We start from the raw sequence: 54,944 nt of genomic DNA, 5'->3' as shown, positions 1-54,944 counted from the left end.
TGCGCAGCGCAACGCCCTGGCCGCTGCCAGGCATGGCGGCAGGCGACCGGTTCGGTGTGCGCCTGTCGATCGGGCTGGAAGATCCGGCTGACTTGCGGGCCGACCTCGAACGCGGCCTCGCCGCCTGGCGCGCGGCCTGAGTGCTCCGTGATCGGAGCGAATAGCTGACCTAATCCCCCGCAAAGGCATTCTGGCTGGCGACAGGCGGCCCGACCGCGCACTTAGCCAGCATGAGCAATGCTATCACCTCAGGAAAAGTCTGGCTGGTCGGCGCCGGCCCCGGCGATCCCGACCTGCTGACCTTGCGTGCCGCGCGCCTGATCATGCGCGCGCGGCTGATCGTTCACGATGGCCTGGTCGATCCGGCGATCCTGGCGCTGGCCAGGCCGGATGCCGTGCTGGTCTCGGTCGCCAAGCGCCGCTCGCGCCACACCATGCCGCAGGACGAGATCAACGCTCTCCTGGTGCGCGAAGCCCTCGCCGGCAAGGAAGTGGTTCGCCTGAAAGGCGGCGATCCGTTCATCTTCGGGCGCGGCGGGGAAGAGGCGGAAGCCTGCCATGCAGCCGGCGTTCCGGTTGAGGTGGTCCCCGGGATCAGCGCGGCGATCGGCGCCGCTGCCGCAGCGCAAATGCCGCTGACCCAACGTCGCTCGGCCTCGATCGTCAGCTTCGTCGCTGGCCAGTGCAAGGGCCTCAGCGAGCAGAACTGGTCGGGCCTGACAGGTCAGGGCCGCACCCTGGTGATCTACATGGGCCTCGCCACGGCCGAGGCGATTGCCGACAAGCTGATCGCCGATGGCCTCGCCCCCGACATGCCTGTCGCCGTGGTCGAAAATGCCACCCGCCCGCAGATGCGCGTGCTGCGCGCGCCGCTGGCGGGCCTGCCGGACCTCGTTTCCCGCCACAAGGTGAAGAGCCCGGCGGTGATCGTGATCGGCGAAGTGGCTGCTGAACCCGAAATTCAAACCCTGCGCGCCCTGGCGCTGGAGGCTGCACAGTGAAGATCCTGACCGGCAATGACCTCAAGACCGGCGCCGTCACCTGGTGGGACGGCGTGCAATGGTCGCTCCATGTGGAAGATGCGGTGGACGTGGGCGATCACGCCGACACGATCCTGGCCCGCGAAATGGCGGCGCGCCGCGTCAACGCCGCCTATGCGATCGAGGCGGTGAAGGATGAGCAGGGCGTCCGCCCGGCCCACATCAAGGACCGCATTCGCGCGCTCGGCCCGACCGTGCGCCCCGACCTGACTTTGAAGCCGGCCGATCCGACCGCCGGCGATTGGGTGATCTGATGTACAAATACGATACCTATGACCAGGCGATGGTCGATGCCCGCGTGGAAGAGTTCCGCGACCAGGTGCGCCGCCGCCTTGAAGGCCACATCACCGAGGACCAGTTCAAGCCGCTGCGGCTGATGAACGGGCTCTACCTGCAGCTTCACGCCTATATGCTGCGCGTCGCCATTCCTTATGGCACGCTGTCCTCCGCGCAGATGCGGATGCTGGGCGATATCGCCGACAAGTATGACCGCGGCTATGGCCACTTCACCACCCGCCAGAACATCCAGTACAACTGGATCAAGCTGGAAGACGCCGGCGATATCCTGGCCGACCTCGCCTCTGTTGAGATGCACGCGATCCAGACCAGCGGCAACTGCATCCGCAACACCACCAGCGACCAGTATGCCGGGGCCGCGGCGGATGAGGTGGTCGATCCCCGCCCCTATGCCGAACTGATCCGCCAGTGGTCCACCTTCCACCCGGAGTTCAGCTTCCTGCCGCGCAAGTTCAAGATGGCGGTGATCGCCTCTGACATCGACCGCGCAGCGATGAAGCTGCACGATATCGGCATCCAGATCGTGAAGAACGAAGCGGGCGAGATTGGCGCGGCCTTCTATGTCGGCGGCGGCATGGGCCGCACCCCGATGATCGCGCCCTGCATCAATCCCTTCGTGCCGATTGACCAATTTATAACCTATTCGGAGGCCTGCCTGCGGGTTTATAACCGATATGGACGGCGCGACAACAAGTACAAGGCGCGGATCAAGATCCTGGTCCACGAGCTGGGCAAGGACGAATATACCCGCCAAGTCGAGGAAGAATTTGCCCACTTGCTGAGCCAGAACATCGAGCCGCCGCTGGCCGAGCTGGAGCGGATCAAGGCGATGTTCGCCGATCCGCCGTTCGAAGCCGGTGCGCCCGACGAGCTTGACCGCAGCGATCCCGATTTCGCGCTGTGGGTGGATAACAACTGCGTCACCCACAAGCAGCCCGGCTATATCGCCGCAACGATCAGCCTGAAGCCGGTTGGCGGCATCCCCGGCGATGCCAGCGGCGAGCAGATCCGGCTGATGGCGGACCTCGCCAAGCAGTATTCGTTCGACGAACTGCGCGTTACCCACGCCCAGAACATCGTCCTGCCGCATGTGAAGAAGGCTGACCTGTACACGCTGTGGCAGGTGCTGGAGGCCAATGGTCTGGGCACGCCGAACCTTGATCTGGTCGGCGACATCATAGCCTGTCCCGGCCTCGATTATTGCAGCCTCGCCAATGCCCGCTCGATCCCGGTCGCGCAGAAGATCAGCCAGCGGCTGTCGGATAAGCAGCAGGAAATCGGCGAACTGAAGCTGAAGATTTCGGGCTGCATCAACGCCTGCGGCCACCACCACGCCGGCCACATCGGCATCCTGGGGGTCGATCGCAAGGGCGTCGAGAATTACCAGCTGCTGCTGGGCGGCAGCGAGGCGGCCGATACCTCGCTCGGTCAGATCACCGGCCCCGGCTTCGATGAGGACGGCATCGTCGACGCGGTCGAGAAGGCCACCCAAGTCTATCTTGCCAACAAGGAAGGCACCGAGCGCTTCCTCGATACCTATCGCCGCATCGGCATGGCCCCGTTCAAGGAGGCGCTCTATGGCTGAAGTCCAGTTCCGCTTCCGCAATGACGAGCCGGTGGCCGATCCGGCCGTGACGGTGGATTCGTTCGGTGAGCAATCGAACGCCGCCGCCGTCCGGCTCGAACCGGGCGACGATGCGCGTGACCTGATCCCGCACCTCGACCGGCTCCAGCTGATCGAGGTGAACTTCCCCGTGTTCGGCGATGGTCGCGGCTATTCCGCCGCCCGCATCCTGCGCGAGGCTGGCTATGCCGGCGAACTGCGCGCCGTGGGTGACGTGCTGGTCGACCAGATCGCCTTCCTGCGCCGCTGCGGGTTCGATGCCTTCGCCCCCGAAGTGCCACTCGATCCCGCCGATGCCGAAGCCGCTTTCAACCGCTTTGCCGAAGTCTATCAGCCCACCACCGATGGTCGCGCCGCGATCTGGGCCAAGCGGCATGGCTGAGGCCCAGCGCCAGCCCGATGTGATCGATACTGCCCCGGCCTTTGTCCAGGCCGATGCAGACGCGCTGAACGCGCGCTTTGCCGGGGTCGATACCGGGGCGATGCTGACCGAACTGCTGGCGGGCGAGCTCAAGGGCCGGATCGCCATCGTCTCCTCGTTCGGCGCGGAATCGGCGGCGCTGCTGCACCTGGTCGCTGCGGTCGACAAGACCGTGCCACTGATCTTCATCAACACCCAGAAGATGTTCGGCGAGACGCTGGCCTATCGCGACGAACTGGCCGAGCGGCTGGGCTTTACCGACCTGCGCGTGTTCCGCCCCGATCCCTATGACCTGGCCGCGCGCGACCAGACCGGGCTGCGCTGGTCCTATGATCCCGATGGCTGCTGCGATATCCGCAAGGTTCGCCCGCTGCGCCGCGCGCTGGCCCCGTTCGACGCCTGGATTTCCGGCCGCAAGGCTTTCCAGGCCAAGAGCCGCGCCGCCCTGCCCCGGTTCGAGATCGACGAAGGCCGGTTGAAACTCAACCCGCTGGCCGATTGGTCCAAGGAGCAGCTCGAAGCCTATATCGACGAACACAAGCTGCCGCGCCACCCGCTGGTCGCGCAAGGCTATCCCTCGATCGGCTGCTCGCCCTGCACCAGCAAGGTCGGCCCCGGCGAAGACCCGCGTTCCGGCCGCTGGAAGGGCTGGGAAAAGACCGAATGCGGCATCCACGGCGAAGCCAGCGCCAGCGAACTGCCGCCGGGCTACGATCCGGCGTTCTGATCACCTTCCCATCCAAGGGATGGAAAGGTGATCCAGCGCCAGGGCTCAGCCGGGAACGCGCTCCACGGTCGAGACTTCGCCTTTCGCATTCTTGCTCGTCCAGACGCCGTTTTCGACCTTCTCTTCGTTGCACTTTTCGGCTTCGCCGGTCTTGGTCGTGCAATAGAGGTTCGGGTTCTTCTGCACCCAGGTGCCGGTCTCGTTCACCTTGCCATCAAGGGTGGACTGGTACGTGCCGTCAGCCTTCACTTCCTCGACATAGACCTTCCCGTCGGCGGCAGTGACCTTGTAGGTTCCCACCGAGGCCTGGCCATCAGCGGCAATGTTGGTCGCTTCGGGGGCTGCCGCCGTGGTGGCAGCGGCTTGCGTTTCAGCCGCCGGTTCGGGCTTCGAACAAGCGGCAACCGCCACCAAGGCGGCCAGTGCGATCGCAATTCTCATGTGGTTTTCCCCTCTTCACGGAGAGACCGGGAATAGCCTCACCGACTCGCGCGCCTGACACGAGCCTAGGCGGAATATGGGGAAACACCTAATCCGTCTAAAGCCACTCGTTCTCGCGGTACCATTCAGCCGTCGGCTTCAGCCCTTCGCGCGTGGGGACCAGCGGTCGCCACAGCCCGGCTGGCAAGTGGGCTGAGACCGAGGCAAGGTGCAGCATCCACGGCGAAGCCAGCGCCAGCGAACTGCCGCCGGGCTACGATCCGGCGTCCTGAGGCCCAGCCCGGCCAAACAGGCGAGGTTGCCTTTCGATCACGCTGCCCGCAGACTGCGGCCATGATGCTGGACCGCCGCACCGCCATCGCCTCGTTCGCCGCCCTGCCGCTCGCCGCCGCACCGCTCGGCAGCCGGGCCTTCGCTGCCCAGACCCCGGTGACAGTGTTCGAGGCACGCCGGATCGTGACCATGGAACCGGCGCTACCCACCGCCCGCTTTGTCGCCGTGGCTGATGGCATAGTCCTGGGGCTCGGTCAGACCCTGGACGAACTGGCCCCCTGGACCACAGGCCGGCCGACCAGGATCGACCGCAGCCTGTCCGGGCAGGTGCTGTTTCCGGGGCTGATCGATCCGCACGTTCACCCGATGCTGGCAGCGGTCATGCTCAACCTGCCCTTCATCGCTCCGGACGACTGGGACTTGCCCAAGGGCCGCTATCCCGGTGCGCGCACGCCGCGCGAATGGTGGGACCGGCTGCGCGCAGCCTTGTCCGCCAGTTCGACCGATCCGTTCATCTGCTGGGGCTATCACGAACTGTTTCACGGTCCGCTGGATCGCGCCGCACTTGATGCCCTGGCGCCCGATCGCGCCGTGGTGATCTGGCAGCGCAGCTTTCACGACGTGATCGTCAACAGTGCCGCGCTCAAGGCCTGGGGTCTGGGGACGGCGGAAGCCTTCGCCGCCGCCATGGCCAAGGCCGGAGCCGATCCCAAGGACAGCAGTTTCGAACGAGGGCTGTTTTCCGAAACCGGCCTGCCAGTGGCGCTGGGCAAGATGCAGCCGACCCTGCTCGGCGGCGGCAAGGTTCGCGCCGGGATGGCCGATCTCCAGCGGCTGATGCTGACCAGGGGCGTCACCACCGTATCGGACATGGGCACCGGCATCTTTGCCGATTTCGCCACCGAAGCCGGCCTGATCCGCACTGCCTTCGAACGCGCGGACAATCCTTCGCGGATCATGCTGATGCCGCTGGCGCACCAGATTGCTGCCAGTCGCGATCTCGATCAGATGCTGCGCGAAACGGAAGCGGCCTTTGCAGGACCGCATGTCCGCGTCGACCGGCGGGTCAAGTTGCTGGCCGATGGCGCGTTCTTCGCCCTCAACATGCGGATGAACCCGCCCGGCTATACCGACGGGCACCAGGGCAAATGGATCACCCCGCCCACCGCATTGGCCGAAATGGCCAGCCGGTTCTGGCAGGCGGGCTATTCGCTGCACATCCACGTCAACGGCGACGAAGGGCTGGATGCCGTGCTCGCAGCGGTCGAGCGCCTGCCCGAGCGCCGGGCTCAGACCGTCACCCTGGAACACCTGGGCTATTCAACCGAAGCGCAGAACCGCCGGATTGCCCGGCTTGGCCTGATGGTGTCGGCCCAGCCCAATTACATCCGCGTGCTGGGCGATGCCTATGGCCGCACCGGGCTGGGACATGACCGGGCCGGGGCAATCAACCGGCTGGGCTCGCTGGAGCGCAAGGGTGTGCCGCTGGGGCTGCACAGCGATTTCAACATGGCCCCGATCGATCCCTTCTACCTCGCTGGGATCGCGGCCAACCGGATCACTATCGAAGGGAACCGCAAGGTGCCAAGCGAGGCGCTGACGCTCGACAAGGCCTTGCGCGCGATTACCAGCGAGGCGGCACAGGTGATCGGCATGGACAGCCTGGTCGGCTCGATCGCGCCCGGCAAGAAGGCCGACTTCGCCGTGCTGGACCGCGATCCCTATGCCGCCGGAGTGGCGGGCTTAAACCGGATCGGGATCGCCGGGGTGGTCTTCGAAGGGCGGTTCTTCCCGGCCTAAAGCCACTTGTTCTCGCGGTACCATTCGGCCGTCGCCTTCAGCCCCTCGCGCGTCGGGATCAGCGGGCGCCACAGGCCTGCAGGCGGCCGGGCTTCGTGGGTAACAACCCAATCCGGGTGCGTCATGTAGCCAACCCGGTCGAGCGTCAGCTTGGCCTTGTGCTTGCGCACGAAGCGATCGGCCCGCGCGACCCGTTCCAGCGAGGCGCGTGATAGATGCACCACCCAGGGGCGCCGCCCCATGGCCCAGCCGACCGCGCGAGCCAGCTCGTAATGGCTCCAGCCCTGCTTGCGGCCATCGTCGGGCTCATAGACCTGGTGGGAGACATCCTCGCTCGCCGGAACCAGCGCCAGCAGCAGCCGGGCCAGATCGTCGACATGGATCACCGAGGTGCGCCCCTCGCTGGGCGGCATCGGCATCAGGCCCCAGCGGGCCAGCCGGAACAGCTCGAACATCTCGGTATCGCGCGGGCCATAGATCGCGGGCGGGCGCACGATGGTCCAGTCGATCCCGCCGGCCATGACCAGCTTTTCGGCCCGCGCCTTGCTGGCGCCATAGGCCGACAGGTCCGGCTCGCGCGCAGAGAGCGAGGAAACGTGGACCAGCCGGGGTACGCCCTGGTGCCGGGCCGCCTCGATCAGGTTGAGCGTGCCGGTGACATTGCCGGCCTCGAACCCGGCGGCATCGGGGGCATTGACCACCCCGGCCACGTGGATTGCGGCTTCCGCGCCCTTGCACAGGCGTTTCAGCGCGGCGCGATTATCCAGATCGCCGCGTACCCATTCCACCCCGGCGCGGGGCGGCTGCTCGCGCCGGGTCAGGGCGCGCACCTCGTGGCCGGCTTTCACCGCGCGGTCGAGCAGGGCCTGGCCAACGAACCCGGTCGCGCCGGTAATGGCAATTGTCACAGCAGCACCAGCTGATCGCGGTGGACCACGGCCGAACGCGGGGCATAGCCCAGCAGTTCGCCATGCTCCGCGGAGTTCCGGCCCATCAGCCGCGCGCATTCCAGCGCATCGTACTCGGCAAGGCCGTGGGCCAGCGTCTCGCCGCCTTCGCTGCGGATCGCCACGGCATCGCCGCGCTGAAATTCGCCCTCGACCCGCACTACTCCGGCGGCAAGCAGGCTGGAACCCTTGCCCAGCGCGCGGGCTGCCCCGGCGTCAATCACCAGCGCGCCTTTCAGGCGCAGACGCCCGCCGAGCCAGGCCTTGCGCCCGGCATCCTTGCGCTTGGGCAGGAACAGGGTGCCGATCGCCTGGGTGGTGGCGCGGGCAATCGGTGCATCGTGCAGCCCGCTGGCAATGGCGAGGGCAATCCCTGCGCGTTCGGCAATCTCGGCGGCCTGGAGCTTGGACGTCATGCCGCCCGAACCCATGCCGGAGGAGGAGCCGCCGGTGGCCATGGCATGAACCTCGGCCGTGACCCCGCGCACTTCGGGCAGCAGCCGCGCGCCCGGTTCGGCCGGGTTGCGATCGAACAGGCCATCGACATCGGACAGCAGCAGCACGGCATTGGCCTGGGCCGCCTGGGCGACGCGGGCCGCGAGCCGGTCATTGTCGCCAAAGCGGATTTCCTGGGTAGCGACACTGTCGTTCTCGTTGATCACCGGCACGGCGCCGGCATCGAGCAGGCGGGTCAGCGTCGCCGTGGCGTTGAGGTAGCGGCGGCGGTCCTCGAGATCTTCCAGCGTCAGCAGCAATTGCGCGGCGGTGAGGCCATGCGCGCCCAGCAGCTCGGCCCAGAGGCCCGACAGCGCGATCTGGCCGACGGCGGCAGCGGCCTGGGCATCGGCCAGGCTACCGCGCCCGCCCTTGTCCAGCCCCAGCTTGGCCGCGCCCAGCGCAATCGCGCCGGAGGAGACCACGATCACTTCCTGGCCGCGCGCGCGGGCCGCGGCGATCTCGGCCACCAGCCCTTCCAGCCAGCCGCGCCGCACCCCGTCCTTGCCGACGAGCAGCGACGAGCCGACCTTCACCACCAGGCGGCGGCAGCGGGCGGCATCGGCCAGATCGGCGAGGCAGGTGATCTTCATGGCTTGCCGATTAGGCGAATCGGCGCGCGATGCAATGCCTAGAGCGGCGGTCAGAGCGGCGACCAGGGCTGGTCGTCGGCCTCTTCGCGTTCGCCATCGGGCCGTTCGGTTACCGTGGCGGCGGGCAGGTATTCGAGTACGGCATCGAGCAGGGCGTCCATGCCTTTGCCGGTAGCACCCGAAATCGGATAGACCTTCTTCGCCCCGGCGGCCTTCAGTTCCTTGATGAACATCTTCACCAGTTCGGCATCGACCGTATCGACCTTGTTCAGCGCGATCAGGCGCGGCTTTTCCTCAAGGCCATTGCCATAGGCCGCCAGTTCGTCCTCGATGATTTCCAGCGCCTCGGCCGGGTCGGTGCCGTTGATGTCGATCAGGTGGATCAGCACCCGGCAGCGCTCGATATGGCCCAGGAACCGGTCACCGATCCCGGCACCCTCGGCCGCCCCGGCGATCAGGCCCGGAATGTCGGCCAGCACGAATTCGCGATCGCGATGGCGCACCACGCCCAGCTGGGGACGCAGGGTGGTAAAGGCGTAATCGCCAACCTTGGCCTTGGTGTTGGTGATCTGGTTGATGAAGGTGCTCTTGCCGGCATTGGGCAGGCCGACCAGGCCAACGTCGGCCAGCAGCTTGAGGCGCAGCCAGACGTACATTTCCTCGCCCGGTATGCCCTGTTGGTGCTGTCTTGGTGCACGGTTGGTGCTGGTCTTGTAACTGGCGTTGCCCCGTCCACCGAGCCCGCCATGCAGCAAGGTGACCCGCTGGCCGGCCTCGGTCAGGTCAAGCAGCACGGTCTCGCCGTCTTCGTCCGAGATCACCTGGGTGCCGACCGGAACCTTGATCACCAGGTCCTTGCCAGCCGCGCCGTTGCGGTTCTTGCCCGAACCGTGGACCCCGCGCGGCGCCTTGAAATGCTGGGTGTAGCGGAAGTCGATCAGGGTATTCAGCCCCGCCACGGCCTCGAAAATGATGTCCCCGCCCTTGCCGCCATTGCCGCCATCGGGGCCGCCATATTCAACATACTTCTCACGCCGGAACGAGACAGCCCCCGGCCCGCCCTGCCCGGAGCGAATGTAGATCTTGGCCTGGTCGAGAAAATGCATTGGGGTCTATCTATCGTGAAGTCGCGCAATTGTCGCGCTTGGAAAAAAGCATGGCCAGTGTGCCGGGAATTGCTTCGGATCGAGCCGAGAATGCTGCCGGGCGAGAACCGGCGCGCAGCGACCATTAAGGTCGTGAGCACCGGAAGCGCAGGCCGGTGGCGTTCGCAGGTCGATCTGGAGCAATTAGCGGTACACTGGTGGAGCCGAGGGGGATCGAACCCCTGACCTCGTCATTGCGAACGACGCGCTCTCCCATCTGAGCTACGGCCCCGTTCCAGTGCGAGTGACCGGCGGCGAGCCGCCAGTCGCGAGGCGCCCCCTTAGCGAAAGGGCCGCGCCCTTGAAAGAGCAAAGTTGTGTCCGGTCAGTGCCGGACCACTCAGGGCTGGGCTACCGGACTCGCGGCCATTGCCAGCGGGCTGGAGACCGGCACGAGGATATGCGTACCGGGGGTCTGCCCGGTCCACTTTGCTTCCCAGGCCGCCAGATCGACGCGGTACTGATCGTAGCGCCGGTAGAAATCGTCGAACACGATTTCCAGGCTGGGCAGCGCCAGCTTGGCGAAGGCATCCAGTCCGCCGACCTTCACCTTGCGGGCATCGATGCTCATCGCCAGGGCGGCATCGCAGAAGGCCGGTAAGGTCGGCGGCTGGGCGAAGTGGTTGTAGACCTCGGTCATGTATTTCTCGCGCGGGCGGATAAACCCGGCGCCGTACTTGCCCCGCCATTCGGCATCGACCTTGAGGTTCGCGGCGCGCAGCGCCTTGGCATGGGTGCGCAGGAAGGCCCGGTAATTCACCACGATCTGGGCGTGCTTGGGATCAAGGCAGTTGAGCGCGGCAACATTATAGCCCGACCGCAGGTTCCAGAGGGTCTGGGCCGGGGAGATGTTGCGATTGACCGTGCGGCGCAGCCCGTCCGCGCCCAGCGGCGGCGGATTGAGCAACGGCGAGGCGTGGTTGGGCGGGCTCGGCTTCCAGGGCACGAAGACCCAGGTCTGGGCCGGGGCCGGCGGCGGCGGAGGCGGCAGGACAGGCGCCTTCTTCTTGCGCGCATCGGCCGCATTGGCCACCAGCAGCAACGACAGCGCCGCAGCGCCCAACGCAGTCTTCAACGTATAGCCAACCATTGCGCTGCCGATCCCTTGTCCAGTCCGCCTCCTGGCCCGATCAACCTGACCGGAAGCTGAAGCGGTTCTATTAATCGCAAGCGCCGCCATAGAAAATGCCCGGCGCGCCGGAGAGCGCGCCGGGCACGATCAATTGTCTGCCAGGCTTATTCGCGGTTGCCGAGGAAGCTGAGCAGGAACTGGAACATGTTGATGAAGTCGAGATACAGCGTCAGCGCGCCGAGGATGATCGCCTTGCCGGCAAACTCGGTGCCCTGCAGCATGTAGTATTCCTGACGCAGGCGCTGGGTGTCATAGGCGGTCAGGCCAGCGAAGATCACCACGCCAAGCACCGAGATCGCAAGTTGCAGCGCGCTCGACTGCAGGAAGATGTTGATCACCATGGCCACGATGATGCCAATGAGGCCCATCACCATGAACGAGCCCATGCCCGACAGGTTCTTCTTGGTGGTGTAACCGTACAGGCTGAGGCCCGCGAAGGCACCGGCGGTGGCAAAGAAGGTGCTGGCGATCGAGCTGGCGGTGAAGACCAGGAAGATCGACGACAGCGACAGGCCCATGACCGCACAGAAGGTCCAGAACAGGATCTGCAGCGTGGCGGCCGAACGGTTGAAATTCATCGCGAAGATGAAACCGAGCGGGGCCAGCATGATCACCCACTTGAGCGGCGTCGATAGAACCTGGGCGGCAAGACCCGAGTTGGCGAACAGCAGAGCGACAATGCCCGAGAGCAGCACGCCCGAGGCCATGTAGTTGTAAATGCCCAGCATGTGCTTGCGCAGGCCCATGTCATAGGTCGCGCCCTGTGCCAGGGCTTCGCCATTGAGGCTGGGGGACGCGCCAAAGCCTGTCCCACCGTGCTTGGTGCCGGGCTGGGGGTCGTTCCAGTTAGCCATGATGACTTTCTCTCCGTGTTGCGGGCGGCACGATAGCCGTCCAATGAAAGGGAATATCGGTAAGATCGCTTCCGCTTTCAAGCGAAATCGGAACGAAACGGTCCTGATTAACCGCGATTTGCTCCGGCGAGCCCACCCAGTTCAGCGCCGCGGTCGCGCGCCGCGCGCAGCGTGGCCTCGACCAGCACGGCAAGAGCCTGCCCTTCATCCAGGACCCTGAGCCCTGCCTCGGTCGTGCCGCCGGGGCTGGCCACCATCCGCGCCAGTTCACCGGGAGAATGGGGAGAATGACGCGCCAGTTCGGCCGCTCCTTCGACCATGGCGAGGGCCAGCCGCTCGGCCTGGTCCGGCGCAAAGCCCAGCGCCGCCCCTCCGGCCGCCAGGGCATCGATGAAGCGATAGACAAAGGCCGGCCCCGATCCGACCAGCGCGGTGGCAAGGTCGAACAGCTCTTCACCCGCCAGCCATTCAGGTGTGCCCAGCGGGGCAAGCAGTTCGGCCACGGCGGCGCGATCGCCCGCCGATCCACCCCGTGCAACCAGCGCCAGCGGCGACTTGCCAAGCGCCGCGGCCAGGTTCGGCATGATCCGCACCCAGCCGCGTCCGTCGGGCAAGGCCTCGGCCAGGCTGTCCAGCCCGATCCCGGCCAGGATCGAAAGCACCAGTGGAGGCCTGGAGAGGCGCGGAGCGAGGTTGGTGGCAAGGTCGGCGAAACCTTGCGGTTTCACCCCCAGCAGCACGGCATCCTGCGTCACCGCCTCAGGCAGGTTGCGCAACAAGGCAACGCCATCCGGCACAGCCGCCAGGAACGGATCGACCACGGTGAAGCGTGCCGGATCGGCTCCGGCGGCCAGCCAGCCGCGCAACATGGCCCCGCCCATGTTGCCGCAGCCGACGATCAGGATCGAATCAAGCCCACTCATGGGCACGATGCTAGGCCTCTCCGGCCGCATCGACCAGCGAAGCTGCCAGTGCCTCGTCCGGCGTCTTGCCGCCCCACAGCATGAACTGGAAGGCCGGATAGAACCGATCGCACTCCTCGATCGCGGCCTCGACCGCGACCTGGGCCTGGGCCAGGCTCAGCAGCCCCTCGTCACCCAGCAAGAGCCCGTGACGGTAAAGCAGCACGCCGCCGTTCGACCAGATATCGAAATGGCCGACCCACAGCTGCTCGTTGACCAGCGCCAGCAACTCGACCAGTCCGGCGCGCTTGTCATCCGGCACGCGGATATCGGGCAGGCAAAGCAATTGCAGCACGTGATCCTCGCGCCGCCAGATGCCCCGGATGGTATAGCTGGCCCAGGACCCCTTGATCTCGCCCGAGATCTCGTCCTCGCCGACATATTCGCACGGCCAGCCCCGCGCTTCGAACAGCGAAGCCAGCATGTCGACTGGCGCAGCGTCGTCCTCGCGCTCGAAATCACGGTTGCCCTGCATCATGGGCGCTGGATGCTGTGCGATGGGGCCCGGCGGCAATCCACCGGGGCCACGCACCTGCGCAAAACGTGACAAGCCTGTTTACAAGGTGTGGAAAAGCTTAAGTCGGGGGTCACCGCGGAGCCGGCAGGGGATCGACAACCTGGCCAGCCGGGCTCGTCCAGACGAAGCCATCGGCCACTTTGGCCTTCTTCACTTGGGCGAGGAAGGCATTGGCGGCCCGCTCGCTGGCGAACGGACCGGTCAGCAGCCGGGTGGCCTGCCCCCAGGCGCTGGTAAAGCCCTTGCGGCCTTTGAACAGGTCAGGCTCCTGCCGGGCGAACCGGCGGAAATCGTCGCGCAACCCCGCCTTGTCGCGGCTTGCCGCCAGCTGCACCCAGATCCGGCTAGGCTGCGTCGCGGCCGGACTCTTGGTGTCGCGACCCTTGGCCGTGGTGCCAGGCTTCTGCGCGCTGGCCTCGGTTGCGGCCAGGCGGCGGACGTCGACCGCACCCGGCGGTGGCAGCGCTTCGCGGCTGGGCGGGCTCAGATCGGCAAAAACATCGGCCAGGCTGCGCGCCCGCGGTGCGGGAGCGGGAGGCGGAGCCGGCGGCGGGGCCGGTGGTGGCACGATAACCGGCACAACCGGCGCGGTGTTAACCGCTACCTGGACGGGTGCAGGCGCCGGTGCTGGGGCGGGTGTGGGGGCGGGCGCAGGTGGTGGTGCGGGCGTGACCGCCGGTGCCGGTGGCGGCACGACAGCTGCGGAGCGAGCTGGCACCGACGTCACGCCAGGTTGCGGGCTTACGCTGGGTTGCGGCGTAACGGTCATCCGCACCGGCTGCGGCTCGGGCGGGGTCGAGCGAGATGATCCGACGATTGTGCCGGAGACGGCGCTGCGGGTGCGCGGCTGGCGCGTCGGGCGTTCGGACCGGGCCGGGGGAACCGATGCTGCGGCTGGCTTGTCGGCAGCGGCCAGGGTTGCGCGCGGCCGGGCAAAGGCGGCAACGCGCGGATCGTCGCGGCCGATTTCGGCGGCGCGCGGGAAATGACCGAGGTTTGCCGCTGCCGCCTGTTGCGCCGGCGTCAGCCGGGGCATGAACCGCAGGTAGGAAATCATCGTGTCGACCGCGCCTTCGGGCAGGTTGGCCCGGGCGATCGCTTCGGCCTCAGCCTGCTGACCGAGGATTGCGAAGGCAAAGGCGCGGGTGCGCCAGGCGGCCTTGTCCTGCTTTTGCAGCAGCGGGCTGAGCGTGATTTCCATGCCGCGCCGGTCACCGGCAATGGCCTGGCTCAGTGCCAGTCGGCGCAGGGTTTCGTCATCCGGGCGACCGGCCAGCGACTGCCGGTAATGGCGCTGGGCGGTTTCGTTATCCCCAACCAGATCATAGGCCAGGCCACGTTCCGCCAGATAGGCGGGATCGATTGCCCCGGCGCTTTCGGCCTCGCGATAGAGCGGGATCGCGCTGAACGGATCCTCGCTGAGCACCAGTGCGCTGGCCAGACCCGCCTTGATATTGGCATTGCCGGGCCGCAACTGGTCGGCTCGGCGGTAAAAGCCGATCGCCGCTTCGGCATCGCCAATCGCGGCGGCAGCCTTCCCCGCATCGACCAGGGCATCGACATCGCGCGGATTGCGCGCCAACCGCCCGAGCGCCTCATTGAGCCGCATGCCCGGTGCCCCAGGGATCGGCTGCACCACGGGCTGGCTCACCGCATCCAGCTCGCCATCGTCCTGCTGTTGCCGCGCAGCAAGGGCGGCCGGGGCCGAAAGCGACAGCACCGCCCCGCCAAGCAAGGCCGAGCGAAGCAAGCGGGCAAAAGGCATGAGCGGCATCAATTCCATCAGTTACAGGCGGAATGCCCCGCCAAGGACAGGGCCGCAGCGGGCGCTATGACAGCCTAGCTGAACCGTGGCCGAACAGCCACCCCGACCATTCGGCCCAGCCATGCCATGGCAGTCTATTGGTTGTTCTGGCGCCCCAGGAAACGCGGAATGCTGATCGACGGACCACTGTCGTCATCATCGTCGTCAGAGTCGTCGGTATCAGTCCGCCCACCGCCGCGCGAGAGATTGGCCATGCGTTCGAACAGTGTGGCCCCGGCTGCAACCCGCGGGGTCTTCTGGGCCGGGATCACCGGCGAATGATCCGTCGAATCGCCTTCTCCGGCAGTGCCACCTGCGGTCTCGCCGCTGGCACTGGACACCAGCCCGCGCCGACGACCGGGGATCCCCCCGCCCGCTTCACCGACCGGTTCATCCTCTTCGATCAGCCGCGAGGCATCGAGCAGCAATTCATCGTCATCGTTGCCGCCGCCCTGGCTGTCGCCAGCTTCGGGCTGTCCCGCCTCGAATTCCAGCTCAAGCGGCTCGGCAGCCGGTGCCGTGCTGGCGCCGGGCACATCCCAGTCATCCTCATCATCGGCATAGCTGGCCACAGGCGCCGGTTCATCGACTGCCGGCTCATCGATCGGGGTCGGCTCGAATGGCATCGGTTCGGGCGCAGGGGCCGCAACCGGCTCAGGAGCAGGAGCAGGTTCGGCCGGAGCGCCACGCTCGAACAGCGGCTGGGCGGCCGGCGGTGCAGCCACGGCCGGGCGGGCCGGGCCACGCGATGCCCCAAGGCTGAACGGACGCGCGGCCTCTTCGGCCTGGGCCGCGTTCTGCTCGATCCCAGTGGCGACCACCGAAACGCGGATCTTGCCCTGCAGGTCCGGATTGAAGGCCGAACCCCAGATGATGTTGGCGTTGGGATCGACCAGTTCGCGAATGTGGTTCGCTGCCTCGTCGACTTCGAGCAGCTTCATGTCCTCGCCGCCGATGATCGAGATGATCACGCCCTTGGCACCCTGCATCGAAACGCCATCGAGCAGTGGGTTGGCAATCGCCTTTTCGGCGGCTTCGAGCGCGCGGTTTTCGCCGCTGCCTTCACCCGTGCCCATCATCGCCTTGCCCATCTCGGCCATGACCGAGCGGACGTCGGCGAAGTCGAGGTTGATGAGGCCCGGCATGACCATCAGGTCGGTGATCGAACGAACGCCCTGCTGCAACACTTCGTCGGCCAGCAGGAAGGCTTCCTTGAAGGTCGTTTCGGCCTTTGCCACCAGAAACAGGTTCTGGTTGGGAATGACGATCAACGTATCGACGTGCTTCTGCAGTTCCTCGATCCCGGCCTCGGCCGAGCGCATCCGGCGGGTACCTTCGAACAGGAACGGCTTGGTCACCACGCCGACAGTCAACACGCCCTTCTCGCGGGCGGCCTTGGCCACCACGGGGGCCGCGCCGGTGCCGGTACCACCGCCCATCCCGGCGGCGATGAAGCACATGTGCACGCCATCCAGCGCGCGGTCGATCTCGGCCAGGGTCTCTTCGGCCGCGGCCTTGCCCACTTCGGGGCGCGAACCTGCGCCCAGGCCCTGGGTGATGTCGGGGCCCAGCTGGATGCGGTGTTCCGCAATTGAGTTGTTCAGCGCCTGGGCATCGGTGTTCGCCACCACGAAATCGACACCCTCGATCCCGGCGGCGATCATGTTGGCGATGGCGTTGCCGCCTGCACCGCCCACACCGATCACGGTGATCCGGGGACGCAGCTCTTCAACGGCTGGCGGTCCGATATTGATGCTCATGGCGCTCTCCTATCCGGCAAGCGGATGCAAATCTGTCACGTATCTTGGTTACTGCACCGCACGATTCCAAGTTTCCAACCCGTAAGGTTACGTTGTCCACAGTCGACGGTGCAAAACTGCCACATCATCGGCTCAGAAATACTCCCGCATTGCCCGGTAAACCCGGTGGACCAGCCCCAGGCCAGAATAGCGCATGGTTGGCTGATACCGCTTGCCGACCGCGCGGATATCGATCGGATCGGCGGCAGCATAAAGCACCAGGCCCGCGAGGGTGGAAAAGCCAGGCGTCGCGTGAGCTTCGGCCAGACCCTTCAGGTGCTGCGGCCGCCCGATCCGTACCGGCTTGCCCAGCGCCGACTGGGCATAGTCCGCCAGCCCCGCCAGCTCTGCTCCGCCGCCGGTCAGCACAACCTGCTGTCCGCGTTGGCCGGTGAAGCCAAGCGCCTTGAGCGCGCGCGAAACCTCTTCCATCAGCCGCCCGACTTCCCCCGTGATGACCGAGATCAGCTCGGCCCGGGGGATGCGGTTCTTGTCATCGGCATGCCGCGCCAGCGGGCCGGTGGTTTCATCGCCCGGGGCGTTCACCGGGATCATCTCGCGGTGATCGGCCGGGCTGGCAATGGCCGAACCGTGGACGCATTTCAGGCGCTCGGCCTGGAACCGGCGGATGCCAAAGGCGCTGGCAATCGCATCGGTCACGTCGCCCGATCCGATCGGAATGGTGACCAGCCCCAGCAGCATGCCGGCGGCATAAACCGAAACATTGGTCACTTCCGCGCCGAATTCGACCAGCGCCACGCCCAGGTCGCGCTCTTCGGCGTTGAGGCAGGCAAACCCGGCGGCAATCGGCGAAGCAACCACGGCTTCGACCTGCAAGTGGGCGTTCTGGACGGCCTCGGTGATATTGCGGACCGGTGCGCCATCGGCCAGCATGACGTGAACATCGACCCCCAGCCGCTCGGCATGGAGCCCCTTGGGATCGGCCACGCCATCGGCCCCGTCGAGCGTGTAATGGGCTGGCTGTGCGTGCAGCACCATGCGCCCGTCCGGCTGGACCACGTCGCGCGCGGCCACCAGCAGATGCTCGATATCGTCTTCCTCGATCTGGCGACCGCCGATGTCGATCTCAACCTGGGCGACCTGGCTGGCCAGCCCCGCGCCCGAGGCCCCGATCCAGACCGAACCGATCGAGGTATTGGCCATCTTCTCGGCCCGCTCCACCGCATCGCGCACGGCATAGGTGGCGGCCTGCATGTCGGTAACGTAACCGCGCTTGATGCCCTGGGCAGCGCGGTGACCCGATCCCAGCACCACCATCTCGCCGGTTTCCGAGATCCCGGCGATCATCGCCGAAACCCGGAACGAGCCGATGTTAACCGCGCCGAAAACGCGCGCGATGCGGGGCGGCGCCATCAGTTCTTCTCCTCGGACTTGGGCTTCGGCTTGGCATCGTCCGCCTTGGACGTTTCGGCCGCTGCCTCCGCCTTGGGCGCCGGCTGCTCGACCGGGTCGGTCCGGCCCGGCACGCGCAGGTAGATCCGGTCGCCCGCGCGCATATCAAAGGCCGCCACCTTGCCGCCGAGCAGCCGGTTGACGCCATCCAGGCGGGCGAAGGTCATCAGTGCCTTGGCCGATTTGTCCTTGCCTTCGGGCAGCGCCAGGACCTGGCCGGTCTTGAAGGTGAAGTTCCAGCGGCGATTGCCGACCCATTCGGCCTCGCGCAGTTGGGGCTTGAGCGCGGGAGCCGCGGCGATCAGTTCCTGCAGAGCTACCACTTGCCGACCCGCGCCGGGGCCCGAAACCATCAGCTTGCCCTTGGCCCGAGCAGGACCAACGACTTCCAGTTCGTGCCCGGTTGCGTCGATCAGCACCAGCTTGTCGGCCTTGCGCAGCACGGCGGCAGGCTTGCGTTCGACAATGTCGATCACCAGCGAATCCGGCAGCTGGCGCGAAACGCGGGCATCCTCGACCCACGACAGCTGCAGCAGTTCGCCGCGCAGCGCCTCGATATCGACCAGCGGCATGGCGCGGTCCTTTTCGGCCAGCGCGCGCTCATAGACCTGCAGCTCATTGAGGTTCTTGACCCCGCGCACTTCCACCCGGCGCACTTCCAGCCCTGCATCGCGGGCCATGTTGGCCAGCTGCGCCTCGGCCATGGCCGGAACGCCGGCAAAGCTTGCGACCGTCCAGGCCAGCACCGCCGCGCCGCCCAGGATCAGGGCCAGGAATAGGCGCTGCCACTGTGCCTCACTGATCGGCAGCCAGGCGAGCGCCGCGCCCACGGCCGAGCCGGTCTTCGCCTTGGCTGCGCGGACCTGGCGTACCTTGCCCTGGGCGGCCACGGCCTTGCGCACGCTCTTGCCGCCGCGCTTGATGGTCTGGCTCATCGCTTGCCCCCTTCCTTCGCCGCCTTGTCAGTCAAAGCCTTGTCGGCCAGCGCCTCGGCAATGATCATCTCGACCAGTTCGCCATAGGAAATGCCCAGGTGCTTCGCCTGTTCCGGCACCAGGCTGAGCGGGGTCATCCCCGGCTGGGTATTGGTTTCCAGCACGAACAGACCCTCCAGCCCGCGTTCGTCATCCCAGCGGAAGTCGGTGCGGCTGCATCCCTTGCAGCCCAGCAGCTGGTGACAGCGCAGCGCCAGGTCGAGACAGGCCTGGGTGATCTCGTCGGGGATTTCGGCCGGGCAGACGTGCTCGGTCATCCCTTCGGTATATTTGGCATCGAAATCGTAGAAGCCTGACTTGGGCCGCAGTTCGGTGACCATCAGCGCACGGTTGCCGATCACCGCCGTGGTCAGCTCGCGCCCGCGAATGTAAGGCTCGGCCAGCAGTTCCCTGAACTCCTGCCATGGCCCACGGGTATCCGGGCTGATCGGGTTGCCATAATTGCCCTCGGCCGTAACGATCGCGACGCCCACCGAGGAGCCTTCGTTGACGGGCTTCAGCACATAGGGCCGCTCCAGCGGGTCGCGCTCGTAAAGCTCTTCCACAGGCACGATCCGCCCGCCGGGCATCGGAATGCCGTACGGAACCAAGGCCTGCTTGGTCAGCTCCTTGTCGATCGCGATGACCGAGGTGACCATGCCCGAATGGGTATAGGTCAGGCCCATCAGGTCCATCATGCCCTGGACCGAACCATCCTCGCCCGGCGAGCCGTGCAGCGCGTTGAACACCACGTCGGGCGCGGCCTCGGCCAGCTTCTGAGCCACCTGGCGGTCCATGTCGATCCGGGTCACACGGTGGCCGCGCTCTTCCAGCGCCTTGGCCACGCCCTCGCCGCTCATCAGGCTGACCGGCCGTTCGTTCGACCAGCCGCCCATCAGGACCGCGACGTGGAGTTTCGGCAAAGTCACTGCTTACCTACCCTTTGGATTTCCCATTCGAGCTCGACGCCCGACTTGTCTTTCACCCGGCGGCGCACTTCCTCGCCCAGGGCCTCGATATCGGCGCTGGTCGCATCGCCGAGGTTAAGCAGGAAGTTGGTGTGCTTCTCGCTGACTTGCGCGCCGCCCAGCTGAAGCCCCCGACAGCCAGCCTCGTCAACCAGTTGCCAGGCCTTGTGCCCGGCGGGGTTCTTGAAAGTCGACCCGCCGGTCTTGCTACGCAGCGGCTGGCTGGCTTCGCGGCTGGCGGAAATGCGGTCCATCTCGGCCTGGATGTCCTCTGGCTGGCCCGGATGCCCCCGGAACCGCGCGGCCACCACGATCGCACCTTCGGGCAGCTCGCTATGACGGTAGGTGTAATGCAGCGCCGCGACCGGCAGGGTGACCAGCGAACCATCGCGCAGCACCACATCACAATCGACCAGGATGTCCTTGACCTCGCCGCCGTAAGCCCCGCCGTTCATCCGCACGAAGCCGCCAACCGTACCGGGGATCGAACGCAGGAACTCCATCCCGGCAATCCCGTTGTCGCGCGCAGTCGAGGACACGAGGATGCCAGAAGCACCGCCGCCACAATTCAGCGTCAGGTCGGCGGTCTGTTCGACCTTGGCAAAGGCCTTGCCCAGCCGCACGACCACGCCAGGCACCCCGCCATCGCGCACGATCATGTTCGATCCCAGCCCCAGCGCCATGACCGGCACGGCGGGATCGAGCTGGCGCAGGAAGTGCTGCAGGTCCGCCAGGTCCTTCGGCTCGAACAGCCATTCGGCCGCACCGCCGGACTTGAACCAGACGAGCGGCGCCAGCGGTGCCTTGGGGGTCAGCTTGCCCCGGACAGAGGGAAGCGTGGCGGTGGTCATCCACCGCTCCGCAGGACGCGGATCGCGGCTTCGAGGCCCCCGGCCCACTTGGTGATATCCCCCGCGCCGAGGCAGACCACCATGTCGCCCGGCTGGGCAATGCTGGCCAGCTCTGCCGCCAGGGCATCGGCGCTGGCGATCAGGTGCGCGGAACGGTGGCCGCGCGCCTTGATCCCATCGACCAGAGCGGCGGAATCGACACCTTCGATCGGTGTTTCGCCAGCGGCATAGACCGGGGCGGCATAGACGATATCGGCATCGTTGAAGGCGGCCTGGAAGTCCTCCAGGTGATCGCGCAGCCGGGTGAAGCGGTGCGGCTGGACCACGGCAATCACCCGGTTCTGCACCCCTTCGCGCGCGGCGGCGAGGACGGCGCGGATTTCGACCGGGTGGTGGCCATAATCGTCGATGATGGTCGTGCCGTCGATCTCGCCGACCTTGGTGAAGCGGCGCTTGACCCCGCCGAACTTGGCAAAGCCGGTCTGGATCACGCTATCCGCACAGCCCATCTCCACCGCGACTCCCACAGCGGCGAGCGCGTTCTGGACGTTGTGACGCCCCGGCATCGGCAGCTCGATCCCCTCGATCCGGCGCTGCGATCCATCGCGCTGGCGGATCACCACGTCGAAGCGGTTGCCGCCGGGGAACGGCGTGACGTTCTCACCGCGCACGTCGGCCTGGGCCGAAAAGCCGTAAGTCACGACGCGGCGGTCGCGTACCTTGGGGATCACCGCCTGTACTTCGGGGTGATCGATGCACAGCACCGCACAGCCATAGAACGGCACGTTCTCGATGAATTCGACGAAGGCATCCTTGATCGCGTCGAACGAGCCGTAGTGATCGAGGTGCTCGGGATCGATGTTAGTGACCACCGCGATGGTCCCGTCGAGCCGCAGGAACGAACCGTCGCTCTCGTCCGCCTCGACCACCATCCACTCGCTCTCGCCCAGGCGCGCGTTGGAGCCATAGGAATTGATGATCCCGCCGTTGATCACGGTCGGATCAACGCCGCCGGCATCGAGCAGGGCGGCGACCAGCGAGGTCGTGGTGGTCTTGCCATGCGTCCCCGCCACCGCGACCGTGCGCTTCAGGCGCATCAGTTCGGCGAGCATTTCCGCCCGGCGCACCACCGGCACGCGATGCTCCAGCGCGGCGACCACTTCGGGATTGTCGCGCTTCACGGCGGTTGAGGTGACGACGACCGCGGCGTCGCCCAGGTTCTCGGCCTTGTGGCCGATCATCACCTTGATCCCGCGCGCACGCAGGCCTTCGACGACATAGCCCTCGGCAATGTCGCTGCCCTGCACCTGGTAACCCAGGTTGTGCATCACTTCGGCAATGCCCGACATCCCGATCCCGCCGATGCCGACGAAATGGATCGTACCGATGTCAGTTCCCACGCCCTTCATTACCGTTTCATCCTATCCTGCTGCGGCCGCGCCGCCCATGACGGCCCCGGCCTTGAGCGCATCGGCCACCCGGATCACATCCATCAGCGGCGCGCCGCCAAAGCTTTCGACCAGGTCCGCCAGATCCTTCGCCGCCTTCGGATAACCGCAGTTCCAGGCCGCATGGGCAGCATTGGCGAGGGTTTCCGGGCTCTGGGCAATGGCCAGGATCTGCTTGGCGAGTTCACTGGCGGTGAACCGGTCCTGCCGGATCATCCGCGCGCCGCCGGCCTTGCACATTTCCACCGTATTGGCCGCCTGGTGGTCGTCAGTCGCAATCGGCAGCGGCACCAGGATCGCCGGGCGGCCGACGGCGGTCAGTTCGGCAATGGTCGATGCCCCGGCCCGGCCGATGAACAGGTGCGCATCGGCCAGCCGCGCGGCCATGTTCTCGAAATAGGTGCCCAGTTCGGCGGGGATGTCGTGCCCGGCATAGCGTGCCCGCACCGCCTCGATGTCTTCGGCGCGGCACTGCTGGGTCACCTGCAGGCGGCTGCGCAGCGCGGCAGGCAGCATGGCGAGCGCATCGGGAACCACTTCGGACAGCACCGAAGCCCCCTGGCTGCCGCCCGTCACCAGCACCCGCAGCAGCCCTTCTTCGCTGAAGGGAGGAAAGGGTTCATCGCGCAGCGCCAGCACTTCGGCGCGCACCGGATTGCCGACCAGATGTACCTTGTTGGCAAACTTCGGCTTCAACCGGTCGACCTGGCGATAGGAAGTGGCAATCGCGCTGACCCGGCCCGCGAGCAGCCGGTTGACCCGCCCCAGCACCGCGTTCTGTTCGTGAATGACACTGGGCACCCCGGTGGCCGTTGCCGCCCACAGCGCCGGAAAGGCCGGATAGCCGCCAAAGCCGACCACGGCCGATGGCTGGAAGCTTTCGAACAGCCGTTGCGCCATCCGCTTGCCTTCCAGGATCGCGCCGATCCCCTTGGGCCAGTGCAGCGGGTTCTTGCCGATCCGCCCGGCGGGCAGGACATGGGCAACGAGCGACTCTGGCTTGCCCGGCAGCCGCGCGCCGCGCTCATCAGTGATCAGGGCCACATGGTGTCCCCGCCGCTCCAGTTCGATCGCCAGGGCAAAGGCGGGGATCAGGTGCCCGCCGGTGCCCCCGGCAGCCAGGACATAGTGGCGCGTAACCGAAGTCATGACCGCTTCCTTGCCGTAAGACCGCCGCCCATATCACCGATCCGGAACGTGTTGCGCTCCAGGAAGGGATTGCGGCGGGTGATCGCCAGCAGCAGGCCCACGCCAAGGCACAAGGCGATGGTGGACGAACCGCCATAGGACACCAGCGGCAGGGTCATCCCCTTGGAGGGGAACAGCTGCAGATTGACGAGAATGTTGATGAACGCCTGTCCGCCCAGCTGTGCGGCAAGACCGGCAGCGGCCAGGGTGGTGAAGAGGTCTTCCTCCTTCATCAGCCGCAGCAGCACGCGCAGCACGATCGCTACATAGAGCAGGACCACCGCAATGCAGACCAGCAGACCGAATTCTTCGCCGATCACCGAGAAGATATAGTCGGTGTGCGCTTCCGGCAGGGCCATCTTGCGGCGCCCGAGCCAGATCCCGGTACCGGTCCAACCCCCGGCCAGCAGCGTCTTGCTGGCCAGGTCGACCTGGTCGAACGCGGTCCCGCCACCCAGGAAAGCGTCGATGCGATTGCGGCCGTTTTCGTAGAACAGGTAGACCAGCGTGATCGCCCCAAGACCCGCCGCGATCACGCCGCCCAGCCGCTGCATTGGCAAGCCCGCCACCAGCACCATCGCGAACCAGACCCCGGCAAACAGCACCGCCGAACCGAAATCGGGCTGGAGCATCAGCAGCGCGCCGATCAAGATCATCAGCCCGGTCGACAGCGCCATGACCGGCAGGTTGGGATCGCGCGCACGCCACGAGAGGATCCATGCCAGGCAGATCGCAAAGGCGGGCTTGAGGAATTCCGAGGGCTGCAGCGACATACCCAGGTTCAGCCAGCGCTTGGCTCCGTTCACATTGACGCCGATCAGCGGCACCAGGAACAGGCCGACCAGCATGGCCGCACCCAGCAGGATCGCCAGCCGTCGGGCCATGTCGCGTGACAGCATCGACGCACCGATCAGCGCCATCAGCCCCAGCAACTGCCAGCGCAGGTGGATCGAGAAGAAGTGGAGATCGTCCAGCTTGACCCGCGCGGTCGACAGCCGCTGGGCGCTGGCCGGCGATGCCGCTGCCACGGCCAGGGTGCCCAGCGCCATCAGCGCGAGGACGAGGACCAGCAGGACGCGGTCGATCTCGCGCCACCAGATCGCGATGCCGGTGCGGGTGAAACGGCGCTGGCGCGGCAGGATCACCCCCTGCGGGCCCTGACCGGCACCGGGGATGAAGGGTGGATGCGTGGCCATCAGCGTTGCCCTCTCGCCGCAGACGCCGGCTCCGGGGTGGTCAGCGCCTGCACGATCTGGCGAAAGGCATCGCCGCGCGCCTCGAAATCGCGGAACTGGTCAAAGCTGGCGCAGGCAGGCGAAAGCAGCACGATATCGCCCGGCCGGGCCACCTCGATCGCCTGGCGGATCGCCTCGCACAGCATCTCGCTGCGGTGGACCGCCATGTGAGGGGCAAGCAATTCGGCGAAGCGGGGCCCCGCCTCGCCGATGGTATAGGCCGCGGCGACATTGCCGAAATGCGGGGCGCATTCATCCAGGTCCTCGCCCTTTGGCAGTCCCCCGACGATCCAGTGGATCCGGCGGTTTGGCCGAGGCGGGAAAGCGGCGAGCGCGGGCGCGGTCGAGGCCGGATTGGTGGCCTTGCTGTCATTGATGAACAGCACACCGTTCACTTCGGCCACCCGCTCCATCCGGTGGGCAAGCCCCCTGAAGGTGGCCAGTGCCGGCCGCCATTGCGCAGCGGTCAGCCCCAAGGCCTCGGCAATCGCGACAGCGACGGCTGCATTCTGCAAGTTGTGCGGCCCCTGCAGTGTCGGCCAGTCAGGCTGGAGCGCCAGCAGGTCCGTCCCATCGACACTGCGCACCTTGTCGGCCCCGCGCCGCGCCACTTCGCGTGCCACCAGTGCCCGCGTTTCGGGATCGCCGGTGCCGAATACCGCGATCTGATCGGGCCGCTGCATCGCGAAAAGGCGGGCCTTGGCAGCACCATAGGCCTCAAAGCTGTCATAGCGATCGAGGTGGTCGGGGCTGAGGTTGAGCTGGGTTGCCACTTCGCATTCAAGGCTGTGCGTCAGGTCGATCTGATAGCTCGACAGTTCCAGCACATAGACCCCGCCCGGCGGCAACGGCGCCTGGCCCAGCACCGGCAGCCCGATATTGCCGCCCATTCGCGTCGGCAGGGCGGCGCTTTGCAGGATGTGGTGGACCAGCGCCGTGGTGGTCGACTTGCCGTTGGTCCCCGTGATCCCGACCACCCGGTGCGCGGGCAGGTGCGGCCGGGCCATCGCGAAGAGTTCGATGTCGCCGATCACCGGCACCCCGGCAGCGGCGGCATGGCGGGCTATCGGATGGGTATTGAGCGGAACACCGGGGGATACGACCACCCCGGCAAAGCCGGACAGGTCGATGGTCAACGGATCGGCCAGAATGACCCGGCCTTCCAGCTGGCGGCGTGGCTCCTCGCGGCTGTCCCAGGCCGTCACTTCCGCCCCGCCGGCCAGCAGGCTTTCGACCGCAGTCATCCCCGACCTTGCAAGGCCCAGGACGGCATAGCGCTTGCCGGCAAAGGCAGGGGTGGTGATCATCGCAGCTTCAGCGTCGAAAGACCGATCAGGGCAAGCACGATCGCGACGATCCAGAAGCGGATCACGACGGTCGATTCCTTCCAGCCCAGTTGCTCGAAGTGGTGGTGGATCGGGGCCATCTTGAACACCCGCTTGCCGGTCCGCTTGTAGACCGCGACCTGGATGATCACCGACAGTGCTTCCACCACGAACAGCCCGCCGACGATGGCCAGCACGATCTCGTGCTGCGCGGCCACGGCGATGGCCCCCAGCGCCCCGCCGAGGGCCAGGCTGCCGGTATCGCCCATGAACACGGCCGCAGGCGGCGCGTTGAACCACAGGAAGGCCAAACACGCCCCCATGATCCCAGCGCAGAGGATCGCCAGCTCGCCCGCGCGTGGCACGTGTGGAATCCCGAGGTAGGCGGAAAAGTCGACCCGCCCCGCAAGGTAGGCGATGATGGCAAAGGTGCCGGCCGCGATCACCACCGGCATGGTGGCCAGGCCATCGAGCCCGTCGGTCAGGTTCACCGCATTTCCCGCACCCACGATCACGAAGGCCGCGAACAGGTAATAGAACGGCCCCAAGGGGATGTAATGGCCCGACAGAAATGGCACGTAGAGGTTGGTATTGGTCTCACTGACGAGGATCCAGGTCGCCGCTCCGGCGACGGCAAATTCGGCCAGCAGCCGCATCCGACCCGAAACCCCGGCGGTGCTGCGCTTCTTGACCTTGTCGTAGTCATCGAGGAAGCCGATCAGGCCAAAGCCCACGGTGACCATCAGGCAGGCCCAGACCAGCGGGCTCGACAGGTCCATCCACAGCAGCATCGAGACCACCAGGGCGATCATGATCATCAGCCCGCCCATGGTCGGCGTGCCGCGCTTGGCCAGATGGCTCTGCGGACCGTCTTCGCGGATCGGCTGACCCTTGCCCTGCCGCACGCGCAGCATGTTGATGAACCGAGGCCCGATGATCAGGCCCAGGATCAGCGCGGTCATCAGCGCGGCACCAGCCCGAAAGGTCTGGTACCGGATGAGGTTGGCCAGCCCCGAGAATTCGAAGTACTCGGCGATCAGGTAAAGCATCCTGATCCTATTCCTTGTTCTGCGTCAGTGCGGCGACCACGGCCCCCAGTCCGACGGAATTCGACCCTTTGACCAGGATGACATCGTCCGCCCGCAAACCCAGTTTACGCAGTGCCGCCAATGCCTCACCGGCTGTCCCGCAATGGGCGAAGCCAATGGCCTTGCCAAGCGCGGTTTCCGGCGATTTCCCCAGTTGCTCGGCCAGCGGCGCCATCTCGTCGCCCACCAGCACCACCTGATCGACACCCGCCTTCAGCAGGGGATCGAGCAGTTCGGCGTGATAGGCCGGGCCATGTTCGCCCAGTTCCTTCATCGCGCCCAGCACCGCGATCCGGCGCTCCGCCCTGGTCCGGCCCAGTTCGGCCAGGGTGGCCGCCATCGAAGCGGGGTTGGCGTTGTAGCTTTCATCGATCAGCAGGGCGACGCCGCCCGGCAGATCGATCCGGTGGCGCGCACCGCGACCCTTCAGCCCTTCGAGCTCCGCCAGGGCAAGCCCGGCCGAACCCAGATCGCCGCCAATCGCGCGCACCGCGGCGATCACCGCCAGCGAATTGACCACCCAGTGCTCTCCGGGCGTTGCGACGGTGTAGCACAGCCGCCGGTCAACCCCCTCGCCGCCACGCAGCTCTGCAGTCACCAGCGAACCGCCATCGGGCGCGGGCACGGCATCGAGCAGGCGGACGTCGGCGAAGTCGCTGCGCCCGAAGCTGACGATGCGGACACCCAGCCGTTCCGCCGCGCGGCGCAGCTGGCCGTACTGGGCCACATCGGCCGGAATGATCGCGGTGCCGCCCGGCTCCAGCCCTTCGAAGATCTCGGCCTTGGCATCGGCAATCGCCTCGAGGCTGCCAAGATTCTCGATGTGCGCCGGGCCGATCGTGGTGACCACGGCCACGTGCGGACGACCCTGCACCGTCAGGCGCGAGATCTCGCCGGCATGGTTCATGCCCATCTCGAACACGCCATAGCGGGTCGCGGCCGGCATCCGCGCCAGGCTGAGCGGCACGCCGACATGGTTGTTGTAGCTCTTCACCGAGCGGTGCCCGCGGCCCCGGCTGGCGCGGTCGAGCGCAGCGAAGATCGCTTCCTTGACCCCCGTCTTGCCGACCGATCCGGTCACGGCAACAACCTGCGCCGAAGTGCGGGCGCGCGCGGCCCGAGCCAGAAGCTCAAGTGCGGTTGAGGTGTTCTCGACCAGCACATATGGCCCCTCGATCGGCCGATCAACCACGGCGGCCACGGCGCCCTTGGCAAAGGCCGCCTCGATGAAGCGGTGGCCGTCCATCGTCTCGCCCTTTAGCGCGAAGAAGAGGTCGCCCTCGACCACGTCGCGACTGTCGATCTCCACGCCCGAAACGGCGAAATCACCGCTGGCGATGCCACCGGTCGCCGCAGCGATTTCCCCAGCCGTCCACAGCGGGCGGGCAAGGTCGTCCTCTGGCTCGGTCGGCCACTCGAGGATCCGGGCAATCGCGTTCATGCGGCACACTCCCTGGCTACGGTTACGTCATCGAATGGCAGGACGCGGCAATCGGCGCCTGCGCCCATGATCTGGCCCTGCTCGTGCCCCTTGCCTGCCACCAGCACAATGTCCTTCGGCCCGGCCTCGGCAATCGCGGCGGCAATGGCCGCGCGCCGGTCGGCCACTTCGCGCAGCCTGCCAGGAGCCCCCGCCAGCACCATGGCGCGAATGGCGGCGGGATCCTCGCCGCGCGGATTATCGTCGGTCACGATGCCGAGGTCGGCCTGGTCCGCCGCGATCCGACCCATTTCCGGCCGCTTGCCCTGGTCGCGATCCCCACCCGCCCCGAACACCACGATCAGCTGCCCGGCGCAATGTGGGCGCAGTGCGGCAAAGGCGGCGGCCAGGGCATCGGGGGTATGGGCATAATCGACATAAACCGGCGCACCCGCGCGGGTAATCGCGGCTCGCTCCAGCCGACCGCGCACCGGTTGCAGGCGGCCCAGTGCATCGAAGACCCGTGCCGGATCGCTGCCCGAGGCGATGGCCAGCCCCGCCGAAACCAGCGCATTGGCAGTCTGGTAAGCGCCGATCAGCGGCAGTTCGATGCGGCGCACCGCACCGCGCCATTCAAGCTCCAGCAACTGGCCCAGCTGGCCCGGCTTGCGGCTGGCCAGGCGGAGGCCATCGCCATCGGCATTCGCACCGGCGGTCAGCAGCTGCAGTCCGCGCCGCCGGGCATGATCGATTGCCGGGGCAGACCATTCGTCATCGGCCCAGATCACGGCGGTGCCAGCCGGATCGATCACTTCGTCGAACAGCCGCATCTTGGCGGCAAAATAGTTCTCCATCGTGTGATGGTAATCGAGGTGATCGCGGCTGAGGTTGGTGAAACCTGCGGCCACCACCCGCACCCCTTCGTTGCGGTATTGGTCAAGCCCATGGCTCGATGCCTCGAACGCCACGTGAGTAATACCTTCACGCGCCAGGCCGCTGAGGTTGGCGAGGAAAGTGACCACGTCGGGCGTGGTCAGGCCGGTCGAGACGCTTTCATCGGCCGTGGTCACGCCCAGGGTGCCAATCGAGGCCGAGCGTTCCCCCAACTGCCGCCAGATCTGACGGGTCATCTCGACGGTCGAGGTCTTGCCGTTGGTCCCGGTCACAGCCACGATCGTTTCGGGGACCGGGGTGAAGAACTGCGCCGCCAGCCGGGCAAAAGCACGGCGCGGCAGGGGATCGGCGATATGGACCGCACCGGTGACCTGCGCCTCGGGCCGGGCGACCACAGCCACGGCCCCGGCGGCGACGGCCGCCGGAATAAAGTCCTCGCCATTCACGCTGGCGCCCTGGAAGGCGCCGAACACTGTACCGGGGGCAACCTTGCGGTGGTCGATGGCAAAGCCGGTGACCTGGGCTTCGCCGGGTTCAGGCAGAACGATCCCGGCCCCGGCGGCCAGCCGGGCGAGCTTCATTCGCCTTCTCCGCTGGCCACCAGTGGCGACAGGTCGCTGATGTCCACATCGCGCGTGGCATCGGGCATGATGCCCAGCAGCGGTCCGACGCGCGGCACGACGCGCCCGACGATCGGGGCAGCGGTCCAGCCGGCGGTGCGCTGGCCCGAGGTTGCGGCAGTGCCCTGCGGCTCATCCAGCATGGCAATGATCACATAGCGCGGACGATCCATCGGGAAGGCGGCAGCAAAGGTCGAAACCAGCGAGCTGCGCTGGTATCCGCCGACGCCGGGCTTTTCGGCCGAGCCGGTCTTGCCGCCGACGCGATAGCCCAAGGCATCGGCCTTCTTGCCCGTGCCATCGGCCACAATCATCCGCAGAATCTGGCGCATCCGGGCGCTGGTCGAAGCCTTGAACACCCGCCGCCCTTCGGGCGCGGCACCTTGCGGCAGCTTGTGGAGGGTCGCCGGTCGCCAGATCCCGCCGTTGACGAGCGCTGCATAGGCCGTTGCAAGGTGCAGCGGGGTAACCGCGATGCCGTGCCCATAGGAGACGGTCATGGTGGTGATCCGCGACCAGTCACCGCGCGGCCACAGGGGCATGCCGCGGGCGGGCAGTTCGATATAGGGGCGCTCGTTCATCCCCAGTGACCGCATGGTTGCGTTGAGGCGGGCCCCGCCCAGCTCATCCGCGATCTGGGCGGTGACGATGTTCGATGAATGGATCAACGATTCCGGCACATTCATGGAGGCGCCGTAGCTGTGCAGGTCGCGGATCTGGAAGCCCCCGATCTCGATCGGCCGCTCCGACTGATAGCGCCGCGCCATGCTGGTCACGGTGCCTGCATCGATTGCCGCCGCGACCGTGATCGGCTTGAAGGTCGAGCCAAGCTCGTAAACCTGGTTGGTCACGCGGTTGAAGATGTTCGCTTCGCCCGCCCGATCGATCAGGTTGGGATTGAACGAGGGCAGCGAGGCGAGCGCCAGCACTTCGCCGGTATCGACATCCAGCACCAGTCCGGCCGCACCCTTGGCATTGGTATCGGTCATGCCCTTCAGCAGTTCGTCTTCCAGCGCGCCCTGGACCCGGCTGTCGAGCGAAAGCACCGCCGGGGTGCCGCGCGTGGCGGGATCGGTCAGCTGCTTGTCGAACACGCCTTCCATGCCGACATGACCGCGGCCGTCCGCCCCGACATAGCCAAGGACGTGGGCAGCAAGCGAGCCCTGGGGATAGAACCGCTCGGTCTCGCGCGGGAATTCCAGCGCAGGCTCGCCTAGCGCGTGAATCTTGTTGGCATCTTCGGGCAGGATACGGCGGCGCAGATAACCCGGGCGGCCCGAGGCAAGGCGCTGGGCCACTTCGGCGGGATCGAGATCCGGGAAGACCCGGGCGATCGCAGCGGCAACTTCCCCGACCGGCCGGACCAGCGGCGCGCCATCGTCACCCAGGGCAGCCGGATTGTACCACAGCGCATAGGCCGGGAAGGCGCGGGCCAGCGGCACGCCGTTGCGATCGACGATATCGCCGCGCGGCGGGGCCATGCTCAGTCCGTCGGCACTGCTCGATTCAGCCTCGGCCAGGCCGAGATAGAGGATGCGTACCGTGGCGACGAACGCCAGCACCGCGAACAACAGCATCACCAGCGCGATACGCGCATGGGCCATGGCCAGCGCATGGCGGCGGGTATTGGCGATTTCCACCCGACCGGCCGCAATCACGCTGGACATCGCCACTGCGTTCATTAGCGGGCGGCTCCCGGCTCGATCGTGGTGCGGTCGATGTGGGTCAGCCGGTCGCGCAGCTTGGCTGGCGTCATCCCGCGCGGGGCTTCATCATCGCGCGGTTCGGCGGCAATGGCCTTGCCGGTCAGCGGCGAAACCATGGCCGGAAAGCCACCTTCGTCTTCGAGCGGGGCGGCGCTGGCAACCCGGATCGGGCTCGGACCATCGGGCGCGCGACCCTTGCCAAGCGCGGCCAGCTGGCGTTCGTTTTCAAGGTACTGGCCCGCTGTCGGGGCCTGGTAACCGAACTCGACCGTATTGAGGTTGCGCAGCTGGTGCTGGTTGGCGCGGGTCTGGAACTCGGTTTCCAGGAACAGCTTTTCCTGCTTGAGCGCGTTGATCTGGCGCTGGGCCAATTGGACCTCGCTCTTCACCGCATTGACGCGGACCATCAGCACCAGGGTGAGCGCGGCGCAGGTGACCAGCACGGCCACCCAGCCGATCGAACGCAGGCGATCGCGGGTCAGGTTCATGCAGCCCTCCTTTCCCGGGCGGGAGCGGCAGTGCGGATGGCGGCGCGCAAGGTGGCGGAGCGGGCGCGCGGATTACGGGCGATCTCGGCCGCTGACGGACGGACCGCCTTGGCGACATCGGCGAAGGTCGGCTGGCTGGCCGCAGCGACCACCGGCAAGTGGCGCGAGGTATTGGCCAGCGTGCCGCCGGCTTCGCGCAGGAACTGCTTGACGATCCGGTCTTCCAGGCTGTGGAAGCTGACCACGGCGAGGCGCCCACCGGACCTGAGCAGGCGCTCGGCCGCATTCAGGCCATCGCGCAGTTCGTCCAGTTCGGCATTCACGTGAATGCGGATCGCCTGGAACGTGCGGGTCGCAGGATCCTTGGGCATGCCGGGATGATGACCCAGCGCCTTGCGAACCACGCTGGCCAGCTGGCCGGTGGTCGACAGCGGCCGGGCGGCCACGATGGCGCGGGCCACGCGGCGCGACTGGCGCTCTTCGCCATAGTGGAACAGCACGTCGGCAATCTCGGCCTCGGGCGCGGTGTTGACGAAATCGGCCGCGCTGGGCCCGTCCTGCGCCATGCGCATGTCGAGCGGGCCGTCGGCCGCGAAGGCAAATCCGCGTTCGGCCTGATCGAGCTGCATCGAGGAGACGCCGATATCCATCGCGATCCCGTCAACCTGCGCCACTCCCGCTTCGGCCAGGGCGGCGACCATTTCGGAGAAGCGGCGCGGGTGCAGCACCAGGCGGGGCGGCTGCTCGCGGGTTTCGGCCCAGGTGCGGCCGGCGGCAATGGCATCGGGATCGCGGTCGAAGGCGTGGACCGTAGCCCCGGCATTGAGCAGGGCGCGCGTGTAACCACCGGCCCCGAAGGTGGCATCGACGATCACCGCACCGGGAGCGGGCGCGAGGGCGGCGATCACTTCATCGAGCAGGACGGGAATGTGCGGCGCGGCGGCGGAGGCAACCGGGGAAGAAGCGGCCGGGACGCTCATTTGCGCCCCTTCCCGCCCTGGGCCTGGGCGGCGAGTTCGGCGCAGGCTTCCTGGGCATCTTCCCAGCCCGCGCCCATCTTGGCGAGTTCCTCGGGATTCCAGATCGTGAACGACTTGCCGCCGCCCTGGAAGAAGGCGGCGCCGGTCAGCCCACCCAGCTTGAAGAAGCGCTCGGGCAGGACAAAGCGACCGGAATCGTCGAACGGGACGCGCGAAAAGCCGTACAGCTGAGCCGACCGCAGATCGCGGTCGAAATCGACCCCGCGCTCCAGCGCGATCCGCTCTTCCCGGTCAAGTTCGGCTTCGAATTCATTGACGCGGCCCAGGCCGAAGCCAATCAGGCATTTCCAGCGCGGATGCTTGGCAAGGCACAGTACGCGCTCGCCCAGGCCGGAATCGCGGACCGCCTTGCGGAAATCGGGCGGCAGCACGAAGCGGCCCTTTTCGCCAAGGAGCGAAAAGCCCTGTCCGCTATAGCTGATCGGCCGTGCCGCCTCCACCTGATCCGCCCCTCACTCCGGGTTGCCCCGGCACCAAAAACCTCCCCCGCCCCAGCCGCGCGCCCTCGCGGCCAGCCCACCCCGAACGGGTGCGGCGGTGAACATCGCTGTCGATGAACCGGATCATTAACCGGGCATCCGGGGGGATGGAAGGGTTTTTTGCGGGAAATCACGGGATAACTTGGTAAATAATTGATTTATATAAGTCGCGCATAGAGCGAAATGGCGTAATTTGCGCATCGTTCCTTGTATGTTCTGCATGGAAATCAGCGGTTTGCCGGGAGAATCCGCGAAACGGCCCTTGCTTCCCGCATTTTCCCGCGACTCACCCGGCGGAAAAGGCCCAATCGAGCAGTTCTGCCAGCGCGGCGGCATGGGCGGCATCGCCATGGTGGCGGTCGAGTACGGCAGCATCGGCCAGGGCCAACACCCGCCCCTTCCCGACCCGGCATTCGGCCAGCAGACCGCCGCCGTGGAGCTGGCAATCCGCACCGGCCATCAGGCGCCAGCTTCCCGGCAGATCGACCGGGATCGTCGACAGTCCGGCATCGACCTCGCGCAGGCCCGCCGCCTGGGCATCTTCGAAGCGCAGTTCCAGGCCCCAGCGCGCAAGGATGGGAGAGAGCAACACCAGGTCCTGCGGGCGGCGGGGATCGCCCACCGCGAAGGCCGAATGCTCGGTCAGCGCCGGATCGGCGAACAGCACCAGCCGTCCCCCGGCCCGCACCCAGGCATCCAGCGCGACATTCTCCTCCGGCGAAAGCGGGCGCGGCTGGGCCATGACCAGCCGGGTCAACCCCGGCGACAGCGGAGCGAGGAGATCGAGCGGCACGATGGCGCCGCGCGCGGCGATCACGTCCTTCGCCCAGTGCGGCGGCGCATCGCTGTGCAGCAGGTCACCGAGGTCAGCAGCCTCGTTCCAGACGATCGGCAGCGAGGTGAACAGGGCTATCGGCTGCTGCGGCACCGGCGCAGGACGCGAGGCAAGCCAGCCCGCGCCGACCAGCAGCGCCAGGGCAGCCAAGGCGATGACCAACCTAGCGCTTGGGCGCGGCACTGGCGGCGGGGGATGGATCGGGCGATGCGGCCGGCACCACGCCCACTTCGGCCAGCGGATCGGTGCGGTCGCGGTCCTGGCCCGCAACCTCCTGCCCCACGGCACCGGCATCGCTCAGCCGGGCGCGATCGTTGATGATATTGGCAAGGCCCACCACCAGCACGATGGCCGCGAGGCCGAACAACCCGGCTTGCAATCGCTGCACCGCCTGGGCGCGCAACTCGCGCGCGGTCGGCGGCACGAAGTGCGTGGGGGAATTGTTGCCCGGACGGGGTGGCTGGCTGGCCATGGCCGCAGCCTAACCGATCAGGCCAGCCAGGGGAAGACTGGCAGACCCTTGGCCTGCAGCCACTCGGGATTGTAGAGCGTGGAGAGATAGCGGAAACCGGTATCGCACAGGATTGTCGCCACGCGCACGTCCTTGCGCCCCTCGGCCACCAGCTGCTTGCCCAGCTCGACCGCGCCAGCCACGTTGATGCCCGATGACAGGCCCAGGCACAGCCCTTCCTCGCGCAGCAGCCGCGCGACCCATTCCAGCCCTTCCTCGTCGGAAATGCGGAACTGGGTGTCGATCGGCGCGCCTTCCAGGTTGGCGGTGATCCGCCCCTGGCCGATCCCTTCGGCCACCGAGGTTCCCTCGGCCTTGAGCTCGCCGCAGGCATAATAGCTGTACAGCGCCGCGCCGTGCGGATCGGTCAGCGCGATACGCACGTTCTCGTCGAAGGCCTTCAGGCCCAGACCAACCCCGGCGATGGTCCCGCCAGTCCCGGCGGCGCAGGTAAAGCCGTCGATCCTTCCGCCTAGCTGTTCCCAGATCTCGGGCGCGGTGCTTTCGATATGGGCCTTGCGGTTGGCGATATTGTCGAACTGGTTGGCCCAGACCGCGCCCTCGGTCTCTTCGGCCAGCCGCCGCGAAGTGTGAACGAAGTGCGCCGGATCGGCGAACTTGGTCGGCGGCACCAGCACCAGTTCGGCCCCAAGTGCGCGCAGGGTGTCCATCTTTTCCTTGGACTGGTTGTCCGGCATCACGATCACGGTCTTGTAACCGCGCGCATTGGCCACCAGCGCAATCCCGATCCCGGTATTGCCCGCCGTCCCTTCCACCACGGTGCCACCGGGCTGGAGTTCGCCGCGCGCCTCGGCATCGCGGACGATCCACAGCGCCGCCCGGTCCTTTACCGAGGCGCCGGGATTGGCGAATTCGCACTTGCCCCAGATCTCGCACCCGGCGGCTTCGCTCGGCCCCTTGAGCAGGACGAGCGGCGTGTTGCCGATGAGATCGAGCGTCGATTGCTGAACGAGCGGACTGGTCATCGCCCGAGAATTAGGAGGCTGCCGGACCATGCGCAACGCATTTGCGCTTGGCCCCACCGGAACCGGAGCTTTATCCTCAGTCTTCGGGCGCGATCGCGACCTTCAGGCCATCGAGCGCGTCGGTCATGTGGATCTGGCACGACAGGCGCGAGGTGGCTTCGCGGTGGTCCGAGCTGTCAAGCAGGTCGTTCTCGTCCTCGCTCATTGCCGGCAGCTTGTCGGCCCAGGCGGCATCGACATGGATGTGGCAGGTGGCGCAGGAGCAGCAGCCGCCGCACAGCGCCAGCAGTTCGTCAAACCCGTTGTCACGGATCGCTTCCATGACCGAGAGACCAGCGCCCGCCTCGACCGTCTTTTCCTCACCCGCGCGATTGACCACTACCAGCTTCGGCATTGCCTGTATCCTCTTGCTTGCACCCTATCGGGGCATCGCCGGGGCTGCTAACCAACCGGCTTTCCTTTGGCAAGCAGGATAGAGCCGTGGGCCTGACCGCAGAACAGATCAAACACCACCTCGATGCCGTCGGGCAGATCGAACCGCGCTTTGCCAATGCGCTGGAACGGGCCGGTTATCCCGAGCCGCGGATCCGCCCGCGCGGCTATGCCACCTTGATGCGCACCATCGTCGGCCAGCAGGTCAGCGTTGCCGCAGCCGCTTCGATGTGGCGCAAGTTCGAGGACTATCTCGGCCCCGACCTGCCGCCGGAGAAAGTGCTGGAGGCTGATTTCGACACCCTGCGCGCCTGCGGACTTTCCCGCCAGAAACAGGGCTATATGCGCTCCTTGTGCGAACTTGTAGTAACCGGCGCGCTCGATTTTCAGGCCCTGCCCGCGGATGACGAAGAGGCGATTGCCCGGCTGACCCAGATCAAGGGGATCGGCCGCTGGTCAGCTGAAATCTACCTGCTGTTTGCCGAAGGGCGGACCGATATCTGGCCAGCGGGGGATCTCGCCGTCCAGGCCGGATTGCACAAGCTGCTCGACCTGCCCGAACGCCCATCCGAAAAACGGACACGCGAACTGGCCGAGGCCTGGCGCCCCCATCGCGGGGCCACGGCGATCTTCACCTGGCATTGCTATAACAACCCGGCCCTGTAAGCCTGCTGACATCGATGTAAGTGCGATTCGGAGAGCAGGCATGGCGCGCAAGGCGATCTTCATCACCGGTGGCGGTTCGGGCATTGGCCGGGCCGTGGCGCAGAAGTTCGCGGGCCAGGGCTGGTTCGTCGGCCTGGCTGACATCAGCGAAAGCGGGATGCGCGAAACCGCCGCCCTGCTCCCCGCCGGATCATGCTCGCAGCACAAACTCGACGTGCGCGACCGCGCCGGGTGGGACACGGCGCTGGCGGACTTCGCCAAGGCGGCGGGCGGCCAGATCAACGTGATGTTCAATAACGCAGGGATCCCGCTGGGCGGCGCGCTGACCGAAAACAAGCCCGAGGAAATCGAGCGCTGCCTCGATATCAACCTCAAGGGCGTGCTGTTCGGTGCCCAGGCGGTCCACCCCTACCTCAAGGCCAGCGCGCCGGGTTCGTGCCTGCTCAACACCGCCAGCGCGGCAGGGATTTACGGCACGCCAGGGGCCTCGGTCTATTCGGCCACCAAGTTCGGCGTGCGCGCGATCACCGAAAGCCTCGATGGTGAATGGGCCGAGGAAGGGATCAAGGTGGCCAGCCTGATGCCTGGCTTCATCGATACCCCGCTGCTCGATCACACCGCCAACCAGGGCACCAACGAGCATATTCGCGGACGGGTGCAGGAAGCGGGCCTGGAGATCACCCCTGTTACCGAAGTGGCCGAAGCCGCCTGGGCCGCCGTCCACGGCGACAAGCTGCACAACCGCGTCGGCAAGACCGCCCACCGCCTCGCCTTCGCCAGCCGCTGGATCCCCGGCCGCCTGCGCAAGCAGGTCCGCAATACCAGCCGCCCGCTGGGGCAGTAAGGATCAGCCGATCCCGGCGATCCACTCCACCATCGCCGCGTCGCGGGCGCTGATGCCGCCGGCGTCGTGGGTGGTCAGGGTGATTTCCACCCGGTTGTAGACGTTAAACCATTCCGGGTGGTGATCGTGCTTGTCGGCATAGAGCGCGATGCGGGTCATGAAGCCGAAGGCCGCATTGAAATCGGCAAAGCGGAACGTGCGTTCCAGCGCCAGGCCATCGGCGCGGAGCTGCCATTCGGGGTGGCGGGCCAGCAGATCGGCCAGTTCGGTTTCGGTCAGCTTGGCAACAGTCACCACAGTCTCCATCAATTCCGTTCGCCCTGAGCCTGTCGAAGGGCTGTACAGCTTCTGCAACGCAGCATCCAGGAAAGGACGGTCCTTCGACAGGCTCAGGACGAGCGGGGTGAGTTTGTTGCCGCTCCTTGGCAGTGCCGCCGCTTTCCCCTATCGCGCGGGGTGATGCAAGAGTGCCGCCTGACTGCCCACGACCTGGCCTGCCGCCGCGGCGATCGGCTGCTGTTTCGCGGCCTTGCGCTCGATCTGATTTCTGGCGCGGCCTTGCAGGTCAAGGGCGCGAACGGCACCGGCAAGTCCAGCCTGATCCGCATCCTCGCCGGCCTGCTAGCGCCCTTTGCCGGCAGCGTGGCGCGCAGCGGGGCCATGGCCCTGCTCGATGAGCGTCCGGCGCTCGATCCCGCCCTGCCGCTGGCGAAAGCGCTGGCCTTCTGGCAGCGGCTCGATGGGCCGACGGAAAACCATGCCGCCCAGCTCGGCTTGCTGTCGCTGGCAGAGGTGCCGGTGCGCTACCTGTCCACCGGTCAGAAAAAGCGCGCGGCGCTGGCCCGGATGGCTGGGCAAGGCGCGCCGATCTGGCTGCTGGACGAGCCGCTTAACGGCCTCGATACGCGCGGGGTCGCGCTGGTCGAGGAACTGGTGGCGCAGCATTGCGCGCAAGGGGGCATCGCCCTCGTCGCTTCGCATCAGCCGATCACCCTGCCCGGCGGGGCCGCGATCGACCTTGCGGATTTTGCGGCATGAGCGTGTTCCTCTCCCTGCTGCGCCGCGACCTCGGCCTGCTGCTGGGCGGCGAGCGGCGCGGGGCGACACTGCTGCCGATCCTGTTCTTCCTGGCCGTGGCGATGCTTTATCCCTTTGCGGTCGGCCCCGATGCGCCGGTGCTGGCGCGGACCGGCGGCGGCGTGCTGTGGATCGCCGCGCTGCTCGCCGCGATCCTGCCGCTCGACCGGCTGGTGGAACCGGACATGGAACTGGGGCTGTTCGATCAACTGGCGCTGCGCGGGATCAGCGAGGAGCTGGCGATGACAGCGCGGATGGTAGCCCACTGGCTGAGCTTCGCCCCGGCGCTGCTGCTGGCCGCCCTCCCCGCCTCGGCACTGGTCGGGATCGATGCGGCAACGCTGAGGACCGTCGAGCTGGGCCTGCTGGCGGGGACGCCGGGCCTTGCGGCGCTGGGCGTGCTGGTCGCGGCGCTGACTGCCGGCCTGCGCGGCGGAGCGGCGCTGGGCGGCTTGCTGGTGATCCCGCTGGCCGTGCCGCTGCTGGTGTTTGGCGCCGGAAGCCTCGCCACGGGCGGTGAAGCAGGCCTGGCCCTAACCGCCGCGTGCAGCCTGGTGCTGGTGGCAATCACGCCCTTTGCCGCGGGCGCTGCGATCCGGAGCGGGCGGGGGTGAGAATGAAGAAGGGGTATCACGCAGAGGCGCAGAGAAGAAGGGAGAGGCGCAGAGATTACTGCTTATGCGGCAAGGCCGCTCTTAAAATCACCCATCACTGGAATAACGATCGGTAGAATATCGGAGCGGCTTCGCCGCAAACGCTATCCCTCCGCGCCTCTCCTTTCTTCTCTGCGCCTCTGCGTGAACCAAGAAATCAATAAGGCGGCTTGTCCAGCCCCCTGGGCGACTTGGTGAAGATCTCCACGCCGGTCTCGGTGATCCCGATCGAGTGTTCGAACTGGGCCGAAAGCGAGCGGTCGCGGGTCACAGCCGTCCAGCCGTCTTCCAGCACCTTCACCCCCGGCTTGCCGAGGTTGATCATCGGTTCGATCGTGAAGAACATGCCGGGCTTCAGCTCCGGCCCGGTCCCGGCGCGGCCCGCGTGGACCACTTCGGGCGCATCGTGGAACAGGCGGCCCAGGCCATGGCCGCAGAATTCGCGCACCACGCCATAGCGCTGGCGTTCGGCATGGGCCTGGATCGCGGCGCCAATATCGCCAAGGCGCGCGCCGGGGCGGCTCGCCGCCTCGATCCCCAGCATCAGGCATTCGTGCGTTACGTCAACCAGCCGCCGCGCCTTCAGCGGCACATCGCCAACCAGGTACATCCGGCTGGTATCGCCGTGCCAGCCATCCAGCAGCGGTGTGACATCGATGTTCACGATATCCCCGTCCTTCAGCACCTTGTCCGAAGGAATGCCGTGGCAGACCACGTGATTGATCGAGATGCAGCACGAATGGGTATAGCCGCGATAGCCCAGCGTCGCCGGCACCGCGCCACCATCCAGCGTCATCTGCCGGACGAGGTCGTCGAGGTGCTGGGTCGAGACCCCCGGCTGCACGTGCGGCACCAGCGCATCGAGGATTTCGGCGGCCAGCCGCCCGGCGCGGCGCATCCCCTCGAAGCCTGCGGGCCCGTGGAGCTTGATCGTGCCGTCGCGCAGGACGGCCTCGGTTCCGGTCACTACCTGGTATTGAGTCATCGCCCGGCCATATAGGCGCGCCGGTGCGAAAAAGCGAGTGGTGCAGCCGCGCTTAGCGACCGGGGGCGAAGACCGTGCGATACTGCGGCTTTACCGCCGCCATGACCGCCCGCGTGACCGGCAGGGTGATCTCGTAATCCCCTTCGGCATAGGACCCGGCTTCATAAGGCGCGATCAGCACCCCGATCCGGTCGAACTGCTGGCGATTGGATGAACCGAGGATAACGGTCGAACGCGTCGGATCGATGCATTCGTCGAACATCTCGCCGCTGTCGCTGCGCACGACCTCGCCGCGCCGGGCCGCGCGTTCGCGGTTGAGCGCGCGGCAGAAAGGCTGGCGGATCGCCTCGGCCAGAGCCGCGCTGGAAACGAACAGGTCGGTGGCCTTGAGGCTCTTGCCCGCGGTCTTGTCCCACAGCAGCGCCTGCGACCAGCGATTGGGGTGCGCTCCGCCGGTGTCGGCATAGACTGCGGCCGACAGGCTCAGCCAGCCGGGCAGTTCGGTCACCACGTCCCATTGCACCGACTTGGCATAGGGGATCGGCCGTTCACCCGCCTCGGGGCGCGGAGCGATGCGGGCCAGTTCGCGCCGCTGGCGCGCAAGATCGGCCTCCAGTTCGACCACCAGTTCCGGGATCGCCGCCGCCGCAGCCGGATAGGCATATTCGAACTCGAAGGCCCGGGTCCGCTCGGAAAGGGCCCGCGCGCTGGCGGCGGGTGACGGGGTTTCGCTGGCGGCCGCGCTGGCTGCCGCATCGGCCGTGGCTTCGGCGGCTTCGAGGAAAGTCGGCTGCTTTGCCTCGGCCTGGTCGGCCTTGTCGGGCCGGTCAGGCGCGCATCCGGCCAGCATGAGCGCGAGGAGACCAGTGGCAACAGGCATGACAAGCTGGCGCATTGTTCCGATTTTCCTCTCGCACCCGGCGCCGCTGCGCGGCTATGAGCCTTGATCATGACCGATAAGCACGCCCCGATCCAGCCCGACCGCGACCAGTCCGCCACCGCCATCCACCTGGTCGACAAGGCCGGGCTTGATGCCTTTACCAAGGGCTTGCCGGCCGTGGCCCGCGCAGCGCTGGCCGCGCAGAAGTTCACCGGCGCGCCCTTCGAACAGGCGGTATTGCCCGATGGCGATGGTATCTGCGTGGTGGCGGGCGTGGCCGATCCGGCCGAACTGGGGACCTGGTGCCTCGCCCGGCTGGGCGAAACGCTGCCGGCCGGAACCTATCGCCTGGCCAATGCCGAGCCGGGCGCTGCGCCGTTCGGCTGGGCCAGCGGGCAATACCGGTTCGATCGCTACCGCGCCGATGCGCCCGACGATGGCCCGCGCGTGCTGCTGACCAAGGCGGTCAAGGCGATCGACCCCGTGCTGGCCGAAGTGGCCGCCACCGCGCTGGTCCGCGACCTCGTCAACACCCCGGCCGAGGATATGGGCCCTGCCCAGCTTGAGGCTGAGGCCAGCCGCCTCGCCAAGACCCATAAGGCCGAAATCAAGGTCACCAGCGGCGATGCTCTCGAAACCGGCTTTCCGATGGTCCACGCGGTGGGCCGCGCCGCCAGCCGTCACCACGCCCCGCGCCTGATCGAGCTGACCTGGGGCGATCCCGCTCACCCGCGCCTGGCCGTGTTGGGCAAGGGCGTGTGCTTTGACAGCGGCGGGCTGGATATCAAGCCGTCCGCCGGGATGCTGCTGATGAAGAAGGACATGGGCGGTGCGGCCCATGCCCTGGCCCTCGCCAGCCTGATCATGCAGCACCAGCTGAAAGTGCGGCTGCACCTGCTGATCCCGGCGGTGGAGAACGCGATTTCGGGCAATGCCTTCCGCCCTGGCGACGTGCTGAAAAGCCGCGCGGGGATTTCGGTGGAGATCGGCAATACCGATGCCGAAGGCCGTCTGGTGCTGGGCGATGCCCTGACCCGCGCGGGCGAGGAAGGGGCCGAACTGGTGATCGATTTCGCCACCCTCACCGGCGCAGCGCGCGTGGCCGTTGGGCCGGACCTCCCCGCCCTGTTCACCCGCCGCGACGAGACCGCCGCCGAACTCCTCGCCGCGGGCGAAGCGGCCAGCGATCCGTGCTGGCGCCTGCCGCTTTACGATGGCTACCGCGAGTACCTCAAAAGCGACATCGCCGATCTCAACAACTCCGCCAGCAATGGCTTTGCCGGGGCCTCGGTCGGCGCGCTGTTCCTCGACCGGTTCGTGCCCGAAGGCGTCGACTGGGCCCACTTCGACACCTTCGCCTGGCGCCCCGCCCCCAAGCCCGGCCGCCCCAAGGGTGGCGACGCGCTGGGCCTGCGCGCGGCCTGGGGGATGTTGAAGGGGCGCTATGGATAACTTGCTCCACGGCGCATCCGGCGCTAATCGCCCGGTCTTCCAGTTTTCGGGGCAGCAACCTTTGACCGTAACCGCCATTCCAGAGGGCCAGTATGGCCTCAACGGCCCGGCCGAAAAGCTTGATGCCGCGCATTGGCCGGTGCGCGGTGACCTGGCGCATATCCGCCTCGCGGGCCGCTGCTTCGTGCCGCATTATGCCGTGCCGATGCCGCGCAAGGTGGTGGCCGCGGGTGCCAATCTGCTGGCCGCCAACAAGGCCGATGCCGAAGTGCGCGAGGCGCTGGCGGGCGGAACCATGTTCAACTTGCTCGACGTGACCGGCGGCTGGGCCTGGGGCCAGGTCGGCGAGGATGGCTTTGTCGGCTACCTGCCGGTCGAGGCGCTCGAAGCAGACGAACGACGAAGCTGAACCATCCCCGTTCCCGTTCGTGCTGAGCTTGTCGAAGCACCGCTTTTTACTTCGGGACCGGGCTCTGCGCCGCCAGTACAAGGGCGGTCCTTCGACAAGCTCAGGACAAACGGAGTTTGGGAAGGCAGAGTCTGGCTCGAACCTTCAGGTTATTACACATGGCCCACACAGTGTTCATCGACGGGGCGGTTGGCACCACCGGCCTCGAAATCGTCGATCGGCTGTCCCCGCGCCCCGAATTCGACCTGCTGATCCTCGATGACGACGCGCGCAAGGATCTTGGCGCGCGGCGCAATGCCTATCACAGCGCCGACTTTGCCGTGCTGTGCCTGCCCGACGATGCCGCGCGCGAAGCGGTCGCCCTGGCCGAAGGATCGGCCGTGCGGATCATCGATGCCTCCAGCGCGCACCGCGTCGCTTCGGGCTGGACTTATGGCTTTCCGGAACTGACCGGGCGCGCGGCGATTGCCGATGCAACGCGGGTTAGCAATCCCGGCTGCTATCCCACCGGCTTCCTGGCGCTGGTCGCCCCGCTGGTCCGCGCCGGGCTGCTGCCGGCCGACTGGCCCTATACCGTCAATGCTGTGTCCGGTTACTCGGGCGGCGGCAAGGCGCTGATCCAGCGGTTCGAGGACGATGGCGATATCGCGTTCCGCGCCTATGGCCTGGGCATGGGGCACAAGCACGTGCCCGAGATGCAGCGCTATGCCACCCTCGCCCATCCGCCGCTGTTCGCCCCCGCGGTGATCGACGCGCACCGGGGCATGGTGGTCGAAGTGCTCCTGCCGCTGAGCGTGATGCCGATGGCCGGATCGCCTGAAGTGCTGCGGCTCGCGCTGGTCGAATTCTACGCCGGCAGCAAGGTGGTGACCGTGCACGACGAGCCGCAGGACGAACTGCTGCTGCGCCGCTCGATGCAGCCCAGCGACCGCCTCGACCTGTGGGTGTTCGGGGCGAAGGACGGATCGCAGGCGCGGCTCGTCGCCCGGCTCGACAACCTCGGCAAGGGTGCCAGCGGGGCGGCGGTGCAGAGCCTGAACCTGATGGCCGGGCTGGACGAGACGGCGGGCCTCAACCTCTAGGTCTGCTTAAAATTTGAGCAGCCTCTGCTGAAAAATCAGGCAAGTCGTTTGCTGCCCGCGCTTCCCGAAAATTTCACGCGAACGACTCGCAAGATTCAATTGTTGCGATTCCGCACTTTCGCACCGCGCAGCCATGGCCTAGGCCGGGTTCATCGAGGCTGGCACGATTCTTGATAGATCGGGCGGGCGATGAAGGAACGTCCGGATCGGACCCAAGGCAACACGGGCCGGTACCGGCGCAGCGCGCAGGGGAAATGAAGACGTGAAAAAGATCGAGGCTATCATCAAGCCCTTCAAGCTGGATGAGGTGAAGGAAGCGCTGCACGAAGTGGGCGTATCCGGCATCACCGTAACCGAGGCCAAGGGCTTTGGTCGGCAGAAGGGCCATACCGAACTCTATCGCGGCGCCGAATATGTCGTCGATTTCCTGCCCAAGGTGAAGCTTGAGGTGGTGGTTAGCGACGACCTGGCCGACCGCACGGTCGAAGCGATTGCCGCTGCCGCGCAGACCGGCCGGATCGGTGACGGCAAGATCTTTGTCTACGCCGTCGAAAAGGCGATCCGCATCCGCACCGGCGAGCGTGACAACGACGCCATCTGATCCAATCGAGTTACCCGAAATCCCGCCCACGGTCGCAGGCCGGGGTCATCAAAAAGGAAGACCAATGAGCAAGGCAAAGGACATCATCAAGCGGATCAAGGAAGAAGAGATCGAGTGGGTCGATCTGCGCTTCACCGATCCGAAGGGCAAGTGGCAGCACCTCACCATGTGCGCGCACGTGATGGGCGAGGACGAGCTGGAAGACGGCCTGATGTTCGACGGTTCGTCGATCGAAGGCTGGAAGGCCATCAACGAATCCGACATGATCCTGAAGCCGGACCTGGATTCGGTCTTCATCGATCCGTTCAGCGCCACCCCGATGATGATCATCACCTGCGACATCGTCGAGCCGTCGACCGGCGACCTCTATGGCCGCGACCCGCGTTCGACCGCCAAGCGCGCCGAAAGCTATCTCAAGACCACCGGCATCGGTGACACCGTCTATGTTGGCCCGGAAGCCGAGTTCTTCCTGTTCGACGACGTGCGCTTCTATGATGGCTACAACGGCAACGGCTTCAGCATCGACGATATCGAGCTGCCGACCAATTCGAACAAGGAATACGAAGGCGGCAACCTGGCGCACCGTCCGCGGGCCAAGGGTGGCTACTTCCCGGTCGCTCCGGTCGACTCCTGCGTCGACATCCGTGGCGAAATGGTTTCGACCATGCTCGAAATGGGCCTGCCGTGCGACAAGCACCACCACGAAGTGGCAAGCGCCCAGCACGAACTGGGCCTGACCTTCGGCACCCTGGTGCAGACCGCCGACCGCATGCAGGTCTACAAGTATGTCGTGCAGCAGGTCGCCCAGGCCTATGGCAAGACCGCGACCTTCATGCCCAAGCCGATCAAGACCGATAACGGCTCGGGGATGCACACCCACATCTCGATCTGGGATAGCGGCAAGCCGCTGTTCGCCGGGAACGGCTATGCCGGCCTGTCGGACCTGTGCCTCTACTTCATCGGCGGCGTGATCAAGCACGCCAAGGCATTGAACGCCTTCACCAACCCGACCACCAACAGCTACAAGCGCCTGGTGCCGGGTTACGAAGCCCCGGTGCTGCTGGCCTATTCGGCCCGCAACCGCTCGGCCTCGTGCCGCATCCCCTATGGCGCCGGTGACAAGGCCAAGCGCGTGGAATTCCGCTTCCCCGACGCGATGGCCAACCCCTACCTGTGCTATTCGGCGCTGCTGATGGCCGGCCTTGACGGGATCAAGAACAAGATCCACCCGGGCGAAGCCATGGACAAGAACCTCTATGATCTGCCCCCGGCCGAACTGGCCCAGGTGCCGACCGTGTGCGGTTCGCTGCGCGAAGCCCTCGAATGCCTCGAAGCCGATCACGACTTCCTGCTGCAGGGCGGCGTCTTCACCAAGGACCAGATCGATGCCTATATCGAACTGAAGTGGCCGGAAGTGATGCGTTGGGAGACCACCCCGTCGCCGGTCGAGTTCGACATGTACTACAGCGCCTGATCCAGCCGCTGGATTGATTCACCGAGGGGGCGTCCGGAGCGATCCGGGCGCCCTTTCGCTTTGGCGCTGAACACAAAGCATTTTCCTACTGCCCAGGTTCGTGCCTATTCGCTTGGCCTCACTGCAAACGGAGGCAACAACGATGGATCGCAAGGCAATTTTCGACGCTGTTTGGCGGATGCTGGGCCGCGGCTTCACCAGGGCCGAAGTGGCCAGTCTGGACCAGGCCATAAATCTCGCCTTGGACAGTGGTCCATGTGGTCCACAACGGATCGGCCCGGCCGGGATCGCGCTGATCAAGCAGTTCGAGGGCTGCGCCCGAAAGCGCCCGGATGGCCGGTTCGAAGCCTATCCCGATCCCGGCACGGGCGGCGATCCCTGGACCATCGGCTGGGGCGCGACCGGAGCCTGTCATGTTACCGGTGGGCGCATCGCCCCCGGCACGATCTGGACCCAGGCCGAATGCGATGCCCGGCTGGAAACGGACCTCGCCCGCTATGCCGCCGACGTGGCCCGCGCGCTGGGCGATTGCCCGACCAGCCAGCACCAGTTCGATGCCCTGGTCAGCTTCCACTACAATACCGGGGCGATTGCCCGTGCCACGCTAACGAAATTGCATAAGGCGGGCGACCATGCCGGGGCAGCGGCGGAGTTCGGCAAATGGGTCAACGCCGGTGGTCGCCGCCTGGCCGGGCTGGTCCGCCGCCGCGAGGCCGAGGCGGCGCTTTATCATCGCCGCGGTTAAGCAGGGTGCAACATCCCGCGCCGACCGGCGACGAGAAAGGTGCTGGCCAGGGTGGTTGCCAGCAGCAGCGCGACGACGCCCAACGGATCAAGCGGAGCGCCCCAGCCGAATTCCGCCAGCAAGGCCCAGCCGATCAGGACGATGGCCAGCACTGCCACCGAGATCGACGAAGCTTCGGCCGAGACCGCGCGGGTCAATTCATCGTAACGCCGCCATTGCAGCAGGGTAATCGCGCCCGCGATGAACAATGCGGTAATCAGGCTGGCGGCGGCCACGATCGGCGGTATCGCGGCATTGACTGCCGCTATTGCCACCAGCAGAGCGCTGCCACCGAGAGCGACGAACGCCACCGCACTGCCCAGGAGCACAGCGCGCTGATCCTCGATTTCCTCGGCATCAGCAACGTTGAGCACCTTCGCCCCGACCCCGGAGTTGAGCGAACCCAGCCCCACAAACAGGCCGATCAGCAGATAGATCAGGGCCACGGCCAGCAGGGCCAGCGCGCCGGGCTCCCGGGCCACGCCATCCATCAGGCTGCTTTCCAGAACGAGGTAGACCGAGACGAAGCCCACCAACCCGCCAATTGCGGCCTGCAGCGCCATCTTGCCAAGTTGCTTGCGCGATTGGGTCATGATCAGTTCTCCGGTTCCCAGCGGTCGATGAAGATTTCCGGCACCGCGCAGCCAAACAGCCTGGCCATGCGCAGCGCCAGCGGCAGGCTGGGATCGTACTTGTCGGTTTCCACCGCGTTGATCGTCTGGCGCGAAACGCCCAGCCGCCGGGCCAGTTCGCCCTGGCTCCAGCCAGCCGCCTCGCGCAGTTCGCGCAATCGGTTTTCCAACGGTCGCACTCCTTGCCTGTCAAGAGTTCTTTACAAACGAGTCGCGCGCCCTGTCAAGAGCTCTTTACAAGCCAGCGCAGTACGATTGGCGCTTGAATTATCGCCCGCAGGGTCCGACATAGTGTGCGTTTAATCGATCCATTAAGGGAGATTCGAGGATGCGCGAGCGGCTGCAACACTACATCGACGGCAAGTGGGTAGACAGCGAAGGCGGTACCCGGCGCGAGGTGATCAATCCGGCCACCGAAGAGCCCTGCTGCGTCATATCGGTCGGCACGGCGGCGGATGTCGACAAGGCCGTCAAGGCCGCCCGCCGCGCCTTCAAGACCTATAGCCAGACCACCCGCGAAGAGCGCCTGGCGCTGCTCAACCGGATCGTCGAGGAGTACAAGAAGCGCGCCGGTGACCTCGCCGTCGCCATGGCCGAGGAAATGGGCGCGCCCGTGTCCTTTGCCGGCACGGCCCAGGTCGGCGCGGGGATCGGCGGCTTCCTCTCGACCATCGCCGCGCTCAAGGACTTCAACTTCATGGAAGACGGTCCGGGCTACAAGGTGGCCTATGAGCCGATCGGCGTGGTCGGCATGATCACCCCGTGGAACTGGCCGCTCAACCAGATCGCGCTGAAGGTGGCCCCGGCACTCGCCGCCGGCAACACCATGGTGCTGAAGCCCTCGGAAGAGTGCCCGACCAATGCGGCGATCTTTGCCGAGATCCTGGACGCTGCCGGCGTGCCGCCGGGCGTGTTCAACCTGGTCCAGGGCGATGGCCCGACCACCGGCAATGCGATCTCCAGCCACCCGGACATCGAAATGGTCAGCTTCACCGGCTCGACCCGCGCAGGGATCGCCGTGGCGATCGCCGCCGCGCCGACCGTCAAGCGCGTCCACCAGGAACTGGGCGGCAAGAGCCCCAACCTGGTCCTGCCCGATGCCGATTTCGCCACCCAGCTGGCCCCGGTCGCCATGGGCCCGCTGGTCAACACCGGCCAGTCGTGCATTTCGCCGACCAAGGTGCTGGTGGCCAAGGACCGCGAGGCCGAAGCCGTCGCCTTCTACAAGAACATGTACTCGCACACCCCGGTCGGCGATCCGATGGCCGAAGGCAATCACCTCGGCCCGCTGGTCAACAAGGCGCAGTATGACAAGGTGCGCGACCTGATCCAGTCGGCGATCGACGAAGGCGCCAAGCTGGAAACCGGCGGCACCGACCTGCCCGCCGGGGTCAACCGCGGCTATTTTGTCCAGCCGACCGTCTTCTCGGGCGTGACCCCGGACATGCGCATCGCCAACGAGGAAATCTTCGGTCCGGTCGCCACGATCATGACCTATGACAGCCTCGACCAGGGGATCGACCTGGCCAATGCCACCGAATATGGCTTGTCCGCCGCGATCACCGGCGATCCGGCCAAGGCGGCGGAAGTGGCTGGCAAGCTGCGCGCCGGCATGGTCGCGATCAACAACTGGGGCCCCACCCCGGGCGCGCCGTTCGGCGGCTACAAGCAGTCCGGCAACGGCCGCGAAGGTGGCCTCGCCGGCCTGAAGGACTTCATGGAAATGAAGGCGATCTCTGGCCTGCCGGCCTGATCGCTGCCCACATTTCTGTGACTTCGCAAAGCCCTCCCCTTGTGGGAGGGCTTTGTCGTAGGGCAGCATTGCTGACTCCGGACTGGCCACAAGAGGCCGCATGATGAACCGCCGCCTCTTCCTGTCCGCCACCGCGCTTTCGGGCGCTGCCCTGGCCGCCCCAGCCGTGCTCCACGCCAAGCGCACCGAATCCGGCGATATCCGCTTGCTGGGCGAGATTCTGCGCACCCTGCACCCCGGCCTGCACCGCTACTTGAGCCCCTATCGGTTCGAAACCGCGCTCGATCGGCTGGACAGCGCCTGGCAAGGCGGCGCCAGCCTGGAGACGCGCTTCCTGGCGCTCACCCGGTTCCTGGCGCAAATCCGTTGCGGCCACACCTATCCCAGCTTCTACAATCAGCGGCGGGCCGCGGCGGACCGGCTGTTCACCCGCCAGGATCGCCTACCCTTCGCCTTCCGCTGGATCGGCGATGACATGGTGGTGACACAGTACCAGGGCGATGGCGCCGAACTGCCACCGGGTTCGATCGTCAAGGCGATCGACGGCGTGCCGGTGCGCCAGATCCTCGAAGCCCTGCTACCGCTGGTCCGCGCCGACGGCGGCAACGACGGCAAGCGCCGCGCGCTGCTGTCCACCACCGGGACGGATGCGATCGAGACCTTCGACGTGCTCTATGGCCTGATCTACGGCGCACCCCGGTCCGGCCGGTTCGTGGTCCGCTACCGCGCCCCCGGCGCGGCCAGCGATGCCCTGATCGACCTGCCGCCGATCGACCTGGCGCACCGCAAGAGGTTCATCCGCGCGCTCGATCCGCGCAGCAATGAGCCGCTCTGGCAATGGACCATGGACCAGGCCGGGATCGCCACGCTGACCATGCCGGGCTGGGCGGTCTACAACAGCAAGTGGGACTGGCAGACCTGGCTCAACGACCGGCTCGACAGCCTGAAGGGTGCCAAGGGCCTGATCGTCGACCTGCGCGAGAACGAGGGCGGCAACGACTGCGGCGACCTGATCCTGGCACGGCTCAGCGGGCAAGACATCGTCCGCCCGCGGGTCGAGCGGCTGGTGCGCTATCGTCAGACCCCCAAGGCGCTCGATCCCTATCTCGACACCTGGGATGACAGCTTCCGCAACTGGGGCGACCAGGCCGTGCCCCATTCGGACCGGTTCTTCCGCCTGATCCGCCAGGACGATGCCGGGGTCATCGCCGCGAAGGGACCGCAGCTGCGCGTGCCGATGACAGTGCTGACCAGCGCCCAGAACAGTTCGGCCACGTTCCAGTTCGCCAGCCTGGTCAGGTTCACCGGACTTGGCACCCTGGTGGGCGGGACCACCGGCGGCAACCGGCGCGGGATCAACGGCGGGGCGTTCTTCTTTGTCCGCCTGCCCGAAAGCGGGATCGAATTCGACCTGCCGCTGATCGGCCATTACCCCGAGGGCCGCGAGCCCGATGCCGGGCTGGTGCCCGACGTTCCCGTGATGACCAGTGCCGCCGATATTGCCGCCGGACGCGATCCGGCGCTGGACCGGGCACGGGCGCTGCTGCTGCGGGCCTAGCCGCCGCCGGGGTGCGACATCGACCAGAAGTGCGGCCCGCCCGCCGCCGGCACATCCCATTCCTCGTGCACGGCAAAGCCCAGCCGCAGGTAGATTCCGACATTGCTCTCGGTCGCCGTCTCCAGCAGCGCGGGCTTGCCCGCCGCCGTGGCCTCGGCCAGCCCGGCGCGGATCGCGAGGCCGCCCAGCCCCTGGCCCTGGCAATCGGGCCGCACCCCGGCATAGCGCAGGTAATACCAGTCCTCACCCTTGGCGAGGTGCGCGCCGATCGCGTCCCCCACGGTCGAGGCGCGCAGAATCCGCCGCCCGAAGATCCGCAGCAGCCGCAGCACTTCGGCCGGCCACAGCGGATCGTGATGATGCACCTTGCCCGGCAGCCGCCACAGCGTCACCGCCTCGCAGCCCGGCGTGCCTAGGGCGATGCCGTGGCGCTGGTGATCGTCCCACAGCCAGGCGAACATTCGCTGCAGGCGCCGTGCCCGCTCGGCGGCATCGGGGATGATCCAGCTGACCGCCGGATCGGTCTGGAACGCAGCGGCCAGCGTTGTGATCGCGGCGTCGCGATGCTGCGGCCCGAGGCGAATGATCGTGCGGTCCATCAGCGACCCCCCCGAGCTGGCCCAAGCAGCAGGGCAAGGAAGGCGGCGGTAAAGACCAGGTCGCCCGCCAGCACCGGTCCAGTCCCCGGCGCTGCCGTCCCGCTCGCCACGGAGGGGGCCAGAAGCACCACCAGCCCCAGCTTGCCCGCCACCCCGGCCCAAAGCGCCGGGGCCAGCCGCACCGGATCGCGCGCCACCAGGGCATAGAGCAGTCCGAATCCGGCCACCAGCACGGCGCTGATCTTCGCTTCGGCGGCCAACTGGCCATCGATCAGCACCGGCAGGCTGACCAGCCAGTTATAGGCCGCCGCGCCCCACAGCATCCATTTCCAGCCGCGCCCCGGATTGCCTTTACTCATCATCGCTCCCTCGCCCCCGCTCAGGCCGCGACCCGCGGCAACGAGGCAAAGCTGGTGAAGATCACCCGGCTGTCAGCGGCAAAGTTCACCGGCAGGCTGGCGGCGAGGCGCGTGGCCGATCCGGCCCCTTCCAGCGGGGTCAGGAAGGCGCGCATGGTCCAGTCCGGGCATTCGCGCGCCGGGCGGCTGTCCCGCCGGATCACCACCAGGCCGGAATGGCGCGGATCGGCGGAAATGCGCGCCAGCGTATCGTCCACCGCCGCTGCCTCGCCCTCCAGCAATTGCATGAAATGGGTGCCGTTGTAGGCCAGCATCCCGGTCATGCCATTGGCGGCGTTGATCGCGGCGGCGCGCTCGGTCAGAGCCTCCAGCTCGGCCGTGCGAAACCCGGGCGCAACAGTACTCACGTAAATCAGTGACAGCATTCAGGATCTCCTCCCCCCGGAGCATCCCGCTTGCGACTCCGCCTCAGGACCTTGGCAGACCAGCAGAATATCCGCCCCCGCGCAAGGGCCGCGCCGACAGGGCGTGGACCACATGGACCACTGTCCTGGTCCAAAAAAGTCGCCTGCCCGCATGGCCCCGTCAGGCGGTGTGGCAGCGCCAGCAAAGGCAAGGGTTCGGGCGCGGTCATCCCCCGCTTAGGCCATGCGCCGGGGGGAGTAGGAAAGCGCTTTTCCGCGTCCCCCCCAGCACCCACTCGCCAAAGCGCGCGCCGCCTGCCATGGCCGGGTGCAGGAGGTGGCACATGGCCGGTGATGACGAGGACTATGTCTATGACGAGGACAGCGGCGAATGGCTGCCCGCCTCGGAACTGGCTGCCCAGAGAGCCTTGGCGCGCGCCGCCGAAACCGCCGTCGAAGTGCGCGATGCCGTGGGCAACCTGCTGGCCGATGGTGACAGCGTCACCCTGATCAAGGACCTGACCGTCAAGGGCGCGGGCCAGACGCTGAAGCAGGGCACCGTCATCCCCGCGATCCGCCTGACCGGGGACGCGCAGGAAATCGACTGCAAGTACCCCGGCATCAAGGGCCTGGTCCTGCGCGCGGAATTCGTCCGCAAGCGCTGATCCGGCCCGGCCTGACCTGGCCCGTTCTGGCCCGGCGCGAATTCGTGCCGGGTTTATGCCGGTTCCGGGCTATGGTGGCGGGCGGGCACTCGGCCTGCTGAAGGAACGTGTCATGGCCAAGGGCCAGAAGAAATCGAACCGCGAAGTGCGCAAGCCCAAGGCGGAAAAGCCGCCCAAGCAGAACGCGTCCAAACCCAGCCTCAAGCCGGGCGTCCTCGCCGGGCTGGAACACATGAAGCGCTAACCCCGCCCGCCGCCATGAACCCACCGCGCATCCTGGTCGATGCCGATGCCTGCCCGGTGAAGGAAGAGATCTACAAGGTCGCCTTCCGCCGGCAGGTGCCGGTCACGGTGGTCAGCAACATGCGGCTGCGCGTGCCCGATCACCCGCTGATCGCGCGGGTGACCGTGACCGACGGCTTCGAGGCCGCCGATGACTGGATTGCCGAGGCCGCCGATCCCCGCGCCGTGGTGATCACCGCCGATATCCTGCTGGCCGATCGCTGCCTGAAGGCCGGGGCCAGCGTGATCGCCCCCACCGGCAAGCCCTTTACCCACGCCTCGATCGGCGGCGCGATCGCCACGCGGGCGATCATGGCCGATCTGCGCGCCGGCGGCGATGCCATCGGCGGCCCGCCCCCCTTCTAGAAGACCGACCGTTCGCGCTTCCTGCAAGCGCTGGACGAGGCCTTGGCGCGGCTGGCGCGGGGTTAGGGCGTTACCGCCGCGCGCGGCTTGGGGTACCACAGGGCATTGACGATCACCCAGCGTTCCTGCCCCTTGGCGCCGAACCGGCCGAGGTGGAAGAAATCGACGAACCACGGCGTTTCGGCGCGGGCGACGGCGGCGTTGCCGGCCACGTCGAGCACTTCGCAAGAGCGGTTCCATTCGGCGAGCGGGGTCTTGAGCGCGCCCTGACGGGTCAGCTCGACCAGTTCTTCCTTGCTCATCCGGCGCAGGCCCAGCTTCTCGTCCGCCGTTTCGCCCAGCACGGCCCGCTTGGCGAGGTCCGGGTGGAGCGAGCGCGCCACCCGCGCCGGATCGCCTTCCAGCTGCCCGTCGACATAGTCGAAACAGGTCGCCTCGATCGCCGCCAGCGTGGCGGGCGTAGTGGGGACCAGTGTGGGCTTGCCCGGTGGCAGGGTTTCGGCCGCTGCTCTGCCACCTGAAAACTGGACCATTCGCGGCTAGAGTTTTCCGCTGTAGACATCCTTGGCTGGGCGAGGAGTTTTGGCGTGAAGGCATCGAAGTTCACGGACGCGCAGAAAGCGTTCGTCATCAAGCAGGGCGAGGAA

Annotated in this window: 59 protein-coding genes, 1 tRNA gene and 1 pseudogene (1 of these 61 running past the window's edge); 22 read left to right on the top strand and 39 right to left on the bottom strand. The window is 66.8% G+C overall.

Annotation, left to right across the window (positions count from 1 at the left end; genetic code table 11):
* The 6 genes from metC to O9281_RS00750 form a co-directional block, all read left to right on the top strand.
* Positions 1-140, top strand: partial view of a cystathionine beta-lyase gene (gene metC, locus O9281_RS00775; RefSeq protein WP_298181781.1) — the final stretch only. 1,135 nt of this gene lie to the left of the window's left edge; the window shows 140 of its 1,275 coding nt (coding positions 1,136-1,275); the start codon falls outside the window, past its left edge; its stop codon occupies positions 138-140.
* Between the two features lie 90 nt (positions 141-230).
* Positions 231-1,001, top strand: a complete 771-nt coding sequence (cobA, locus tag O9281_RS00770; RefSeq protein WP_298181779.1) for a uroporphyrinogen-III C-methyltransferase — start codon at positions 231-233, stop codon at positions 999-1,001.
* Complete coding sequence (locus O9281_RS00765; protein ID WP_298181778.1) at positions 998-1,294, top strand: DUF2849 domain-containing protein; 297 nt, start codon at positions 998-1,000, stop codon at positions 1,292-1,294. Before cobA ends, O9281_RS00765 begins: the two co-directional genes overlap by 4 nt.
* On the top strand, positions 1,294-2,922 hold the full coding sequence (locus tag O9281_RS00760) for a nitrite/sulfite reductase (protein WP_298181776.1): 1,629 nt from the start codon (positions 1,294-1,296) through the stop codon (positions 2,920-2,922). Before O9281_RS00765 ends, O9281_RS00760 begins: the two co-directional genes overlap by 1 nt.
* Positions 2,915-3,343, top strand: a complete 429-nt coding sequence (locus O9281_RS00755) for a DUF934 domain-containing protein (RefSeq protein WP_298181774.1) — start codon at positions 2,915-2,917, stop codon at positions 3,341-3,343. Before O9281_RS00760 ends, O9281_RS00755 begins: the two co-directional genes overlap by 8 nt.
* A complete protein-coding gene (locus O9281_RS00750; RefSeq protein WP_298181772.1) occupies positions 3,336-4,109 on the top strand; it encodes a phosphoadenylyl-sulfate reductase in 774 nt (257 codons plus the stop codon). The genes O9281_RS00755 and O9281_RS00750 overlap by 8 nt, the downstream gene beginning before the upstream one ends.
* Positions 4,110-4,154: 45 nt before the next feature.
* On the opposite strand, the gene O9281_RS00745 is transcribed toward O9281_RS00750, so the two are convergent.
* On the bottom strand, positions 4,155-4,550 hold the full coding sequence (locus O9281_RS00745) for a hypothetical protein (protein WP_298181771.1): 396 nt from the start codon (positions 4,548-4,550) through the stop codon (positions 4,155-4,157).
* Between the two features lie 333 nt (positions 4,551-4,883).
* On the opposite strand from O9281_RS00745, the gene O9281_RS00740 reads away from it, so the two are divergent.
* Positions 4,884-6,623: an amidohydrolase family protein gene (locus tag O9281_RS00740; protein ID WP_298181769.1), complete on the top strand. Its 1,740-nt coding sequence runs from the start codon at positions 4,884-4,886 to the stop codon at positions 6,621-6,623.
* On the opposite strand, the gene O9281_RS00735 is transcribed toward O9281_RS00740, so the two are convergent.
* The 29 genes from O9281_RS00735 to O9281_RS00595 all read right to left on the bottom strand — a co-directional run bounded on the left by O9281_RS00735 (position 6,620) and on the right by O9281_RS00595 (position 36,734).
* Positions 6,620-7,531, bottom strand: coding sequence for an NAD(P)-dependent oxidoreductase (locus O9281_RS00735; protein WP_298181768.1), 912 nt, complete (start codon positions 7,529-7,531; stop codon positions 6,620-6,622). The genes O9281_RS00740 and O9281_RS00735 overlap by 4 nt on opposite strands.
* A complete protein-coding gene (gene proB, locus O9281_RS00730) occupies positions 7,528-8,658 on the bottom strand; it encodes a glutamate 5-kinase (protein WP_298181767.1) in 1,131 nt (376 codons plus the stop codon). Before proB ends, O9281_RS00735 begins: the two co-directional genes overlap by 4 nt.
* A gap of 50 nt (positions 8,659-8,708) precedes the next feature.
* Positions 8,709-9,764, bottom strand: a complete 1,056-nt coding sequence (obgE, locus tag O9281_RS00725) for a GTPase ObgE (protein WP_298181765.1) — start codon at positions 9,762-9,764, stop codon at positions 8,709-8,711.
* A 195-nt stretch (positions 9,765-9,959) separates the two neighbouring features.
* Positions 9,960-10,035, bottom strand: a tRNA-Ala gene (locus O9281_RS00720).
* A gap of 108 nt (positions 10,036-10,143) precedes the next feature.
* Positions 10,144-10,878 (bottom strand): hypothetical protein, encoded by a 735-nt coding sequence (locus O9281_RS00715; protein ID WP_298181763.1) that lies wholly within the window; start codon positions 10,876-10,878, stop codon positions 10,144-10,146.
* Between the two features lie 161 nt (positions 10,879-11,039).
* Positions 11,040-11,789, bottom strand: coding sequence for a Bax inhibitor-1/YccA family protein (locus O9281_RS00710; RefSeq protein WP_298181761.1), 750 nt, complete (start codon positions 11,787-11,789; stop codon positions 11,040-11,042).
* Between the two features lie 107 nt (positions 11,790-11,896).
* Positions 11,897-12,712, bottom strand: coding sequence for a pyrroline-5-carboxylate reductase (proC, locus tag O9281_RS00705; protein WP_298181759.1), 816 nt, complete (start codon positions 12,710-12,712; stop codon positions 11,897-11,899).
* A 10-nt stretch (positions 12,713-12,722) separates the two neighbouring features.
* Positions 12,723-13,229 carry a YbjN domain-containing protein gene (locus O9281_RS00700; protein ID WP_298181758.1) on the bottom strand — a complete coding sequence of 169 codons (507 nt, stop codon included), beginning with the start codon at positions 13,227-13,229 and terminating at the stop codon, positions 12,723-12,725.
* A gap of 109 nt (positions 13,230-13,338) precedes the next feature.
* Entirely contained in the window at positions 13,339-15,042 is a 1,704-nt protein-coding gene (locus O9281_RS00695) for an SPOR domain-containing protein (RefSeq protein WP_298181757.1), read from the bottom strand.
* Positions 15,043-15,167: 125 nt separating this feature from the next.
* The gene (gene ftsZ / locus O9281_RS00690) at positions 15,168-16,832 is read right to left on the bottom strand and encodes a cell division protein FtsZ (protein WP_298181756.1); all 1,665 of its coding nucleotides are present in this window, start codon (positions 16,830-16,832) and stop codon (positions 15,168-15,170) included.
* A gap of 132 nt (positions 16,833-16,964) precedes the next feature.
* Positions 16,965-18,245: a cell division protein FtsA gene (gene ftsA / locus O9281_RS00685; RefSeq protein WP_298181755.1), complete on the bottom strand. Its 1,281-nt coding sequence runs from the start codon at positions 18,243-18,245 to the stop codon at positions 16,965-16,967.
* Entirely contained in the window at positions 18,245-19,219 is a 975-nt protein-coding gene (locus tag O9281_RS00680; RefSeq protein ID WP_298181753.1) for an FtsQ-type POTRA domain-containing protein, read from the bottom strand. The genes ftsA and O9281_RS00680 overlap by 1 nt, the downstream gene beginning before the upstream one ends.
* Positions 19,216-20,187, bottom strand: coding sequence for a D-alanine--D-alanine ligase (locus O9281_RS00675; RefSeq protein WP_298181751.1), 972 nt, complete (start codon positions 20,185-20,187; stop codon positions 19,216-19,218). The genes O9281_RS00680 and O9281_RS00675 overlap by 4 nt, the downstream gene beginning before the upstream one ends.
* The gene (gene murB / locus O9281_RS00670; protein ID WP_298181749.1) at positions 20,184-21,077 is read right to left on the bottom strand and encodes a UDP-N-acetylmuramate dehydrogenase; all 894 of its coding nucleotides are present in this window, start codon (positions 21,075-21,077) and stop codon (positions 20,184-20,186) included. Before murB ends, O9281_RS00675 begins: the two co-directional genes overlap by 4 nt.
* Positions 21,074-22,486 carry a UDP-N-acetylmuramate--L-alanine ligase gene (gene murC, locus O9281_RS00665; protein WP_298181747.1) on the bottom strand — a complete coding sequence of 471 codons (1,413 nt, stop codon included), beginning with the start codon at positions 22,484-22,486 and terminating at the stop codon, positions 21,074-21,076. The genes murB and murC overlap by 4 nt, the downstream gene beginning before the upstream one ends.
* Before the next feature lie 12 nt (positions 22,487-22,498).
* A complete protein-coding gene (gene murG, locus O9281_RS00660) occupies positions 22,499-23,674 on the bottom strand; it encodes an undecaprenyldiphospho-muramoylpentapeptide beta-N-acetylglucosaminyltransferase (protein ID WP_298181745.1) in 1,176 nt (391 codons plus the stop codon).
* The gene (locus tag O9281_RS00655; protein ID WP_298181743.1) at positions 23,671-24,909 is read right to left on the bottom strand and encodes an FtsW/RodA/SpoVE family cell cycle protein; all 1,239 of its coding nucleotides are present in this window, start codon (positions 24,907-24,909) and stop codon (positions 23,671-23,673) included. Before O9281_RS00655 ends, murG begins: the two co-directional genes overlap by 4 nt.
* On the bottom strand, positions 24,909-26,255 hold the full coding sequence (gene murD, locus O9281_RS00650; protein ID WP_298181740.1) for a UDP-N-acetylmuramoyl-L-alanine--D-glutamate ligase: 1,347 nt from the start codon (positions 26,253-26,255) through the stop codon (positions 24,909-24,911). Before murD ends, O9281_RS00655 begins: the two co-directional genes overlap by 1 nt.
* On the bottom strand, positions 26,252-27,322 hold the full coding sequence (gene mraY / locus O9281_RS00645) for a phospho-N-acetylmuramoyl-pentapeptide-transferase (protein ID WP_298181737.1): 1,071 nt from the start codon (positions 27,320-27,322) through the stop codon (positions 26,252-26,254). Before mraY ends, murD begins: the two co-directional genes overlap by 4 nt.
* 7 nt (positions 27,323-27,329) lie before the next feature.
* The gene (murF, locus tag O9281_RS00640; protein WP_298181734.1) at positions 27,330-28,802 is read right to left on the bottom strand and encodes a UDP-N-acetylmuramoyl-tripeptide--D-alanyl-D-alanine ligase; all 1,473 of its coding nucleotides are present in this window, start codon (positions 28,800-28,802) and stop codon (positions 27,330-27,332) included.
* Positions 28,799-30,256, bottom strand: coding sequence for a UDP-N-acetylmuramoyl-L-alanyl-D-glutamate--2,6-diaminopimelate ligase (locus O9281_RS00635; protein ID WP_298181731.1), 1,458 nt, complete (start codon positions 30,254-30,256; stop codon positions 28,799-28,801). Before O9281_RS00635 ends, murF begins: the two co-directional genes overlap by 4 nt.
* Positions 30,253-31,977: a penicillin-binding protein 2 gene (locus tag O9281_RS00630; protein WP_298181728.1), complete on the bottom strand. Its 1,725-nt coding sequence runs from the start codon at positions 31,975-31,977 to the stop codon at positions 30,253-30,255. The genes O9281_RS00635 and O9281_RS00630 overlap by 4 nt, the downstream gene beginning before the upstream one ends.
* Complete coding sequence (locus tag O9281_RS00625; protein ID WP_298181725.1) at positions 31,977-32,489, bottom strand: hypothetical protein; 513 nt, start codon at positions 32,487-32,489, stop codon at positions 31,977-31,979. Before O9281_RS00625 ends, O9281_RS00630 begins: the two co-directional genes overlap by 1 nt.
* Complete coding sequence (gene rsmH, locus O9281_RS00620) at positions 32,486-33,469, bottom strand: 16S rRNA (cytosine(1402)-N(4))-methyltransferase RsmH (protein WP_298181723.1); 984 nt, start codon at positions 33,467-33,469, stop codon at positions 32,486-32,488. The genes O9281_RS00625 and rsmH overlap by 4 nt, the downstream gene beginning before the upstream one ends.
* Positions 33,466-33,969, bottom strand: coding sequence for a division/cell wall cluster transcriptional repressor MraZ (locus O9281_RS00615; RefSeq protein ID WP_298181721.1), 504 nt, complete (start codon positions 33,967-33,969; stop codon positions 33,466-33,468). Before O9281_RS00615 ends, rsmH begins: the two co-directional genes overlap by 4 nt.
* Before the next feature lie 325 nt (positions 33,970-34,294).
* Positions 34,295-34,993 carry an ABC transporter gene (locus O9281_RS00610; protein ID WP_298181719.1) on the bottom strand — a complete coding sequence of 233 codons (699 nt, stop codon included), beginning with the start codon at positions 34,991-34,993 and terminating at the stop codon, positions 34,295-34,297.
* 13 nt (positions 34,994-35,006) lie between these two features.
* Entirely contained in the window at positions 35,007-35,315 is a 309-nt protein-coding gene (locus O9281_RS00605) for a hypothetical protein (protein WP_298181716.1), read from the bottom strand.
* A 17-nt stretch (positions 35,316-35,332) separates the two neighbouring features.
* The gene (locus O9281_RS00600; RefSeq protein ID WP_298181714.1) at positions 35,333-36,340 is read right to left on the bottom strand and encodes a cysteine synthase A; all 1,008 of its coding nucleotides are present in this window, start codon (positions 36,338-36,340) and stop codon (positions 35,333-35,335) included.
* A 76-nt stretch (positions 36,341-36,416) separates the two neighbouring features.
* Entirely contained in the window at positions 36,417-36,734 is a 318-nt protein-coding gene (locus O9281_RS00595; protein WP_298181711.1) for a 2Fe-2S iron-sulfur cluster-binding protein, read from the bottom strand.
* An 86-nt stretch (positions 36,735-36,820) separates the two neighbouring features.
* Between O9281_RS00595 and O9281_RS00590 the strand changes: the two genes are divergently transcribed.
* Together O9281_RS00590 and O9281_RS00585 are read left to right on the top strand one after the other, a co-directional pair.
* Positions 36,821-37,438, top strand: coding sequence for a DNA-3-methyladenine glycosylase 2 family protein (locus O9281_RS00590; protein WP_298181708.1), 618 nt, complete (start codon positions 36,821-36,823; stop codon positions 37,436-37,438).
* Positions 37,439-37,478: 40 nt separating this feature from the next.
* Positions 37,479-38,282: an SDR family oxidoreductase gene (locus O9281_RS00585; RefSeq protein ID WP_298181706.1), complete on the top strand. Its 804-nt coding sequence runs from the start codon at positions 37,479-37,481 to the stop codon at positions 38,280-38,282.
* Positions 38,283-38,285: 3 nt separating this feature from the next.
* Here the strand turns inward: O9281_RS00585 and O9281_RS00580 are convergent, their stop codons facing one another.
* On the bottom strand, positions 38,286-38,576 hold the full coding sequence (locus O9281_RS00580) for a 4a-hydroxytetrahydrobiopterin dehydratase (protein ID WP_298181704.1): 291 nt from the start codon (positions 38,574-38,576) through the stop codon (positions 38,286-38,288).
* A gap of 165 nt (positions 38,577-38,741) precedes the next feature.
* On the opposite strand from O9281_RS00580, the gene ccmA reads away from it, so the two are divergent.
* On the top strand, positions 38,742-39,320 hold the full coding sequence (ccmA, locus tag O9281_RS00575) for a heme ABC exporter ATP-binding protein CcmA (protein WP_298181701.1): 579 nt from the start codon (positions 38,742-38,744) through the stop codon (positions 39,318-39,320).
* Positions 39,317-39,973 carry a heme exporter protein CcmB gene (locus O9281_RS00570; protein ID WP_298181698.1) on the top strand — a complete coding sequence of 219 codons (657 nt, stop codon included), beginning with the start codon at positions 39,317-39,319 and terminating at the stop codon, positions 39,971-39,973. Before ccmA ends, O9281_RS00570 begins: the two co-directional genes overlap by 4 nt.
* Positions 39,974-40,169: 196 nt before the next feature.
* On the opposite strand, the gene map is transcribed toward O9281_RS00570, so the two are convergent.
* Positions 40,170-40,997: a type I methionyl aminopeptidase gene (gene map / locus O9281_RS00565; protein WP_298181695.1), complete on the bottom strand. Its 828-nt coding sequence runs from the start codon at positions 40,995-40,997 to the stop codon at positions 40,170-40,172.
* Positions 40,998-41,049: 52 nt separating this feature from the next.
* Complete coding sequence (locus O9281_RS00560; RefSeq protein ID WP_298181693.1) at positions 41,050-41,892, bottom strand: hypothetical protein; 843 nt, start codon at positions 41,890-41,892, stop codon at positions 41,050-41,052.
* A 54-nt stretch (positions 41,893-41,946) separates the two neighbouring features.
* Here O9281_RS00560 and O9281_RS00555 point away from each other — a divergent pair, with 54 nt between their 5' ends.
* The 6 genes from O9281_RS00555 (at position 41,947) to O9281_RS00530 (ending at position 47,640) form a co-directional block, all read left to right on the top strand.
* Positions 41,947-43,329 carry a M17 family metallopeptidase gene (locus O9281_RS00555; RefSeq protein ID WP_298181691.1) on the top strand — a complete coding sequence of 461 codons (1,383 nt, stop codon included), beginning with the start codon at positions 41,947-41,949 and terminating at the stop codon, positions 43,327-43,329.
* Between the two features lie 61 nt (positions 43,330-43,390).
* The gene (locus O9281_RS00550; RefSeq protein ID WP_298181689.1) at positions 43,391-43,738 is read left to right on the top strand and encodes an SH3 domain-containing protein; all 348 of its coding nucleotides are present in this window, start codon (positions 43,391-43,393) and stop codon (positions 43,736-43,738) included.
* A gap of 158 nt (positions 43,739-43,896) precedes the next feature.
* Entirely contained in the window at positions 43,897-44,820 is a 924-nt protein-coding gene (gene argC, locus O9281_RS00545) for an N-acetyl-gamma-glutamyl-phosphate reductase (protein WP_298181686.1), read from the top strand.
* A gap of 262 nt (positions 44,821-45,082) precedes the next feature.
* The gene (locus O9281_RS00540) at positions 45,083-45,421 is read left to right on the top strand and encodes a P-II family nitrogen regulator (RefSeq protein WP_147088891.1); all 339 of its coding nucleotides are present in this window, start codon (positions 45,083-45,085) and stop codon (positions 45,419-45,421) included.
* 64 nt (positions 45,422-45,485) lie between these two features.
* Positions 45,486-46,895, top strand: a complete 1,410-nt coding sequence (gene glnA / locus O9281_RS00535; RefSeq protein ID WP_298181680.1) for a type I glutamate--ammonia ligase — start codon at positions 45,486-45,488, stop codon at positions 46,893-46,895.
* Positions 46,896-47,037: 142 nt separating this feature from the next.
* A complete protein-coding gene (locus tag O9281_RS00530) occupies positions 47,038-47,640 on the top strand; it encodes a lysozyme (protein ID WP_298181678.1) in 603 nt (200 codons plus the stop codon).
* Here the strand turns inward: O9281_RS00530 and O9281_RS00525 are convergent.
* Both O9281_RS00525 and O9281_RS00520 read right to left on the bottom strand, forming a co-directional pair.
* Complete coding sequence (locus O9281_RS00525) at positions 47,637-48,272, bottom strand: hypothetical protein (RefSeq protein WP_298181675.1); 636 nt, start codon at positions 48,270-48,272, stop codon at positions 47,637-47,639. The genes O9281_RS00530 and O9281_RS00525 overlap by 4 nt on opposite strands.
* Before the next feature lie 2 nt (positions 48,273-48,274).
* Complete coding sequence (locus tag O9281_RS00520) at positions 48,275-48,481, bottom strand: helix-turn-helix transcriptional regulator (RefSeq protein ID WP_298181673.1); 207 nt, start codon at positions 48,479-48,481, stop codon at positions 48,275-48,277.
* Positions 48,482-48,639: 158 nt separating this feature from the next.
* Here O9281_RS00520 and O9281_RS00515 point away from each other — a divergent pair, with 158 nt between their 5' ends.
* A complete protein-coding gene (locus O9281_RS00515) occupies positions 48,640-50,064 on the top strand; it encodes an aldehyde dehydrogenase family protein (protein WP_298181670.1) in 1,425 nt (474 codons plus the stop codon).
* A gap of 103 nt (positions 50,065-50,167) precedes the next feature.
* Positions 50,168-51,622 (top strand): S41 family peptidase, encoded by a 1,455-nt coding sequence (locus tag O9281_RS00510; RefSeq protein ID WP_298181667.1) that lies wholly within the window; start codon positions 50,168-50,170, stop codon positions 51,620-51,622.
* On the opposite strand, the gene O9281_RS00505 is transcribed toward O9281_RS00510, so the two are convergent.
* From O9281_RS00505 to O9281_RS00495, 3 genes are read right to left on the bottom strand one after another with little or no spacing between them, the layout of a single operon-like run.
* A complete protein-coding gene (locus tag O9281_RS00505) occupies positions 51,619-52,221 on the bottom strand; it encodes a GNAT family N-acetyltransferase (RefSeq protein ID WP_298181664.1) in 603 nt (200 codons plus the stop codon). The genes O9281_RS00510 and O9281_RS00505 overlap by 4 nt on opposite strands.
* Positions 52,221-52,580, bottom strand: coding sequence for a hypothetical protein (locus O9281_RS00500; RefSeq protein ID WP_298181661.1), 360 nt, complete (start codon positions 52,578-52,580; stop codon positions 52,221-52,223). Before O9281_RS00500 ends, O9281_RS00505 begins: the two co-directional genes overlap by 1 nt.
* 20 nt (positions 52,581-52,600) lie before the next feature.
* The gene (locus O9281_RS00495) at positions 52,601-53,005 is read right to left on the bottom strand and encodes a BLUF domain-containing protein (protein WP_298181658.1); all 405 of its coding nucleotides are present in this window, start codon (positions 53,003-53,005) and stop codon (positions 52,601-52,603) included.
* A gap of 323 nt (positions 53,006-53,328) precedes the next feature.
* Between O9281_RS00495 and O9281_RS00490 the strand changes: the two genes are divergently transcribed.
* The 3 genes and pseudogenes from O9281_RS00490 (at position 53,329) to O9281_RS00480 (ending at position 54,363) form a co-directional block, all read left to right on the top strand.
* Positions 53,329-53,649 (top strand): alkylphosphonate utilization protein, encoded by a 321-nt coding sequence (locus O9281_RS00490; protein ID WP_298181656.1) that lies wholly within the window; start codon positions 53,329-53,331, stop codon positions 53,647-53,649.
* A gap of 55 nt (positions 53,650-53,704) precedes the next feature.
* A complete protein-coding gene (locus O9281_RS00485) occupies positions 53,705-53,893 on the top strand; it encodes a hypothetical protein (protein ID WP_298181653.1) in 189 nt (62 codons plus the stop codon).
* 14 nt (positions 53,894-53,907) lie between these two features.
* Positions 53,908-54,363: pseudogene (locus O9281_RS00480) on the top strand (YaiI/YqxD family protein).
* On the opposite strand, the gene O9281_RS00475 reads toward O9281_RS00480, so the two are convergent.
* Positions 54,360-54,830, bottom strand: a complete 471-nt coding sequence (locus O9281_RS00475; RefSeq protein ID WP_298181650.1) for a nuclear transport factor 2 family protein — start codon at positions 54,828-54,830, stop codon at positions 54,360-54,362. The pseudogene O9281_RS00480 and the gene O9281_RS00475 sit on opposite strands and share 4 nt — an antisense overlap.
* Positions 54,831-54,944 lie beyond the last annotated feature (114 nt).

The organism is Novosphingobium sp., from assembly GCF_027531025.1.
In the GTDB taxonomy this organism is placed as follows: domain Bacteria; phylum Pseudomonadota; class Alphaproteobacteria; order Sphingomonadales; family Sphingomonadaceae; genus Novosphingobium.
The sequence above is the reverse complement of the archived record's forward strand: the minus strand, read 5'-3'. Positions and strand labels throughout refer to the sequence as shown.

What these genes read in the sequence shown, in the direction of transcription:
- O9281_RS00760 (WP_298181776.1), top strand. Translation starts at nt 1,294, where the DNA reads ATGTACAAATACGATACCTATGACCAGGCGATGGTCGATGCCCGCGTG.
- murF (WP_298181734.1), bottom strand. Translation starts at nt 28,802, where the DNA reads ATGAACGCGATTGCCCGGATCCTCGAGTGGCCGACCGAGCCAGAGGAC.
- O9281_RS00635 (WP_298181731.1), bottom strand. Translation starts at nt 30,256, where the DNA reads ATGAAGCTCGCCCGGCTGGCCGCCGGGGCCGGGATCGTTCTGCCTGAA.
- O9281_RS00505 (WP_298181664.1), bottom strand. Translation starts at nt 52,221, where the DNA reads ATGGACCGCACGATCATTCGCCTCGGGCCGCAGCATCGCGACGCCGCG.
- O9281_RS00710 (WP_298181761.1), bottom strand. Translation starts at nt 11,789, where the DNA reads ATGGCTAACTGGAACGACCCCCAGCCCGGCACCAAGCACGGTGGGACA.
- O9281_RS00655 (WP_298181743.1), bottom strand. Translation starts at nt 24,909, where the DNA reads ATGGCCACGCATCCACCCTTCATCCCCGGTGCCGGTCAGGGCCCGCAG.
- O9281_RS00740 (WP_298181769.1), top strand. Translation starts at nt 4,884, where the DNA reads ATGATGCTGGACCGCCGCACCGCCATCGCCTCGTTCGCCGCCCTGCCG.
- O9281_RS00605 (WP_298181716.1), bottom strand. Translation starts at nt 35,315, where the DNA reads ATGGCCAGCCAGCCACCCCGTCCGGGCAACAATTCCCCCACGCACTTC.
- O9281_RS00490 (WP_298181656.1), top strand. Translation starts at nt 53,329, where the DNA reads ATGGCCGGTGATGACGAGGACTATGTCTATGACGAGGACAGCGGCGAA.
- ftsA (WP_298181755.1), bottom strand. Translation starts at nt 18,245, where the DNA reads ATGGCGCCGCCCCGCATCGCGCGCGTTTTCGGCGCGGTTAACATCGGC.
- O9281_RS00750 (WP_298181772.1), top strand. Translation starts at nt 3,336, where the DNA reads ATGGCTGAGGCCCAGCGCCAGCCCGATGTGATCGATACTGCCCCGGCC.
- O9281_RS00595 (WP_298181711.1), bottom strand. Translation starts at nt 36,734, where the DNA reads ATGCCGAAGCTGGTAGTGGTCAATCGCGCGGGTGAGGAAAAGACGGTC.
- cobA (WP_298181779.1), top strand. Translation starts at nt 231, where the DNA reads ATGAGCAATGCTATCACCTCAGGAAAAGTCTGGCTGGTCGGCGCCGGC.
- O9281_RS00625 (WP_298181725.1), bottom strand. Translation starts at nt 32,489, where the DNA reads ATGAACCTGACCCGCGATCGCCTGCGTTCGATCGGCTGGGTGGCCGTG.
- glnA (WP_298181680.1), top strand. Translation starts at nt 45,486, where the DNA reads ATGAGCAAGGCAAAGGACATCATCAAGCGGATCAAGGAAGAAGAGATC.
- O9281_RS00695 (WP_298181757.1), bottom strand. Translation starts at nt 15,042, where the DNA reads ATGCCGCTCATGCCTTTTGCCCGCTTGCTTCGCTCGGCCTTGCTTGGC.
- murC (WP_298181747.1), bottom strand. Translation starts at nt 22,486, where the DNA reads ATGAAGGGCGTGGGAACTGACATCGGTACGATCCATTTCGTCGGCATC.
- ccmA (WP_298181701.1), top strand. Translation starts at nt 38,742, where the DNA reads ATGCAAGAGTGCCGCCTGACTGCCCACGACCTGGCCTGCCGCCGCGGC.
- map (WP_298181695.1), bottom strand. Translation starts at nt 40,997, where the DNA reads ATGACTCAATACCAGGTAGTGACCGGAACCGAGGCCGTCCTGCGCGAC.
- rsmH (WP_298181723.1), bottom strand. Translation starts at nt 33,469, where the DNA reads ATGAGCGTCCCGGCCGCTTCTTCCCCGGTTGCCTCCGCCGCCGCGCCG.
- murD (WP_298181740.1), bottom strand. Translation starts at nt 26,255, where the DNA reads ATGATCACCACCCCTGCCTTTGCCGGCAAGCGCTATGCCGTCCTGGGC.
- murB (WP_298181749.1), bottom strand. Translation starts at nt 21,077, where the DNA reads ATGACCACCGCCACGCTTCCCTCTGTCCGGGGCAAGCTGACCCCCAAG.
- O9281_RS00630 (WP_298181728.1), bottom strand. Translation starts at nt 31,977, where the DNA reads ATGAACGCAGTGGCGATGTCCAGCGTGATTGCGGCCGGTCGGGTGGAA.
- O9281_RS00510 (WP_298181667.1), top strand. Translation starts at nt 50,168, where the DNA reads ATGAACCGCCGCCTCTTCCTGTCCGCCACCGCGCTTTCGGGCGCTGCC.
- O9281_RS00525 (WP_298181675.1), bottom strand. Translation starts at nt 48,272, where the DNA reads ATGACCCAATCGCGCAAGCAACTTGGCAAGATGGCGCTGCAGGCCGCA.
- O9281_RS00680 (WP_298181753.1), bottom strand. Translation starts at nt 19,219, where the DNA reads ATGAGCCAGACCATCAAGCGCGGCGGCAAGAGCGTGCGCAAGGCCGTG.
- O9281_RS00500 (WP_298181661.1), bottom strand. Translation starts at nt 52,580, where the DNA reads ATGAGTAAAGGCAATCCGGGGCGCGGCTGGAAATGGATGCTGTGGGGC.
- proC (WP_298181759.1), bottom strand. Translation starts at nt 12,712, where the DNA reads ATGAGTGGGCTTGATTCGATCCTGATCGTCGGCTGCGGCAACATGGGC.
- O9281_RS00485 (WP_298181653.1), top strand. Translation starts at nt 53,705, where the DNA reads ATGCCGGTTCCGGGCTATGGTGGCGGGCGGGCACTCGGCCTGCTGAAG.
- O9281_RS00475 (WP_298181650.1), bottom strand. Translation starts at nt 54,830, where the DNA reads ATGGTCCAGTTTTCAGGTGGCAGAGCAGCGGCCGAAACCCTGCCACCG.
- O9281_RS00495 (WP_298181658.1), bottom strand. Translation starts at nt 53,005, where the DNA reads ATGCTGTCACTGATTTACGTGAGTACTGTTGCGCCCGGGTTTCGCACG.
- O9281_RS00515 (WP_298181670.1), top strand. Translation starts at nt 48,640, where the DNA reads ATGCGCGAGCGGCTGCAACACTACATCGACGGCAAGTGGGTAGACAGC.
- O9281_RS00530 (WP_298181678.1), top strand. Translation starts at nt 47,038, where the DNA reads ATGGATCGCAAGGCAATTTTCGACGCTGTTTGGCGGATGCTGGGCCGC.
- proB (WP_298181767.1), bottom strand. Translation starts at nt 8,658, where the DNA reads ATGAAGATCACCTGCCTCGCCGATCTGGCCGATGCCGCCCGCTGCCGC.
- murG (WP_298181745.1), bottom strand. Translation starts at nt 23,674, where the DNA reads ATGACTTCGGTTACGCGCCACTATGTCCTGGCTGCCGGGGGCACCGGC.
- O9281_RS00555 (WP_298181691.1), top strand. Translation starts at nt 41,947, where the DNA reads ATGACCGATAAGCACGCCCCGATCCAGCCCGACCGCGACCAGTCCGCC.
- O9281_RS00570 (WP_298181698.1), top strand. Translation starts at nt 39,317, where the DNA reads ATGAGCGTGTTCCTCTCCCTGCTGCGCCGCGACCTCGGCCTGCTGCTG.
- O9281_RS00700 (WP_298181758.1), bottom strand. Translation starts at nt 13,229, where the DNA reads ATGATGCAGGGCAACCGTGATTTCGAGCGCGAGGACGACGCTGCGCCA.
- argC (WP_298181686.1), top strand. Translation starts at nt 43,897, where the DNA reads ATGGCCCACACAGTGTTCATCGACGGGGCGGTTGGCACCACCGGCCTC.
- O9281_RS00755 (WP_298181774.1), top strand. Translation starts at nt 2,915, where the DNA reads ATGGCTGAAGTCCAGTTCCGCTTCCGCAATGACGAGCCGGTGGCCGAT.
- O9281_RS00585 (WP_298181706.1), top strand. Translation starts at nt 37,479, where the DNA reads ATGGCGCGCAAGGCGATCTTCATCACCGGTGGCGGTTCGGGCATTGGC.
- ftsZ (WP_298181756.1), bottom strand. Translation starts at nt 16,832, where the DNA reads ATGAGCATCAATATCGGACCGCCAGCCGTTGAAGAGCTGCGTCCCCGG.
- mraY (WP_298181737.1), bottom strand. Translation starts at nt 27,322, where the DNA reads ATGCTTTACCTGATCGCCGAGTACTTCGAATTCTCGGGGCTGGCCAAC.
- O9281_RS00560 (WP_298181693.1), bottom strand. Translation starts at nt 41,892, where the DNA reads ATGCGCCAGCTTGTCATGCCTGTTGCCACTGGTCTCCTCGCGCTCATG.
- O9281_RS00600 (WP_298181714.1), bottom strand. Translation starts at nt 36,340, where the DNA reads ATGACCAGTCCGCTCGTTCAGCAATCGACGCTCGATCTCATCGGCAAC.
- O9281_RS00745 (WP_298181771.1), bottom strand. Translation starts at nt 4,550, where the DNA reads ATGAGAATTGCGATCGCACTGGCCGCCTTGGTGGCGGTTGCCGCTTGT.
- obgE (WP_298181765.1), bottom strand. Translation starts at nt 9,764, where the DNA reads ATGCATTTTCTCGACCAGGCCAAGATCTACATTCGCTCCGGGCAGGGC.